Raw genomic sequence first — 56,564 nt, 5'->3', positions numbered from 1 at the left:
GTTATGTACGCGAGTCCGGCCAATACCTCTCGGTGCGCAAGAACGTCGCCGAGCCGCCGAGCCTGAGCCGTGACGAAGGCGCGATGCTGACCGTTCGAGTCAACGGCGTCGAAGCCTACGCCGCGACCAACGACCTCTCGCAACAAGGCCTGCAAGCTGCGCTGGAGAAGGCCGAGCAACAAGCCCGTCGACTCAAGCCCCACGCCTTGCTCGACCTGAGCACCCAAGTGCTCTCCAGCGACCGCGCCGACTACTTTTCGCCGAACTTCGACCAGCCCTTCCCGTCCCTGAGCGACTGCTACCAGCTACTCGGCGCCGAATCCGCTGCCGTGCCGAAGGACGAGCGACTGGTGAACTGGCAGGTCAGCATCGGCATCACCAACGTCGAGCAAATCTACCTCAGCAGCGCCGGCGCCGAATTGCGCCAGGCCCAGCGTTTCGTCTACCCGAGCCTGGAAGTCACCGCCTACGACGGCAGCGATAGCCAGACTCGCACCTTGGGCCGCGAGAACTTCGGTCAACAGGGCGGTTTTGATGTGGTCAGCCGCTGCGGCCTGGTCGGCGCCGGCCCGAAAATCGCCGATCAAGCGCTGCAATTGCTGTTGGCGCCGAACACGCCACAAGGCCCGCGCGACCTGCTGTTGATGCCGGACCAGATGATGCTGCAGATCCACGAATCCATCGGCCACCCGCTGGAACTGGACCGTATCCTCGGCGACGAGCGCAATTACGCCGGCACCAGTTTCGTCAAGGCAGAAGACTTCGGCAGCCTGCAATACGGCTCCAAATTGCTCAACGTAACCTTCGACCCGGACATTCCCGAGCAGCTTGCCAGCTACGGTCATGACGACGACGGTACCGCCGCGAGCAAACAATTTCTGATCAAAGAAGGCCTGCTGCTGCGTCCATTGGGCGGCGCGCTGTCGCAATTCCGTGCCGACATGGACGGTGTCGCCAACAGTCGCGCCTGCAGCTGGAACCGTGCGCCGATCGATCGCATGGCCAACCTGAATATCGAGCCCGGCGATCAACCGTTGGAGAAGCTGATCGGCAATATCGAAAACGGCATTTTGATGAGCACCAACCGTTCCTGGTCCATCGACGATGCGCGCAACAAGTTCCAGTTCGGTTGCGAGTGGGGTCAGTTGATCGAGAACGGCGAGCTTAAAGGCGTGGTCAAGAACCCGAATTACCGGGCGATTTCCGCACACTTCTGGAAGAACCTCAGCGCCGTCGGCGACGCCAACACCGTCAAAGTCCTGGGCACGCCGAACTGCGGCAAGGGCGAGCCAAACCAGGTGATCCGCGTCGGCCATGCGTCGCCGGCCTGCGTGTTCAGCAATGTTGATGTGTTTGGGGGAGATGCCTGATGACGACTTCAAAAAATCAGGCCGATGCATTCAAGGCCTTGGTCCACTGGTTGCGTGACGCGATTCGCGAGCCAGAGCTATTCACTCTCAGCTACGCCGCCGAGTCCTCGGCCTTCGTGCGCTTCAACCATGCCAAGGTCCGTCAGGCCGGGCAGGTGCAGCAGGCGAGTGTCGGTTTCAAACTGATCAACGAAGGTCGCCACGCCGACCTGAACATTACGCTCTCCGGTGATGCTGAAACCGATGTTCAGCGTCTGGCAGAAGGTCTGCAACAGCTGCGCGAAACCCTGCCGCTGCTGCCGCCGGACCCGTATCTGATGCTCAACCACAACGGCTGGCAGAGCAAAAACGTGCAGGACCATCCGCTGCCGGACACCGAGCAGGTCGTGGCTGAAATCACCCAGGCTGCCGAAGGGCTGGATCTGGTGGGTTTCTATGCCGCCGGGCCGATCAGTCGCGGTTTCGCCAGTTCTTCGGGCGCGTTCGGCTGGCATCAGGCCAACAGCTTCAACTTCGATTTCAGCCTGTTCCATGAAAACGGCCAGGCAGTGAAGGCCAGTTACGCCGGGCACGACTGGAACAGCGAAGGCTTTGCCAAGCGCTTCCAGCAGGCGCGCGAGCAATTGGCGTTTCTCGGTCGGCCGCTGCGCACCTTGGCACCGGGTCAGTACCGAGCTTACCTGGCGCCAGCGGCTGTGGAAGAAATCATGGGCATGCTCGGCTGGGGCGGTTTCTCGGCGCAGTCGATTGCCAGTAAAGGCAGTCCGTTGCAGAAGCTCTACGCCGGCGACCAATCGTTCAGCACGCTGGTCTCGCTGGATGAAAAGGTCAGCGGCTCCCTGAGTCCGGCGTTTTCCGGCGAAGGTTATCCGCGTAGCGATCTGGGCTTGATCGTCGAAGGCAAGGCCGGCGCGCAAATGGTCAGCTCACGCAGTGCGGCTGAGTATGGCCTGACGGCCAACGGTGCCGGTGGTGGTGAAATGCCGAGCGCGTTAAACATGGCGGCTGGCACGTTGCCTGAAGCCGAGATTCTCAAGCAACTGGGCACAGGGTTGTACATCAGCAACCTCTGGTACCTGAACTACTCGGATCAACCGGCGGCGCGGCTGACCGGCATGACCCGGTTTGCGACCTTCTGGGTCGAGAACGGCGAGATTCAGGCCCCGGTCAGCACCATGCGTTTTGATGACAGCGCCTACAGCCTGCTCGGTTCGCAGCTGGAAGCGTTGACCCAAGAGCGCGAGTTGCTGCTGTCGGCGAGTACTTACAGTCAGCGGGCGACAGCCTCGGCGGTATTGCCGGGTGCGCTCGTCAGCCGACTCACTTTAACGCTGTAAACACACCCCCCGGCACACCGAAGACCCTGTGGCGAGGGGGCTTGCCCCCGTTGGGCTGCGAAGCGGCCCCAGATCGGCAAACGCGGTTCGTCAGATAGACTGCATTCGCTGGATTTACGACTGCTTCGCAGCCGAACGGGGGCGAGCCCCCTCGCCACAATGGTTCCCTTTTGCCATGGATCGCGCACTATCTGACTCACACTAACAAGAGGTCCCATGCCCAACCGCCCGCCCCTCGACCCTGTCACCGCCCGCTGGTTGCCGTGGGTCGTGGCCATTGCCTTCTTCATGCAGTCCCTTGACGGGACGATCCTCAACACGGCCCTGCCGGCCATGGCCCTGGACCTCGCGGAAAACCCGCTGCGCATGCAAGGCGTGATCATTGCCTACATGCTCACCGTTGCCTTGCTGATCCCCGCCTCGGGCTGGATCGCCGACCGCTTCGGCACCAAGAAAATCTTCTTCGGCGCGATCCTGTTGTTCAGCCTCGGCTCACTGCTCTGCGCCCTGTCGCCCAACCTGACGATGCTGATCGGTTCGCGGGTCATTCAAGGTCTGGGCGGCGCCTTGATGCTGCCGGTGGGCAGGCTGGTGGTGCTGCGGGCTTACCCGCGCTCGGAGCTCGTGCGGATCATGGGCTTCATCACCATTCCCGGACTGCTCGGCCCATTGATGGGGCCAACCACCGGCGGCTGGATGGTGCAATACCTGTCGTGGCACTGGATCTTTTTGGTCAACCTGCCCGTGGGGCTGATCGGCTGCTACGCGGTGTGGAAATTCATCCCGGACCTGCGCGGCACCGAGCGCACCCGTTTCGACGGCGTCGGCTTCCTGCTGTTCGGTGCCTCGATGGTGCTGATCACCATCGCCATGGAAGGCCTCGGTGAACTGCACCTGCCGCACTTGCGCGTGATGTTGTTGCTGGTGGCCGGCATGGCGTGTCTCGCGGCGTACTGGCTGCGCGCCGGGCGCATCGACAATCCGTTGTTCTCGCCATCACTGTTCAAGACCCGGACCTTCGCTGTCGGCATCCTCGGTAACCTGTTCGCCCGACTCGGCGGTGGTGCATTGCCGTTTCTGGTGCCGTTGCTGCTGCAAGTGGCACTGGGTTATTCACCGTCACAGGCCGGGATGAGCATGCTGCCGCTGTCAGCAGCGGCAATGCTGGCCAAGTGGGTAGCGCGGCCGATCATCGAACGTTTGGGTTACCGCATTGTGCTCACCGGCAACACGCTGTTTCTGGGGATTATGCTGGCCGCCATGGGCCTGGTCAGCGAACAGACACCGTACTGGTTGCTGCTGGCGATGCTGTCCATTCTCGGCGCGATCAACTCCCTGCAGTTCACCGCGATGAACACCGTCACCCTGATCGACCTCGACGATGCCAGCGCCAGCAGCGGCAACAGTTTGCTGTCGGTGGTCGCGCAGTTGTCCCTGGGCCTTGGCGTGGCTTGCGCGGGTGCGCTGCTGGGCGGCTTCACGGCAGAGGTCGGAAATGATGGTGTGGACACCGTACTGGGCGCGTTCCAATTGACCTTTGTGACCGTCGGCATCATGGCGATGCTGGCCGCGACGATCTTCTCGCAACTCTCAAAGGAAGACGGACGGCGTGCCAAACGTCCGGAAGAACACATCGAACCTTAGGGGCAATGGCCACGGGACTGATACACTGCGCGACATTTTGTTTTGCAGGCCAGTCCCGTGACCACCATCGCCACCGCTTTTAATACTTTGCCGCTGTCCGCCGCCATGCTGGCTAACCTCGACTCCCTCGGTTATGCCCAGATGACGCCGATCCAGGCGCAAAGCTTGCCGGTGATCCTCAAGGGGATGGACCTGATCGCGCAAGCCAAGACCGGCAGCGGCAAGACCGCTGCCTTCGGTATCGGTCTGCTGAACCCGATCAATCCGCGCTTCTTCGGTTGCCAGGCGCTGGTCATCTGCCCGACTCGCGAGTTGGCTGACCAGGTTGCCAAGGAGCTCCGTCGTCTGGCCCGCGCCGAAGACAACATCAAGATCCTGACATTGTGCGGCGGCGTGTCCTTCGGCCCGCAGATCGGCTCGCTGGAGCACGGCGCGCACATCATCGTCGGCACCCCGGGCCGCATCCAGCAGCACTTGCGCAAAGGTTCGCTGGTGCTGCACGGCCTGAACACCCTGATCCTCGACGAAGCCGACCGCATGCTCGACATGGGTTTCTACGACTCCATCGAAGAAATCATTGCCCAGACCCCGGAGCGTCGCCAGACCCTGTTGTTCTCGGCCACCTACCCGTCGGGCATCAAGCAATTGGCCGCGAAGTTCATGCGCAACCCGCAGATCGTCAAAGCCGAAGCGTTCCACGACGACACGCAGATCGAACAGCGTTTCTACGAAATATCCCCGGACGAGCGCATGAGCGCCGTGACCAAAGTGCTCGGTCACTTCCGCCCGGCGTCTTGCGTGGCGTTCTGCTACACCAAGCAGCAGGTTCAGGAAACCGTTGATCACCTGACCTCCAAAGGCATTTCCGCCGTCGGCCTGCATGGCGATCTGGAACAGCGTGACCGCGACCAGGTGTTGGCGATGTTCTCCAACCGCAGTACTTCGGTACTGGTTGCCACCGACGTAGCCGCCCGTGGTCTGGACATCGATGCGCTGGACATGGTGATCAACGTCGAACTGGCCCGTGACTCGGAAATCCACATCCACCGTGTTGGCCGTACTGGCCGCGCCGGTGAGAAAGGCATTGCGATCAGCCTGGTGGCGCCGTCCGAAGCCATCCGCGCGCAAGCCATCGAGAAGCTGCAACAGTCGCCGTTGAACTGGGATCAGATCGACAACCTCACCTCCCAGGGTGGCGGTCCGCTGCTGCCGGTGATGAGCACGTTGTGCATCGGCGCTGGCCGTAAAGACAAGGTTCGCCCGGGTGACATTCTCGGCGCACTGACGGGCGACGCGGGTATTCCGGGCGCTCAGGTGGGCAAGATTGCGATCTTCGACTTCCAGGCGTATGTGGCTGTGGAACGCGGGATCGCCAAGCAAGCCTTGCAGCGTTTGAACGACGGCAAGATCAAGGGCCGTTCGTTGCGCGTGCGTATCTTGTAAGGGATCGTCTGGCTGACAGAGATCAAATGTGGGAGCGGGCTTGCTCGCGAAGGCGGACTGACAAACAACATCCATGTTGAATGTGCCGGCCGCTTCGCGAGCAAGCCCGCTCCCACATTGGTTTGTCGGTGAATCTGAATTTTGTGTGAGGACACCGTTTTGCGCTCTACCGAAGTCGTGATCATTGGCGCTGGCGCCGCAGGGTTAATGTGTGCGCTGACCGCCGCCGGGCGCGGGCGCAAGGTGATGTTGCTCGACCACGCTAACAAGGCCGGCAAGAAAATCCTGATGTCGGGTGGTGGCCGCTGCAATTTCACCAACATGTACACCGAACCGAGCAATTTTCTCTCGCAGAACGAACACTTCTGCAAATCCGCACTGGCGCGCTACACCCAGTGGGATTTCATCGGCATGGTCGCCAAACACGGCGTGCCGTACCACGAGAAAAAACTCGGCCAGTTGTTCTGCGATAACAAATCCAGCGACATCCTCGAAATGCTGCTCAACGAGTGCGATCAGGTCGGCGTCAGCCTGCACCTGGACACCTCGATCCAGAGCATCGAGAAACTCGAAAGCGGTTATCTGCTGGACACCACGCTCGGTCAACTGACCTGCGAATCGCTGGTGATTGCCACTGGCGGCCTGTCGATCCCGACCCTGGGCGCGACCGGTTTCGGCTATCAAGTGGCCAAGCAGTTCGGCCACGACTTGCTGCCGACCCGCGCTGGCCTAGTGCCGTTCACCATCACCGATCAGCTCAAAGAGCTGTGCACGGAGCTGTCCGGTACATCGGTGGATTGCCTGGTGAGCTGCAACGAGCAGAGCTTTCGCGAGAACATCCTGTTCACTCATCGTGGCCTTAGCGGCCCGGCGATTTTGCAGATTTCTTCGTTCTGGGAATCCGGCGACACGGTAGAAATCAACCTGATGCCGGACCACGACGTGCCGACCTGGCTGCAACAGCAACAGGCCGAACGCCCGAATAGCGAATTGAAAACCCTGCTGGGGGAAATCTTCACCAAGAAGATGGCCAACCTGCTGGCGGACAACTGGTTCGTTTCCAAACCGATGAAGCAATACACCCACGCGGAAATTGCCGACATCGCCGAAAAACTGGCGAGCTGGAAAGTGGTGCCGGCCGGCACCGAAGGCTACCGTACTGCCGAAGTGACCTTGGGCGGGGTCGATACCAATGAGGTGTCGTCCAAGACCATGGAATCGCTGAAAAGCCCCGGCCTGTACTTCATCGGCGAAGTGCTGGACGTCACCGGGCATCTGGGCGGTTTCAACTTCCAATGGGCCTGGGCTTCGGGTTACGCGGCTGCACAATTCGTCTGATTTATCGCGTTATCGTTCTTCGCGGGCAAGCCTCGCTCCTACAGGTTCGAGGCTTGCCGTAGTTTTATATACGACGCAAAACTTGTAGGAGCGAGGCTTGCCCGCGAAGACGCCCGGACAGACAACAAACAATGCAGGGAACAAATATTGCTGTCAGATGTGATCGGCGCCATTGCGTCGGCGTCATTACTGGCTCAATTTAGCGTCATCGCCTCGGAAGGCCCTCGCACTTCATGTCATCGACCCCTTTTAGTCAGTCTCTGCGTCGTCTCTGGGCGCTGGATAAATTCAGCTACAGCGTGCGGGTGTTCATCGCCCTGACCGGCAGCATGGCCGTTTGTTGGTATCAGGATGAAATGGGGCTGTTGATCCCGTTGTTCCTGGGCATCATCGCCAGCGCCCTGGCCGAAACCGACGACAGTTGGCAGGGCCGCCTCAACGCGCTGGCCGTAACGCTGGTGTGTTTCAGCATCGCCGCGTTCTCGGTCGAATTGCTCTTCCCCTACCCCATCATATTTATCATCGCCCTGGCGCTTGCCGCCTTCGGCCTGACCATGCTCGGCGCCCTCGGCGAACGCTATGGCGCAATTGCCTCGGCGACGCTGATTCTGTCGGTCTACACCATGATCGGTGTGGATCAGCGCGGCGGCGCAGTGACTGATTTCTGGCACGAGCCGGTGCTGTTGGTGGCCGGCGCAGCCTGGTACGGTTTGCTCTCGGTGTTGTGGCAGGCGATGTTTTCCAACCAACCGGTGCAGCAGAGCCTGGCGCGGTTGTTCCGGGAATTGGGTTTTTACCTGAAGCTTAAATCGTCGCTGTTCGAACCGATCCGGCAGATGGACGTGGAAGCACGACGCCTGGAACTGGCGCAGCAAAACGGTCGAGTGGTCGCTGCGCTGAACGTCGCCAAGGAAATCATCCTGCACCGGGTCGGCAACGGTCGGCCGGGCTCGAAAGTCAGCCGTTACCTCAAGCTGTACTTCCTTGCTCAAGACATCCACGAGCGCGCCAGTTCTTCGCACTACCCTTACAACGCCCTGGCCGACGCGTTCTTCCACAGCGACGTGATGTTCCGCTGCCAGCGTCTGCTGCGCCAGCAAGGCAAAGCCTGCCGGGCGCTGGCCGAATCGATCCAGATGCGTCAGCCCTTTGTTTATGACGCCAGTTTCGCCGAAGCCCTGAGCGACCTGCACGCCTCCCTCGAGCACCTGCGCATCCAGAGCAACCCGGCCTGGCGCGGTTTGCTGCGCTCATTGCGCGCACTCGCCGCCAACCTCGGCACCCTCGACCGTTTGCTCAGTGACGCCAGCAACCCCGACGCCCTCGCCGACGCCACCGACAGCAGCCTGCTCGACCGTTCGCCGCGCAACCTCAAGGATGTGTGGATTCGTTTGCGCACACAGCTGACGCCGACCTCGTTGCTGTTCCGCCACGCCCTGCGCTTGCCCCTGGCCTTGAGCATCGGCTATGGCATGGTGCATTTGATCCACCCATCCCAAGGTTACTGGATCATCCTCACCACGCTGTTTGTCTGTCAGCCGAACTACGGCGCAACCCGCCGCAAACTCGGCCAGCGGATCATCGGCACCGCCATCGGCCTGACCCTGGCCTGGGCGTTGTTCGACCTGTTCCCGAGCCCGTTGATCCAGTCGTGCTTCGCCATCGCTGCCGGGGTGGTGTTCTTTATCAACCGCACCACCCGCTACACCCTGGCGACCGCAGCGATCACCTTGATGGTGCTGTTCTGCTTCAACCAGGTGGGCGACGGTTACGGGCTGTTCCTGCCGCGACTGTTCGATACCTTGCTCGGCAGCCTGATCGCCGGGCTGGCGGTGTTCCTGTTCCTGCCGGACTGGCAGGGCCGACGCCTGAATAAAGTGCTGGCCAACACCCTGACCTGCAACAGCATTTACCTGCGCCAGATCATGCAGCAATACGCCGCCGGTAAAAGCGATGACTTGGCCTATCGCCTGGCCCGACGCAACGCGCACAACGCCGACGCAGCGCTGTCGACCACGCTGGCGAACATGCTCATGGAGCCGGGGCATTTCCGGAAGGAAGCGGATGTCGGTTTCCGTTTTCTGGTGTTGTCCCACACGTTGCTGAGCTACTTGTCAGGCCTGGGCGCGCACCGCGAGACCCAACTGCCGCCGGATGTCCGTGAGCAGTTGATCGACGGCGCCGGGGTGAGCCTGGCAGCGAGCATCGATGAGATCGCCCAAGGGCTGGCGAGCAAACTGCCGATTGCGATTCAGAGCGATGAGGAAGAAGCGCTGGCTAATACGCTGGAGCAGATGCCGGATGAGATTGATGAAGGTCAGCGCTTGGTGCAAACGCAGTTGGCGTTGATCTGCCGGCAGTTGGGGCCGTTGCGGACGTTGGCGGCGCATTTGATCAAGGATACGAGCGAGGGTTAAGCCTTGCGGTGACTGGGCTCGCGATGAGGCCAGCCACACCGCCAATCAACTTGCAGCCTGAAGCTTGAAGCTTGCCGCTGCCCCCTCACATCCCATGCTGCTTCATCAACCGCTCATAACTCCCATCCGCCTTCATCGCCGCAATCTCCCGATCAAAACCCGCCACAATTTGCTCATGCTCCGGGTTCTTCAGGCTGACCAGAATATGCAGGCTGTTTTCACTCAGCGGCTTGGGTAAAAATTCGACCGAGTTACGCACCTTGGCCGATTCACGCGCCAGGTAGTAGCGGGCGACGTACTCATCTTCCAGGGTCAGCTTGACCCGGTCGGCCGCGAGCATGCGCACGGCCATGGCGAAGTTATGTACAGGGACTTTCTGCAACGCTGCATCCTCATCGAATTCCGATGAGTAGGCGTAACCCCGCACCACCGCGATCGGGTAGGTGTGCAGTTGCTGAAGGTTGTTGTATTCGATCGGCGCGTCTTTGCGCTTGATGAAGCGCACGCGGTTGAGCAAGTACTCATCGGAAAACTGGCCAAGCTTGGTGCGCTCGTCGTTGTACCAGGCGTTGACCAGCACGTCGTAACGACCCTCGCCCACCCCCAGCAAGGCTCGCGCCCAGGGCACCTGCTCGAAATCGCTGGCATAGCCGGCCCGGGCCAGCGCGGTACTGACGATGTCCGTGGCCAACCCACCATTGACCAGCGTGGCATCGGTAAAGGGCGGCCAGGCATCGGCCACCAGACGCAGCTTTTCCGCTGCCGCGTACTGAGTCAGCAACAGCAATCCAATCAAAGCAAAAGCTCGATGCAATCGCGGCATGCTAGAAAATCCTTAGCGGGCGGGCTGCCCGACGTGTTTTTCAGCCAAAACTCCAAGACTTCGTTACCGACTTGCCGGTACTAAACCTTAGCTCATTGAAGCCACTGCACAGCGCTTACTTGCAGATTACACAAAGAAGACAACACCGCACGAAATGAATGATGGCATTTTGGCCTTTGTCACAGATTGCTCTGCCATCAAGACATCTTTCGTCAGGGCGCTTAGTATCTGAGGGACGTTGTTCAAGGAATGTGAAGATGACAATTGAGTGGGTCTGCAAACATCACAGCGATCTGGGTAAAGAACAGCTGTATGCCCTTTTGAAACTGCGTGCCGAGGTATTCGTCGTCGAGCAGCAGTGTGTCTACCAGGATGTCGATGGCCAGGATCTGGAAGGCGACACCTGCCATTTGATGGGGTGGGATGGCGAACGGCTGGTGGCGTATCTGCGTTTGCTCGACCCGGAGCTGCAGGGTGGCGATGTGGTGATCGGTCGGGTGGTGACCGCGCCAGAAAGTCGTGGCCAGGGGCTGGGGCATGAAATGATGGACCAGGCATTAAAGCAGGCTGAAAAGCGCTGGCCTGAGGTGCCGATCTATCTCTCGGCCCAGGCGCATTTGCAGGGGTATTACGGGCGGTACGGGTTTGTGGTGGCGGGAGAGGAGTATGTCGAGGATGGCATTCCGCACATCGGGATGCGTCGTTCCTGAGGGCCTCTTCGCGGGCAAGTCGGATCGCCGCACCGCTCGCTCCTACAGAATTTCGGTTGCTCGCATGATTTGCGCACATACCGTAGGAGCGAGGCTTGCCCGCGAAGGCGTCAGAACAGGCGCCACGAAATCTCAGGGATATTCCAACACCGCTTTAATCTGCCGCAAATTGCGCTCAATCCAACCCCGATCAATCGCTCCCCACTCACGAATCCGATAACGCCCCGCATGGTTACGCGCGCCGTCTTCCTGCTCGAACTCACACACAATATCCAGATCCGCCAGCGCCGCGATGGTGTCCTGGGCTGTGCGCCGAGGCATGCCGGTCACTTCGGTCAATGCCGGGACACTGCTGGCCAATCCGCTGTCGATCAGGTACGCCACGTATAGCCGGCGGTAGAAGCTGCTTTTGGTCTTGCTGACATCCATCCATATGCTCCTGATCTTGATCTTTTATTGCATATCCCGCCAAGTCAGATAAACCCGCAAATCAAACTCGACCTGGTGATACCCCGGCAACATGTGTTCGCACAGCTTGTAGAACGCCTTGTTGTGATCCGACTCTTTGAAATGCGCGAGTTCATGCACCACGATCATTTTCAAAAACTCCGACGGCGCTTCCTTGAACAGCGAAGCAACGCGAATCTCTTTCTTGGCCTTGAGCTTGCCGCCCTGCACCCGGGAAATCGTGGTGTGCAGGCCGAGGGCGCGATGGGTCAGGTCCAGGCGGTTATCGAATAACACCTTGTCGATGGCCGGGGCATTACGCAGGTATTCCTGCTTCAGGTCCAGGGCATAGGTGTACAACGCCTTGTCGCTTTGCACGCCGTGTTTCTGCGGGTAACGCTGGCTCAGGTAGTCGCTCAGCCGACCTTCAGCGATCAGCTGGCGCACCTGGTCCTGCAACGCTGCGGGGTAGGCCTGGAGGTATTTCAACGCGGTCATTGGGCAGGCAACACGAATCACGAAAAGGTCGCCAGTGTAGCGAATTCAGCTGGGTAGCGCGCTCCAGTCGAAGGGCTGCACAAACTCACCCGCGTCTTCGGCCGTCAGCGGCCGCGCCACCAGGAATCCCTGCACGTACTCGCAGCCATTGGCCTGCAGCCACTCATATTGCGCAACCGTTTCCACCCCTTCGGCGATCACCAGCAGACCGTACTCCTTGCACAGATCGATAACCGTGCGCACCAGCGACGCGTCCCGTGACGACTCTGGCAACCGGGCAATCAGATGGCGGTCGAGCTTGAGGGTGTCCAGTTCCAGATCCCGTAGATGGGAGAGCGAACATGGCCCCGAGCCGAAGTCGTCCAGCGCTACCCTCACGCCGAGGTTGTGCAGTAAACGCAGCTGCTTGCGGGTTTCATCCGGGTTGATCGTCAACGCCTCCTCGGTGACCTCAACCTCCATCTGGCGCGGCTGCAAGCCATGGCGCTCCAGCACTTGGCGTAACTCTGTGACCAGGTTAGGCATACCGAACTGCGTACTGCTCAAACTCACCCCTACCACCAGATCCTCGGCAAACAAGGTTTCCCAGGCTTTGCGCTGCTTGGCGCTGCGGTGATAGATCCAGCTGCCCAGTCGACTGATCAACCGCGCCTCTTCCAGTAATGGCAAAAACAACCCCGGTGGAACATCGCCGACACTCGGATGCTGCCAGCGCAGCAACGCCTCGAAGCCGCGAATCTGTCCACCATTGATTGCCACTTGCGGTTGATATACCAAGTTGAAATCACGGTTTTCAATGGCCGTGCGCACGCTTTCTTCAAGCATCAAACGCGAGCGCGCCCGGCCATTCATTTCGTGATCGTAGAAGCGATATTGCTGACGCCCGGCGCGTTTGGCTTCGTACATCGCAATGTCGGACGCCCGCAACAGACCGTCGAGATTCGAACCGCAATCCGGGTACGTGGCAATGCCGATGCTGGCGCCGAGGGCGATGTCCAACCCTTCGATCTGCTGACAGATCGACACTCGCTCGATCAGCTTCTCGGCAATCTTCGCCGCTTGTTCGGGGAACTCCAGATCCAGCAGCGCCGTGAACTCATCGCCGCCCATGCGCGCCAGAATATCGAAGGGCCGCAGGCAAGACTTCAACTGCTCGGACACCCAGCGCAACACCCGATCACCGGCATCGTGACCAAGGGAATCATTGACCCGTTTGAAACCGTCAAGGTCGAGGTACAGCAACACCCAGGCGCTATCGGAACGTTCGCCGCGCAGCAGCAGGTTTTCCACGGTCTGGTAAAAGCCCCGCCGATTGAGCAGCCCGGTCAGCGGATCGGTGACGGCCTGGAACTCCAGTTGCTGATGCAGGTGCCGCACCACCGACATGTCCAGCACCGTTACCACCATCGCGTGCTGCTCGGAGGGCAATGGCGCACAGGACAACGCCACCGGTACTTGTTGGCCCGGCGCCGTGCGCAGCAGCGCGTCGTGCAGGCGCAGGGTTTCACCGCGTTTGTAGCCGATATACAGGTCGGAATCGGACCAGATCGGAATATGCGGCTTTTGCAGAAAATCCAGAAACTCCCGGCCCTGCAAATCCTTGACCGTGGCATTGAGCAGCCGCGACATCGCCGGGTTGGCAAAGCGAATGAGGCCGTCCTCGCCCACCACCAGAATGCCTTCGGCGGCGTTGTCCAGCACCGAGGCGTTAAAGGCACGAGCCACTTCCAGATCATGGCTCAAGCGCTGCAACGCCCGACGGTTGCGCTGATGCTCAAGCAACGCCTGGACCTTGGGCTTGAGGATTTGCGGGTCGAAGGGTTTGAACAGGTAATCCACCGCACCACTGGCATAACCCTTGATCACGGCGTCCTGGGACTGTTCGTTGGCGGTGAGAAAAATGATTGGCGTAAGACGGGTACGCTGACTGCCACGCATCAACCGCGCGACTTCAAAGCCGTCCATGCCCGGCATCTGCACATCCAGCAGCACCAGGTCGACTTCGTGTTCAAGGAGCAAACTGAGTGCCTCGAAGCCCGAGGCGGCGGTCATGACCTGCCAGTCCTGGCGCTGCAACAAGGCGCGCATGCTGATCAGGTTTTCAGGGTAATCATCAACAATCAAAAGGACAGAGTTGCCTTCACCTGGCGTGGGTTGCGCGCATTCCATGCTGCTTCTCTTGTTCGGGGCGACAGGCCGGTTTCTCGTGAAAACCGGACAAATACTGAGCCTTCACTCTAGACCCGGATGCGCAAAAGCAGTAGGTGTCATCGCGCCATCATTTAACCAAAGCGTCCATAAGCCGACTAACGGTCGGCTCTACAGCCCCCTGAAACCGGGAAAGATGGCGTTTTGACAGGATATTGACGCCAATCATCTGCCAAATGGGCATTAACAAAGTTACCGACTACGCTTATAAAGGCACCCCTCCAAGCCCCGTACTAGAGCTATTGGCACGGGTGTGCAGCATGAATTTGTGGAAACTTTGTCTATGATCGATCTCGCAACATGGAACCTTAGTGTTCCTGTCGGCAATCCGCCGTACACCGTTGAAACAGCCAAACTGGTGGACGGTTTCAAGGACCAATACTTCCATTCCAATACCGGCACCCTGTTTTTCTGGTCACCGGTCACAGGCTCCAAAACCGAAAACGCAAAATACCCCCGCACCGAACTTCGCGAAACCTACAGCAACGGCACCCTGCGTAACTGGCTCTACCCGGAAGCCGATAATTCGCTGCGTGCCACCCTTGTGGTCAATCAGGTGCCGAGTTCCGGCAAGATCGTCATTGGCCAGATCCACGCCTATGAAAGCCAGAAACCCTTGATCAAGCTTGAGTACCAGTTCAAGACCAGCACACAGACCGGCAACATCGTCGCCAAAGTGCGCATGCACCCTGATGACGGCGAGGGTCGGGTCATCACCATCGCTAGCGGCGTGAAGCTGGATCAGGAGTTTAACTACCTCATTCACCTGAGCCCTGGCGGTCAGTTGGGCATCAGCGCCGCGGGTTATCAGTGGGACACCGACATCAGCGCGACATGGCGCGACAAGCCGCTGTACTTCAAGGCTGGGGTCTATGTGCAGGACAACACCGGGTACACCAGCGAAGGCGGGAAAGTGACATTCAGCAAGCTGGATATTGATCACGACAAGTAAGTCATTGGCGCCGATCATTGTGGCGAGGGGCTTGCTGTGGCGAGGGGGCTCGCCCCCGTTGGGCTGCGCAGCAGCCCCCATCACTCTCAAGCCTTCCGCAAATCCTGTAGGAAACCACCCATCGTGGCGAGGGAGCTTGCTCCCGCCGGGCTGCGAAGCAGCCCCATCCATCTGCCACCGCATTCCTACAGCCACACCACAACGCCCGGTTTACGCCGGCTGCGCCGCCGAACGGGGGCAAGCCCCCTCGCCACAATGACTGCACTACGGTCCTACACCCCGGTTGCAGCCACCAAAATCGCCGCTTATAGTTCGCCCCGTCGCTGACAGCAGTCGGCGATAGGGTTTCGCAGCCCTACCGAGTTAAAGCCACAACCGTCAAAATCCGACATAGGCGACGTCTGCCTATGTTCGGCTTTTATATGGCGGCTGTGCGTGGGAGACCCTCGGGTCTGCCGGGTCTTAACTCCTCGGTCTGCGAACCCGCGCACAGCTGCCACCCAATTTGTTTCGCAGCAAACGGTGGTCAATTCTTTCTCGAGTTAAGGATTTTCCATGACCAATCAACAATCGCCTCGCCGCTTCACCCCCATGTCCCAATTTGCCACCGACTACCCCGTCCTGCTCATCGACAACAACGCCCCGATCCGCGAACTTCACAACTGCGTCAGCGAACGCCTCAACGCCGTCCTCAAATACCTAAACCTCATGGCCTGCACCAGCCTGCCGGACTACGCCGAGAACGACATCAACACCGTCACCAACATTGCCCGGATCATGGTTCAGGATGTACATGATGTGTTTCGAGTGATTGAGCAGCGTGGGTTTGATACGCCTAAAACGCCTTAATAAACCTTTAACAGTAAAAACCCGCATAAATGCGGGTTTTTATTTCCAAGCCATTATCAAACGAACTGCCACTTCCACAGCATCACAACTGGTAAATCTTACAGCGGATAAATTGAGTAGATAGTCACCCCAAAATTCACCACACTATAGTATGTCGCCTTATCACCAACAGAATACGTTGTGCCCTGATCTTGCCCGCCAAATGTAATATTTTCTCCAACTGCATCAGGCTTTATAGTAATTGTGTAATCTCCCACACTCCCGCCAGTGCGCCGTGAAAACGATACCACTGTGCCAGTGTATTTAGTAGCTGCCATGATAGACATCCTTGGATAGAAATATAAAAAATATAAAAAGAGGACAGATTTATTTATGCACCCTCTCTACCTCTAACGATAAACGGCCTACCCTCACAAAACACCTGTAAGAAATAACAGTTCCTAATACAATTTTGCGATAACAAAGCAAAGAGCCAAGGCAAAAAACCTTACTGCAAATCCATAGCCTATTTTTTTCACCATCTTCTACGCGTCCTAAAACATACACGGATGTAGGTGGCTATATGCCCAGAACGGCACACATTGTATTACCAAATTATCCGCATCATGTCGTGCACAAAGAGATGGTCTTCGCCAAAAAGAGCGATTTCGAACGTTACCTGGTTGATTTTCAAGAACTCAAAACCGTCTTTGATGTGAAGGTTACGCATTTTGTCTTATGACCAATCATGTCCACTTGCTACTTGCACCAAGTGACTCTCTCGGCCCTCGGGAACGCGATGAAAGGCTTGGCGGGTCGAATGACGCAGTACCGCAACAAACTGGAAGGACGCTCGGGCACACTGTGGGAGAGCCGCTACAAATCCAGCGTCGTACAAACCGATACGTACTTGCTGTCCTGTAGCCGATACATCGAACTCAACCCGGTGCGAGCGCAAATGGTTCAACGTGCAAAGGACTACCCTCGGCCCAGCTAATATCAATAACAAAAAGTTCTAAAAAACTGTCAAATCTTACAGATGCCAACACAATCACTGCCGCCTAACATTCACCATGAAACACAAAAAAGGAAAAGAACAGACAAATAAATCCGCCCCTTTTCCTACCCCCTTTTCTAATTTTCAGGAGAGCGTGTCATGGTTAAGAAAAACACAGTATTGGAGGGCGCTATTTTCGGTATGACAGAGGAGCTAAGGCCAGGATCTGAGGAGTACTACAAAATTGTAATTAGCTCCGCGGAATACGACTCTGGAAAAATTGAGGGTTATTTCCAAAAGGTTGATGACTATTCCAGCAACTCAAAAAATGCGATACAAGACGGGTGGTACAAATTTAAAAAGCCCGGTTTAACGCTGACCTTCTCTTCCGGCGAACTTAATTTTGGCTTACAGACGGACAATGATGCTTACGATCCGCTGTCTGGGACGATTTACGAAAACGGAACAGCTCTAGGCAAGTTCACTTTCAAAAAGGTCGGGCCGAACTTCCAGCTTGGATACGACTAACGGGGAGAAAAGCGAGAGCACAAAAGGGGCTGATTTATTTAATCCGCCCCCCCCTATCCTAGCTTTTGGCTGAGCGGATTGACTGCTAATTGGGCTCAACTAACTCGGCTAGAGCCTTAACGTCGATTCCGTTATCCACTATCTCAAGCGACATCCCCAAAGCCGTTAAGACTCTAAATACCGTATACAACGCGACATTTTCACCGGACTCCAACGCCACTATAGTTTTGCGGTTGCACCTAGCTCTCTGTGCCAGTTGCTGCTGACTGTAACCTTTGGCACGGCGTAATTGACGTAGTCTCTCAGCAAAAACTGGTGGGCTGTACAGGATCATGCATGTCACCTATAACGGACTTTTCGGGTCGATTCCTTCGCTATGCCCACTATAAGTGACATCTCTGTGCTCTTATGTCAGCCCATTCTGAAAGTGAAAAATCCACAAAAAAAACCCGCCTCTCGGCGGGTTTCTCTTCAACGCTGTTTAACGCTCGGGCTTAGTTAACCTTAGCGTTCAACTCACCCTTCAAATACCGCTGATACATCGCTTCCAACGAGATCGGCTTGATCTTCGAAGCATTACCCGCCGTACCAAACGCTTCATAACGCGCGATACACACATCACGCATCGCCGTCACGGTCGCGCCGAAGAACTTACGCGGATCAAACTCGCTCGGGTTGGTGGCCATCAGGCGACGCATCGCACCGGTGGATGCCAAACGCAGGTCGGTGTCGATGTTGACCTTGCGCACGCCGTGCTTGATGCCTTCGACGATTTCTTCAACCGGGACGCCGTAGGTTTCTTTGATGTCGCCGCCGTACTGGTTGATGATCGCCAGCCAGTCTTGTGGCACGGAAGACGAACCGTGCATCACCAGGTGGGTGTTCGGGATGCGTTTGTGGATTTCTTTGATGCGGTCGATGGCCAGCACGTCGCCGGTAGGCGGCTTGGTGAACTTGTAGGCGCCGTGGCTGGTGCCGATGGCGATGGCCAGGGCGTCGACTTGGGTGCGTTTGACGAAGTCAGCGGCTTCTTCCGGGTCGGTCAGCATTTGGCTGTGATCCAGAACGCCTTCGGCGCCGATGCCGTCTTCTTCACCGGCCATGCCGGTTTCCAGCGAACCCAGGCAGCCCAGCTCGCCTTCTACCGAAACGCCGCAGGCGTGAGCCATGGCCACGGTTTGTTGGGTGACGCGGATGTTGTAGTCGTAGTCGGTCGGGGTCTTGCCGTCTTCGCCCAGGGAACCGTCCATCATCACCGAGCTGAAGCCCAGTTGGATGGAGCGCTGGCAGACGTCAGGGCTGGTGCCGTGGTCCTGGTGCATGCACACCGGGATGTGCGGGAATTCTTCGATTGCCGCCAGGATCAGGTGACGCAGGAACGGGGCGCCTGCGTATTTGCGGGCACCGGCCGAAGCCTGGACGATCACCGGGGAGTCAGTCTTGTCAGCGGCTTCCATGATGGCGCGCATCTGTTCAAGGTTGTTGACGTTGAAGGCTGGAACGCCGTAGCCGAACTCGGCTGCGTGGTCCAGCATCTGGCGCATGCTGATAAGTGCCATTGTGTGTGTCTCTCCCGGTTTGGGTCGTTAATCATGCCAGCCTGCCGTAGCGGCGGCGGCTATTCAAGTTATTGCAGATCGGGGGTTGGTCCGGTCCGCTCATTCGGTGTTGCAAAAATCTGTAGAACCTACACAGAACCTTTGTGGGAGCGGGCTTGCTCGCGAATGCGGTTCAACATTCAACATTGATGCAAGCTGACCCGCCGCCTTCGCGAGCAAGCCCGCTCCCACATTGGGTTCTCCGTGAATCAAATCAATCGCCTTACTGCGCTTTACAGCCGCGGCCAATCAAATCGTTGGTGGCGACCCAGTACACCAGGCCTTCCTCACCTTTTACGTGAAACGCCAGCATGTCATTGCTGTAAAGCGACCCTTCGGCGCCCGGCTCAAGCTTCAAGCGGTAGACCTGATCGGCTCCGCCGAGGCGCACGTCGACTTCCTTGCGGCTGTCGTCAGTGTAGCGCCAGAGCACTTTGGCCTGGCTGTCGCAGGTCCAGGTGGTCCAGTTGTCCGTCGATTCGGCAGGCTTGAACAGGTTGAAATTTGAGCAACCTGCCAGCAACGCCAACGCCATGACGGCGATAAAACCTTTCATCCGTGTTCCTCGACCGACGGCGCACGCCGCCGGCCTTGAGTAAAGAGTCAGCCCCGTCAAGGGCAGCCACGTTCCTTGGCGGGAGTCTGTGTCTCGTATTTGTCCAGGCCATCCGGCCCGGAGCGCTTGTTGAGCACCGGGTTGGTTTCTGCCTGCCAGTCGGCCTGGTAGCAACCTTTATCCGACGCAGACGGCGCGGGTTCCGGCGTGGCTTTCGGGTTACTCCCGCAAGCCGCCAGGGAACCTGCGACGATCAACAGCGCTAGCGTCCTGACCATGTAAACACTCCTTTGCCTGGTCATTTGGGTGGCCTCAGGCCTTGGCCCGGCTTTCCAGGACTTCAACGGCTGGCAGAACCTTGCCTTCGACGAATTCGAGGAAGGCGCCACCACCGGTAGAAATGTAGGAGATCTGATCGGCAACGCCATATTTATCGATGGCAGCCAGGGTGTCGCCGCCGCCCGCGATGGAGAACGCCGAGCTTTCCGCGATGGCGTGGGCCAGGACTTTGGTGCCGTTACCGAACTGGTCGAATTCGAATACGCCCACCGGGCCGTTCCACAAAATGGTCTTGGACGACTTCAGCAGCTCAGCGAAATTCGCCGCGGTCTGTGGGCCGATGTCCAGGATCATATCGTCGGCGGCTACGTCAGCGATCAGCTTGACGGTCGCAGTCGCGCTTTCAGCGAATTCCTTGGCAACCACAACGTCCACTGGCAGCGGCACGCTGACTTTGGCAGCGATGGCTCGGGCGGTGTCCAGCAAATCAGGCTCGTACAGCGACTTGCCCACCGGGTGACCGGCAGCAGCCAGGAAGGTGTTGGCAATGCCGCCGCCAACGATCAACTGGTTGCAGATCTGGCTCAAGCTATTGAGCACGTCGAGTTTGGTCGAGACCTTGGAACCGGCAACGATCGCTGCCATTGGCTGGGCCGGGGCGCCGAGGGCTTTGCCCAGTGCGTCCAGTTCAGCGGCCAGCAACGGACCAGCAGCAGCGACTTTGGCGAACTTGGCCACGCCGTGGGTCGAACCCTCGGCACGGTGAGCGGTGCCGAAGGCGTCCATCACGAACACGTCGCACAGGGCGGCGTATTGCTGGGCCAGTTCGTCAGCGTTCTTTTTCTCGCCTTTGTTGAAGCGTACGTTTTCGAACAGCACGATGTCGCCGGCCTTCACGTCAACGCCGCCCAGGTAGTCGGACACCAGCGGCACTTCACGGCCCAGGGCCTTGCTCAGGTAGTCGGCGACTGGCTTGAGGCTGTTCTCGGCCGAGAACTCGCCTTCAGTCGGACGGCCAAGGTGCGAACAGACCATCACGGCCGCGCCTTTTTCCAGGGCCAGCTTGATGGTCGGCAGCGAAGCCAGGATACGCGCATCGCTGGTGACAACACCGTCCTTGATTGGGACGTTGAGGTCTTCGCGGATCAGTACGCGCTTACCTTGCAGATCGAGGTCGGTCATCTTCAACACGGTCATGGGTCGCAATTCCTGAGTTACTGTTTTGAAGTAGCTGGTTTTGAAGTAGCTGTTTGCAGATAGTGTTCTGCAACGTCCAGCATTCGGTTGGCAAACCCCCATTCGTTGTCGAACCAGGCCAGGATGTTCACCAGCCGTGGGCCGGAAACACGGGTCTGACTGGCATCGACGATGGCCGAATGTGGGTCATGGTTGAAATCACAACTGGCGTGAGGCAACTCGGTGTAGGCCAGCAGGCCTTTGAGCGGGCCGCTGGTGGCGGCCTCACGCAGAATCCGGTTGACCTCGGTGGCATCGGTGTCGCTCACGGTCTGCATCGTTATGTCGAGGCAAGACACGTTCACCGTCGGCACCCGTACGGCTTTGGCCTGAATTCGCCCGGCAAGTTCCGGCAGCAGGCGTTCGATGCCGCGCGCCAGACCAGTGGACACCGGGATCACCGACTGGAACGCCGAACGGGTCCGGCGCAGGTCTTCGTGGTGATAGGCGTCGATCACCGGCTGATCGTTCATCGCCGAGTGGATGGTGGTGATCGACACGTATTCCAGGCCAATGGCCTGATCCAGCAGGCGCAACAGCGGCACGCCGCAGTTGGTAGTACAGGACGCGTTGGACACCAGCAGTTCGTCGCCGGTCAGGCAATCCTGGTTCACGCCGTAGACGATGGTGGCGTCGACATCTGCTTCGCTGGCCATCGGCTGGGAAAACAGCACGCGTGGGGCGCCGGCGTCAAGGAAACGCTGGCCGTCTTCACGGGTGTGGTAAGCGCCGGAGCACTCCAGCACCAGATCGACGCCCAGGGACGCCCAATCGATGCCTTCGGGGATAGCACTGCGCAGGACCTTCACGCAGTTGCCTTGAATATGCAGACAATCGCCCTCAACCCGCACTTCACCGGGGAAACGCCCGTGAGTAGAGTCGAAGCGTGTCAGGTATTCGATGCTGGCCATGTCAGCCAGATCGTTGATCGCGACAATTTCAAACCCAGCCGTCGAGCCTCGCTCAAACAACGCACGCAAGACGCAACGACCAATCCGGCCGTAGCCGTTGAGTGCAACTTTGTAAGGACGCGGTTGAGGCATGGGGTTCTCGATTACCGTGGTGAATCCGTCAGTGTTGTGGTGATTGGACCAACGCCATCGCGAGCAAGCTCGCTCCCACAGGGAAATGTATTCCAATGTGGGAGCGAGCCTGCTCGCGATGGCGTCAGCCCGGACAACACAACTGTCGGACTTAGTCTTCCAGCAGCTCTTCAGCCTGACCCAGGATGTTTTCCAGGGTGAAGCCGAACTCTTCGAACAAGGCTGGCGCAGGCGCCGACTCGCCGTAGGTGGTCATGCCGATCACGCGACCTTCCAGGCCCACGTATTTGTACCAGTAGTCCGCGTGAGCGGCTTCGATGGCGATACGGGCGCTGACTTGCAACGGCAGGACTGCTTGCTTGTAGCCTGCATCCTGAGCATCGAACACGCTGGTGCACGGCATCGAAACAACACGCACCTTGCGACCTTGCTCGGTCAGCTTGTCGTAAGCCTGAACCGTCAGGCCCACTTCGGAACCGGTGGAGATCAGGATCAGCTCAGGCTCGCCTGCACAGTCCTTCAACACATAACCGCCACGGGCGATGTCGGCGATCTGGCCGGCATCACGGGTTTGGTGCTGCAGGTTCTGACGCGAGAAGATCAGCGCCGAAGGGCCGTCCTTGCGTTCCAGAGCCAGTTTCCAGCAAACCGCCGATTCAACGGCATCGGCTGGACGCCAGGTGTCGAGGTTCGGGGTGCTGCGCAGGCTGGTCAGTTGCTCGACTGGCTGGTGAGTCGGGCCGTCTTCGCCCAGACCGATGGAGTCGTGGGTGTAGACGAACACCACGCGTTTCTTCATCAGCGAGGCCATGCGTACCGCGTTGCGCGCGTATTCCATGAACATCAGGAACGTTGCGCCGTAAGGCACAAGACCGCCGTGCAGGGACACGCCGTTCATGATCGCGCTCATGCCGAACTCGCGAACGCCGTAGTACATGTAGTTGCCGCTGGCGTCTTCAGCCGAGACACCTTTGCAACCTTTCCACAGGGTCAGGTTGGAACCGGCCAGGTCAGCGGAGCCGCCCAGCAGTTCAGGCAACAGCGGGCCGTAGGCATTCAGTGCGTTCTGGCTGGCTTTACGGCTGGCGATGGTTTCGCCTTTGGCCGCGACTTCAGCGATGTAAGCAGACGCTTTTTCAGCGAAGTCAGCCGGCAGTTCGCCGCTCAGACGACGAACCAGTTCGTTGGCCAGCTCAGGGAAAGCAGCGGAGTAAGCAGCGAAACGCTGATCCCACTCGGCTTCGGTCGCGCGACCAGCTTCCTTGGCGTCCCACTCGGCATAAATGTCAGCCGGGATTTCGAACGGTGCGTAGTTCCAGTTCAGCGCCTTGCGGGTCAGAGCGATTTCCGCGTCACCCAACGGGGCGCCGTGGCAGTCTTCTTTACCTTGCTTGTTCGGCGAACCGAAACCGATGGTGGTCTTGCAGCAGATCAGCGTTGGCTGAGCGCTTTTACGAGCGGTTTCGATCGCAGTCTTGATCTCTTCCGGGTCGTGACCGTCGACGTTGCGGATCACCTGCCAGTTGTAGGCTTCGAAACGTTTCGGCGTGTCATCGGTGAACCAGCCTTCGACTTCGCCGTCGATGGAGATGCCGTTGTCATCGTAGAAAGCAATCAGTTTACCCAGGCCCAACGTACCGGCCAGGGAGCCGACTTCGTGGGAAATACCTTCCATCATGCAGCCATCACCCAGGAACACGTAGGTGTGGTGATCAACGATGTTGTGGCCAGGACGGTTGAACTGCGCCGCCATGACTTTTTCTGCCAGGGCAAAACCTACGCCGTTGGCCAGGCCTTGGCCCAGTGGACCAGTGGTGGTTTCAACGCCCGGGGTGTAGCCGAATTCCGGGTGGCCCGGGGTACGGCTGTGCAGTTGGCGGAAGTTTTTCAGGTCATCGATCGACAGGTCGTAGCCGGTCAGGTGCAGCAACGAGTAGACCAGCATCGAACCATGACCGTTGGACATCACGAAGCGGTCACGGTCAGCGAACGATGGATTGCTCGGGTTGTGCTTCAGGTAGTCACGCCAAAGTACTTCGGCGATATCCGCCATACCCATAGGGGCACCGGGATGGCCGCTGTTGGCTTTTTGCACGGCATCCATGCTGAGGGCACGAATGGCGTTGGCACGCTCACGACGGCTTGGCATCGCTGATCTCCTGGGGTTTGAATAAATTGAAACGGAAAAAAGGCGAGCATTTTCCCTCACCCACCCGCCTCGGGGCAATGACAGATAGTCATCTGGAGGTGTTTTTCCGGTGGATAAAGTCGCATTCGCCTGGTGAAACCTTTCCGCACACGTTTTGTAGGAGGTCCCTTTGCCCGAGAAGTGCCATCCATCGAGCAATATCAAAACTTTTTGATATTGCTCTTGCAGGGTTTTCTGACCGTCACTAGACTGCTGGCCTTATGAATTTACGTGTGCCTTCCATTCAACATGACGATTGCGATGAGCTGGCGGCCCTGTGCAAGGCTGGCGGCGATCCTCTGCGGCTGAATGTATTGCGCGCGCTGGCCAACGATTCGTTTGGCGTGCTGGAGCTGGCGCAGATCTTCGGCATGGGGCAATCCGGCATGAGTCACCACCTCAAGGTGTTGGCCCAGGCTGAACTGGTGGCGACCCGCCGTGAAGGCAACGCGATTTTCTACCGTCGCGCCCTGCCCCACACCGACCTGCTGGGCGGCAAGCTGCACGCAGCCTTGCTGGAAGAAGTGGATAACCTGACCCTGCCGGCCGATGTGCAGTCGCGGATCGGTCAGGTCCATGGGCAACGGGCGGCGGCCAGCCAGGACTTTTTCTCACGGGTAGCGGAGAAGTTTCGCGCCCAGCAAGACTTGATCGCCGGCCTGCCGCAGTACCGCGAAAGCGTGGTGGCGTTGCTCGACAAGCTGAGTTTCAGTGAAGGCGCCACCGCCATTGAAGTTGGCCCTGGCGACGGCGGTTTTCTGCCGGAACTGGCGCGCCGCTTCACCCAGGTGACCGCGCTGGACAACAGCGCGGCGATGCTCGAACTGGCGCGCCAGGTCTGCGAACGTGAAACGCTGACTAATGTCAGCCTGCAATTGGCCGATGCACTGAACGGTGTAAGCCTTACCGCCGATTGCGTTGTACTGAACATGGTGCTTCACCATTTCGCCGCACCTGCCGAAGCACTAAAGCACATGGCCGGTTTGCTGCAACCAGGCGGTAGCCTGTTAGTGACAGAGTTATGTAGCCACAACCAGAGTTGGGCCAGGGAGGCCTGCGGTGATCTGTGGTTGGGGTTTGAACAGGACGATTTGGCCCGTTGGGCCACCGCTGCGGGACTCGTTCCCGGGGAAAGCCTCTATGTAGGCTTACGCAATGGTTTCCAGATCCAGGTCCGCCATTTTCAGCGACCGGCTGGCGACACTCACCATCGGTAAATTCAGGAAAACATCGAGATGAGCGAATACTCCCTCTTCACCTCCGAGTCCGTGTCTGAAGGGCATCCGGATAAAATCGCCGACCAGATTTCCGATGCAGTGCTGGACGCCATCATTGCTGAAGACAAGTTCGCCCGCGTTGCGTGCGAAACCATGGTCAAAACCGGCGTTGCCATCATCGCAGGTGAAGTCACCACGTCGGCCTGGGTCGACCTGGAAGACATCGTCCGTAACGTGATTCTCGATATCGGCTACAACAGCTCCGACGTCGGCTTCGACGGCGCGACCTGCGGCGTGATGAACATCATCGGCAAGCAGTCCCCTGACATCAACCAGGGTGTTGACCGTGCCAAGCCTGAAGATCAGGGTGCCGGCGACCAGGGCCTGATGTTCGGCTACGCCAGCAACGAAACCGACGTGCTGATGCCAGCACCGATCACTTTCTCGCACCAGTTGGTTCAGCGCCAGGCCGAAGCCCGTAAATCCGGCCTGCTGCCTTGGCTGCGCCCGGACGCCAAGTCGCAAGTGACTTGCCGTTACGAAGGCGGCAAGGTTGTCGGTATCGACGCGGTTGTTCTGTCGACCCAGCACAACCCTGAAGTGTCGTACAAAGACCTGCGCGAAGGCGTGATGGAGCTGATCGTCAAGCACGTGCTGCCTGCCGAATTGCTGTCCAAGGACACCCAGTTCCACATCAACCCGACTGGCCAGTTCATCATCGGTGGCCCGGTTGGCGACTGCGGTCTGACCGGTCGCAAGATCATCGTCGACAGCTACGGCGGCATGGCTCGCCACGGCGGCGGCGCGTTCTCCGGTAAAGATCCATCGAAGGTTGACCGTTCGGCGGCCTACGCCGGTCGTTACGTGGCCAAGAACATCGTTGCGGCCGGCTTGGCCGAGCGTTGCGAGATTCAGGTTTCCTACGCAATCGGTGTTGCTCAGCCTACGTCGATCTCGTTGAACACCTTCGGCACCGGCAAAATCAGCGACGACAAAATCGTCAAACTGGTTCGCGAAGTGTTCGACCTGCGTCCATACGCAATCACCACCATGCTCGACCTGCTGCACCCGATGTACCAGGAAACTGCAGCGTACGGCCACTTCGGTCGCACTCCGCAAACCAAGACTGTTGGCGAAGATACTTTCACAACCTTCACCTGGGAAAAAACCGACCGCGCCGACGATTTGCGTCTGGCTGCCGGCCTGTAAGACTTTCCTGGCGGTACCAAAAGCCCCGCACGGTTCGCCGTGCGGGGCTTTTTATTGGAACGCGATCAACTGTGGGAGCGGGCTTGCTCGCGAAGAGGCCAGCGAGGTCACCCAGCCACATCCTGCAAAACACCCACCCTTTGCACCTCTCAATATTGACCTAGCCTTCAAGCATCCCAATGAGCAAGGACGCTCAAGATGCTCCCCAACCTGCGCCTGTTTTTCGCCCTTCTACTCATATCCCTCACCGCCAACGCCACTGACTGCCCCGACTGGGCACCCACCCGCGCACAGGCCGAAATCACCGCCCTGCAACAGAAAATCGACCTCTGGGACGAGAGCTACCACCGTGACGGCCGCTCACTGGTTGCCGACGAACTCTACGACCAGTCCCGGGCCCGGCTGACGCATTGGCGCCAGTGCTTCAACCTCGCCCACTCTGCCCAACCGCTACGAACGGCGGCCGGCAAGGTACCTCACCCGATTGCCCACACCGGCCTGGAAAAACTGCACGACGAACGTGCCGTCGCAGCCTGGGTTCGCGACCGCAAGGACATCTGGATTCAACCCAAGGTCGATGGCGTGGCGGTGTCACTGATTTACCGCAACGGCCAGCTGCATCAGGCGATCAGTCGCGGCGACGGAATAAACGGCCAAGACTGGACCGCCTCGGTGCGCCAGATCGCCGATATCCCCCAACAACTCACGCAACCGCTGGATATGTTGCTGCAAGGCGAACTCTATTGGCGCCTGACCGATCACGTACAAGCCAGGGACGGCAGCCTCAATGCCCGCGCCACTGTGGCCGGGCTGATGGCGCGCAAGTCACTGAGTGCCGAGCAAGCTGCCGGGATCGGGTTGTTTGTCTGGGACTGGCCACAAGGTCCGGCAAGCCTGCCGGCCCGGGTAACAGCACTGGATGAGTTGGGTTTTACGATCACCAAACCCTACAGCCAACCGATCAGCACATTTGCCGATGCGCAGCGCTGGCGCGATCACTGGTATCGCTCGCCACTGCCCTTTGCCAGCGACGGCGTTGTCCTGCGCCAGAGCCATCGCCCACCCGCCGAGCGCTGGCAGCCCCGACCACCTTATTGGAGCGTCGCCTGGAAGTACCCCTTTGCCCAGGCGCTGGCCGAGGTTCGCAAGGTCAACTTCAAGATCGGCCGGACCGGGCGGATCACGCCGGTACTGGAGCTTTCGCCGGTGAAGCTCGATGACCGGCAGGTCAAGCGTGTGAGTGTCAGTTCGCTGCAACGCTGGGAACAATTGGACATTCGCCCCGGCGATCAGGTGGCCATCAGCCTCGCGGGCCTGACCATTCCCAGGCTCGACGGCGTGGTGCTGCGCAGCACTGAACGCCCTGAAGTGAACGCACCGTTGGCGTCGGACTTTCATCCATTGAGCTGCTGGCAGCCGACGCCAGGGTGCGAGAGTCAATTCCTCGCGCGGCTTACCTGGCTCAGCGGCAAGCAGGGGCTGGCCCTGCCCCATGTCGGTCCCGGCACCTGGGAGAAACTTCTCGAAACAGGCCGCCTCAACAGCCTGCTGGATTGGTTGACCCTCGATGCTCAAGAGCTTGCTAACATTGCCGGCTTCGGCGAACGCAGCAGTGCTCGTCTTCTAAACAGTTTTGAAAGTGCACGGCAACAGCCCTTCGCTCGCTGGCTCAAAGCCCTGGGCTTGCCACCGACGGGCCAGGCACAGCTCGCCGATTCATGGCAGGCACTGGCGCAACGCAGCAACGAACAATGGCAGGCCGAGGCAGGCATCGGCCCGGGACGTGCAGCGAAATTGAGCGCGTTTTTCCGCGATCCGCAGGTCCTGGCCTTGAGTGAAACGTTACGCATTGCGGGGATTGACGGTTTTTAGCGACCAACAATGCCTGTCAGCCTGGGAACCCAATGGTGGCGCTGCGCTCAAACAGCCCATTGCCACATCGACCCGATTGCCTCTTCGCATGGAGCTTTTATGAAATTTCTTTCACCGCTCGCCCTGTTGACCCTTTGCAGCGTGCTGGCCGCTCCACTGATGGCTGCTGAAGAAATCCCGGAACTGACCGGCTGCGCGGCCAAGAAACAGGGCATCGTCAACCAGATCGAACAGGCCAAAAGCCGCGGCAATGCCGATCAGCAAGCCGGCCTGGAGACCGCCCTGAGCGAAGTCACCGCCCACTGCACCGACGCCTCCCTGAAGAAGGAACGCGAAAACAAGGTGCTCGACGCCAAGCATGAAGTCAGCACGCGTCAGGCTGATCTCGACAAGGCCATGAAAAAAGGCGATGCCGACAAGATCAACAAACGCAAAGACAAACTCGCCGATTCCCGCAAGGAATTGCAGGATGCGTTGGACGAATTGGATAAGTAAGTTTCCGGCTGCGCCAGGGAGCTTTTGTGGCGAGGGGGCTTGCCCCCGCTGGGTCGCGAAGCGGCCCCAAAATCAGCAGACGCGGATAATCAGATAGACCGCGCGGGCCGAATTGACGACTGCTTCGCAGCCGAACGGGGGCAAGCCCCCTCGCCACAGGGAATACACACCGCTAGATCAATGATCCCGAAACTGTTTATGGCATGCACTACAGGCATCTTCGACTTTCTGCACTGCCGGCCCAAGATTGCTCGCCTGGTAAGGCTGAACCTTGCTGGCAACCACCAATTCACCGGTGGCGCCTTCAAGGTTGCGGGCCATTTCCTGGAAGCGTGCCTGCTGCTGCCACACATTGTCCTTGGCGCTGGTGTGATCTTCTTCGCGCACCTGCGGGAAATGCTTCCACGGTTCGTGGGACAGCGAATCAAGTTTCACCGCACCATCGGCAAATTTCGGCCCGTCGAACGGAATGCGCCCACGCAACATGCCACCCAGGTCTTCGCCGGTCTTGAGCATTTGCTTGAAAATCGCCTTGCGCTGACCCAACGGCGAGTTCGGGTCAACACCGCCGCAAGCGGACAGGGTCAGGCAGGCCAGCAATACAACAGAAAGTCTTTTAAGAGTCATGGTGGCTTCAGGTCACGGGGAACGGCGGCCAGTATCCTCGCGTCATCGTTAAAGACCAATAGCCCTATTATCAATAAGGGTTGTTTGAGCGCATGGAGCACTCAGGCAACCGTCAAAGGAATTACTCCATGAACAGCCGTTTCAAGGCCTGGCAACATTGCCTGGCCTGGACCCTTCCGATGGTGGCCGTGCTCGCAGGCTGCACCGGGGGCGACAACAAGCCGAAAACCCACGCGCTGGCCACTTACACCAGCGCCACTTGGGATGCGCTACCGGCCGTGTCAGACAACGACCTGGTGGCCGGCTTCGGCTCCTGGCGCAGCGCCTGCACCCGACTCAAGGCCGACCCGGTCTGGGGCTCGACCTGCGCGGCATCCGCGACCGTGCCGCAAACCGCCGATGACATTCGTGGCTTCCTCAAGCAGAACCTGGAGGTCTACGGCCTGCGTGCCGCCAATGACAATCCCAACGGCCTGATCACCGGCTATTACGAGCCCGTGTACCCCGGCAGCCTGACCCAGACTGAAGTGGCAAACATCCCGGTGTACGGCGTGCCCGACGACATGATCATTGTGTCCCTGGACAGCATTTACCCGGAACTCAAGGGCAAACGCCTGCGCGGACGGCTCGAAGGTCGCGTGCTCAAGCCGTATGACGACGCCGCCACCATCGAGAGCAAAGGGGTCAAGGCACCAGTCGTTGCCTGGCTGACCGACCCGATGAACCTGCAATTCCTGCAAATCCAGGGTTCCGGGCGTATCCAGCTCGACGACGGCCGCCAATTGCGCATCGCCTATGCAGACCAGAACGGCCACCCCTATCGACCGATCGGCCGCTGGCTGGTGGATCAGGGTGAACTGAAGAAAGAAGACGTGACCATGGGCGCTATCAGCACTTGGGCTAAAGCGAACCCGTCTCGTATTCCGCAACTGCTGGGCAGCAACCCGAGCTACGTGTTTTTCACCCGTAATCCAGACAGCAATGAAGGCCCGCGTGGCTCGCTGAACGTGCCACTGACTGCGGGTTACAGCGCAGCGGTGGATCGCAAGGTGATTCCGCTGGGCAGTCTGTTGTGGTTATCGACCACTAAACCGGACGGCACCGCACTGGTACGCCCGGTGGCAGCTCAAGATACCGGCGGTGCGATTGCTGGCGAGGTTCGCGCGGACTTGTTCTGGGGCACAGGCGAGGCGGCCGGGCAACTGGCCGGGGACATGAAACAGCAAGGGCAGATCTGGATGTTGTGGCCAAAAGGCGCAGCATTACCGCAAGTGCCGCAGGTGGCTGATGCGGTGAAACCTTGAGCCATCTATTGGCAGTTAGATAGCTATCGCGAGCAAGCTCGCTCCCACAGGGAAATGCATTCCAATGTGGGAGCGAGCCTGCTCGCGATGAGGCCAGGACAGACACCGATGATTCTGGCTAAAACGCCTCAGATCGACACAAAAAAGAAACTGGCAATCAACCCCATCCCCACAAACCACACCAGCGACCGCAAGATCGCCCAATCCGCCAGGTAGCAAATGATGTACAGCAGGCGACTGGTGATAAACATCACCGCCAGCACGTTGACCGTCACCAACTGCGCCGTCCCCACCAAATGCGCCACGATCACCGCCGCCGCAAACGCCGGTGTCACTTCGAAGCTATTCAACTGCGCCGCATGTGCACGCCTGCCCAAACCATTCAGCGACTCGAGAAAGTCCCGGGGATCATGGTTGTCTTTGAGATTGAACCCGCCACTGGCCTTGGCGACGCCCGTGCAGATATAGGGCAGGAAAATCGCAATCATCACGCACCACAGAGCAACCGTCATAAAGCAGTCCTTTCTTCAGTTTTTAGAAATTCGGGGGCCAGTCAAAACTTCATCACCAGCATGCCGATCAGTACCAACCCGCAAGCTAAGAGCCGTGGCCGGCCGAAAGGTTCTTTCAGATACCGCATGCCGAACAGCACCACCAGAATCACACTGATCTCACGCAGCGCCGCCGCTTCGGCAATCGAGCCCAGTTGCATCGCCCACAGCACCAAAGCGTAGCTGAACAACACACAGAACCCGACCGCCAACCCCAGTCGCCACTGTTCACGCCAGAACAGCATGAACGCTGGTCGCTTACGCACCAGTGCCAGCAACGGGAACGGCCAGGCGCTGAGCAACGTGACCCAGACCAAATAGTCCAGCGGATGAGACCAGCGCCGTAACGCCTGGCCATCGATGAAGGTGTAGCAGCCGATACACAGGCCGATCAACGCCACCACCGGCAGCATCGACCACGGCAGCCGCGCACCGCCACCACCCTGCCAGAGCAGGCACAGCATGCCGAACGGGATCAGCAAAATGCCGAAGATCTGCTGATTCGTCAGCACTTCGCCGGCAAAGATCAGCGTCAACGCCAGCACCACCAGTGGTGACAGACCGCGCATCAGCGGATAGACCAGCCCCAGGTCACCGACCCGATAGGCCTGAATCAGCAAGTAGCGATAGAGCAACTCGAACGCTGCCGACGCCAGAATCCACGGCCAGATTTCTATCGGTGGCAGATTCACGAACGGCAACATCACCGCGACAAACAGCATCGCCACCGAGTCCATGCAAGCCACTACCAGCAACCGTTCGGCGCTGAATTTGATCAGGGTATTCCACGCCGCGTGCAACAGCGCCGCCACCAATACCAACGCCGTCGCAAGCACGGCTTACTCCTTTTTATGTTCCCCACCCACCCCGTAGGAGCTGCCGAAGGCTGCGATCTTTTGATCTTAAAAAAGCCAACATCAAAAGATCGCAGCCTTCGGCAGCTCCTACAGGGGAAGGTCCGGAGAATTGATTCGCCATATGTCCGCAGCTGTTTATACTGCAAGCGACCACGCCGCACTCAGTTGCGCACAGACTAATTCCAATAATTTTTGCCACCGCCCGCGCTCATCGAGCACGGTCGTCGGCATGCGTATGCCTGATCACAGCGTCAAGACTACTGACAGAGACCTTGCGCATGCCACTCGCCTTGCTTGCCCTCGCTGTTGCCGCGTTCGGCATCGGCACCACTGAATTCGTCATCATGGGCTTGCTGCCCGATGTCGCCCGCGACCTCGCCGTGAGCATTCCCCACGCAGGCCTGTTGATCACCGGCTACGCCCTGGGCGTGGTGTTCGGCGCACCGATCCTGGCGATCGGCACCGCCAACATGCCGCGCAAAGCTACGCTGCTGGGGATGACGTTGATGTTCATCCTCGGCAACATCCTCTGCGCCCTGGCGCCGAACTACGCGACGCTGATGGCCGCGCGGGTGGTCACCGCGTTGTGCCACGGTGCATTTTTCGGCATCGGCTCGGTGGTCGCGGCAGGCTTGGTGGCGCCAAACAAACGGGCTCAGGCAATTGCCATGATGTTCACCGGTTTGACCCTGGCCAACGTACTCGGCGTGCCATTGGGTACAGCGCTCGGGCAATACGCCGGTTGGCGCTCGACGTTCTGGGCGGTGTCGGTGATTGGCGTGATCGCCGCCATTGCCCAGTGGGTGTGGTTACCGAAAGACATCGCCATGGAGAAGGCCAACCTAGCCAGCGAGTTCAAGGTGCTGGGCAAGGTCAATGTGCTGCTGGCTCTGGGCATGAGCGTGTTGGCCTCCACCAGTTTGTTCAGCGTGTTCACTTACATCGCGCCGATCCTGCAAGACATCACCGGCGTCAGCCCTCACGGCATAACCATCATGCTGCTGTTGTTCGGCGTAGGCCTGACGGCGGGCAGTATGCTCGGTGGTCGGTTGGCGGACAGCCGTTTGCTGCCTTCGCTGGTGGGTATGGCCTTGGCTGTTGCGGTGGTGTTGGCGGCGTTTAGTCAGACCAGCCATTCGGTAATTCCGGCGGCGATTACGTTGGTGCTGTGGGGCATATTTGCGTTTGCCCTGTGCCCGATTCTGCAATTGCTGATTATCGATCAGGCGCATGAGGCGCCAAATCTCGGCTCAACGTTGAACCAAAGCGCATTCAACCTCGGCAACGCGGCCGGCGCTTGGATTGGCGGGCTGGTGGTTGCCAGTGGCGCGGACCTGGCGGACTTGCCGTGGACGGGGGCGCTGGTCAGTGGCTTGACGGTGCTGACGGCGCTTTTCTACATCTACCTGCAACGCCGGGGCGCGGCGGCGGTCAATGTGTCCGGCTGATCGCCTCAGTCTTTGTGGCGAGGGAGCTTGCTCCCGCTGGGGTGCGAAGCAGCCCTAAAACCTGCCCGCACGGTGCAACAAAACAATCCATTACGACTGCTGCGCAGCCGAGCGGGAGCAAGCTCCCTCGCCACAGGGGAATGTCTTTGTGTCCAACGGCTGTGGCAATCCATCCAACCCATCGCACGACCCGCATCGTGCACAACTTTACCGCTGGGCCCGGAACGCGATCTGATCTTGAGCATCACCTACATTGTGGTGCTGTCGTCGATCCTGTTGCAGGGTTTGAGCATCGGCAAACTGGTCAAGCACGTGACCAAGGATGAGCCTGCGCCAACGGCACAGGCTGAGCATCACTGATCATTTTTTGATCTTTTGCGGTTCGGGCTCTGCGGCCTGATCCGCAGACTTCTTCGGCGCGCCGCTTTCACTGCGGATCTGCGCATGGCTGATCAGCGCAAAGATGAAGCTGCCGCCAATGATGTTGCCCGCCAGTGTCGGCCCGGCAAACACCAGCCAGAAATCCTTCCACGGTAGCTCGCCGGCAAACACCAGATACGACACTTCTGCCGAACCAACGACGATGTGGGTGAAATCCCCCAGCGCCATCAGGTAGGTGATGAGGATGATGATCCACATCTTGGCGCTTTCCATGGACGGAATCATCCAGACCATAGTGGCGATCATCCAGCCGGAAATGATGCCTTTGGAAAACATCTGGCTGGCGCTGTTTTCCATGATCTTGCGACCGATATCGAGGAAGGCCAGGTCGGTCTTGGAGTCGAAAATCGGCAGGTGCAACATTACGTAAGCCACCAACAACGTACCGCACAGGTTGCCGAACAGCACCACGCTCCAGAGGCGCAGCAGTCGACCGACATTGTTTAGTGTGGGTTTGGTCATGATCGGCAGCACCGCCGTCAGGGTGTTTTCGGTGAACAGTTGCTGGCGCGCCAGAATGACCGCGAGGAAACCGGCGCAGTAGCCGAAACTGGCGATCACCTTGAAGCCGTCACCGTCCGGCAGGCGGGAGTTGAGCAGCCCCACGGCCATTAGCGACAGGCCCATGGTCAGGCCGGCAGCGAGGGCTGACCACCAGAGTGCGGCGACACTGCGCTCGAGTTCCTGATCACCTTGGGTGCGGATGATTTCGTGCAGCACCGCCGCGCGAGGCGGCTGGTTGCGGTCGGCTTCGTGTTGTTCTTCAGCCGAGAGGTTCGGGGTCTTGCCGTCTTTTTGAGTGTCCATGGAGCTCCGCAACCGTGGCGTGTCATTTAGGTACGACACGCGGGGTTCGGAGCTGTTCAGTGTCCACCGAAACGAAACCGTTTCTGTAGGAGCGAGGCTCGCCCGCGAAGGGTTCACCTCGGTTTTGGGGGTGACGCAAATGACGCCTTCGCGAGCAAGCTTCGCTCCTACGGGGCTCGCATTACTCGCTGATGCCATCACCCTTGAACTGGTCTTTGACGTACATGATCTCGGTGCGGCCATGCGGCGCTGGCAAGCCGTCTTCGCCCAGATTCACGAAGACCATCTTCTCCACCGTCAGGATGCTTTTGCGAGTGATCTTGTTGCGCACTTCGCAGGTCAACGTGATCGAGGTGCGGCCGAACTCGGTGGCGGTGATGCCCAATTCGATGATGTCGCCCTGGCGTGAGGCGCTGACAAAGTTGATTTCGGAAATGTACTTGGTGACCACGCGCTGATTGCTCAGCTGGACGATGGCGTAGATCGCCGCTTCTTCGTCGATCCAGCGCAACAGACTACCGCCGAACAGCGTGCCGTTAGGGTTAAGGTCTTCGGGTTTTACCCATTTGCGGGTGTGGAAATTCATGTTCACTCCTGAGCGTCTTGCCGAATGATGGGCGCCATCATGGCAGAGCCCGACCTAGAGCTCTATCAAGCATCGCCTATGGTCCCGATTACCGTTCAGACATTGACCAACAGAAACGCTTTAGAAGATGAGATTAGCCCGCTATAATCGCCCCCGTTTCAAAACGGTAACTTTTCATTGATACCGTTTTCCCGCCACCTGTCCGAGGGGCGCTGCAGCAGGTCAAACCTGTCAGGCTCGGATGGGGCGTTGACTGGCCCAGGCCAGACACTAAACGCACAACGGCGCCCATTCGCATACATTACGAATGGAGGCTCATCATGAGCGCTGTTATCACGCCTGCAGATTTTACCGATTACAAAGTGGCCGACATGTCCCTGGCTGCCTGGGGTCGTCGCGAAACCATCATCGCCGAATCCGAAATGCCAGCCCTGATGGGTCTGCGCCGCAAATACGCCGGTGAGCAGCCGCTCAAAGGCGCCAAGATTCTCGGCTGCATCCACATGACCATTCAGACTGCCGTGCTGATCGAAACCCTGGTTGCCCTGGGTGCCGAAGTACGTTGGTCGTCCTGCAACATTTTCTCGACTCAAGACCAGGCCGCTGCTGCTATCGCCGCTGCCGGCATCGCGGTTTACGCCTGGAAAGGCGAGACCGAAGAAGAGTACGAGTGGTGCCTTGAGCAAACCATCCTGAAAGATGGCGCGCCTTGGGATGCCAACATGATCCTCGACGACGGCGGCGACCTGACCGAGTTGCTGCACAAGAAGTACCCGGCAATCCTGGACCGCGTCCACGGCGTTACCGAAGAAACCACCACTGGCGTTCACCGCCTGCTGGACATGCTGGCCAAGGGCGAGCTGAAAATCCCGGCCATCAACGTCAACGACTCGGTGACCAAGAGCAAGAACGACAACAAGTACGGCTGCCGTCACAGCCTGAACGACGCGATCAAGCGCGGTACCGACCACCTGTTGTCCGGCAAGCAAGCGCTGGTCATCGGTTACGGTGACGTGGGCAAGGGCTCGGCTCAGTCCCTGCGTCAGGAAGGCATGATCGTTAAAGTCTCCGAAGTCGACCCGATCTGCGCCATGCAAGCCTGCATGGACGGCTACGAGCTGGTTTCGCCGTTCATCGACGGTATCAACAACGGCACCGAAGCAAGCATCGACAAAGCACTGCTGGGCAAGATCGACCTGATCGTGACCACCACTGGTAACGTCAATGTTTGCGACTCGAACATGCTCAAAGCCCTGAAGAAGCGTGCAGTTGTCTGCAACATCGGCCACTTCGACAACGAAATCGACACCGCTTTCATGCGCAAGAACTGGGCATGGGAAGAAGTGAAGCCACAGGTTCACAAGATCCACCGTACCGGTCCTGGCGCGTTCGACGCCCAGAATGACGACTACCTGATCCTGCTGGCCGAAGGCCGTCTGGTAAACCTGGGTAACGCCACCGGTCACCCAAGCCGCATCATGGACGGTTCGTTCGCCAACCAGGTTCTGGCTCAGATCTTCCTGTTCGGTCAAAAGTACGCCGACCTGTCGCCAGCCCAGAAAGCCGAGCGCCTGACCGTTGAAGTGCTGCCGAAGAAGCTCGACGAAGAAGTGGCCCTGGAAATGGTCCGCGGTTTCGGCGGCGTTGTGACTCAACTGACCAAGACCCAGGCCGACTACATCGGCGTGACCGTCGAAGGCCCGTTCAAGCCGCACGCTTACCGCTACTAACAGGCGCTGATTGTTCGCTCTCCCTGTGGGAGCGAGCTTGCTCGCGATGAGGGCGTGTCAGTCGATGTAAATGTTGCCTGACACTCTGCCATCGCGAGCAAGCTCGCTCCCACATGGGAAAGTGCAGCCTCGAAGGTTCCTGTTACCAAGGATATGACCATGTCCCAAGATCGTCGCTTCAGCTTCGAGTTCTTCCCGACCAAGACCGATGCTGGGCATGAAAAACTGCTCGCCACTGCCCGTCAACTGGCGACCTATAACCCCGATTTCTTTTCCTGCACCTATGGCGCTGGCGGTTCGACCCGTGATCGCACCATCAACACCGTGTTGCAGCTTGAAAGCGAAGTCAAAGTCCCTGCCGCGCCGCATTTGTCTTGCGTTGGCGACAGCAAGGACGACCTGCGTGGCCTGCTGACGCAATACAAGGCAGCCGGCATCACCCGTATCGTTGCCCTGCGCGGTGACCTGCCTTCGGGCATGGGCATGGCCAGCGGTGAACTGCGCCACGCCAACGACCTGGTTGAATTCATTCGTGAAGAGACCGGCGATCATTTCCACATCGAAGTCGCCGCTTACCCGGAAATGCATCCGCAAGCGCGCAATTTCGAAGACGATATCGCCAACTTCGTGCGCAAGGCCAACGCTGGCGCCGACAGTGCGATCACCCAGTACTTCTTCAACGCCGACAGCTACTTCTACTTCGTCGAGCGTGTACGGGCAGCGGGTGTGAACATCCCGATCGTGCCGGGGATCATGCCGATCACCAACTACAGCAAACTCGCGCGCTTCTCCGATGCCTGCGGTGCGGAAATCCCGCGCTGGATCCGCAAGCAACTGGAAGCCTACGGCGATGACACCCAGAGCATTCAAGGCTTTGGTGAGCAAGTCATCACCGAGATGTGCGAACGCCTGCTGCAAGGCGGCGCTCCAGGGTTGCATTTCTACACGCTGAACCAGGCTGAACCGAGCCTGGCGGTGTGGAATAACCTGAAGTTGCCGCGTTAAAAGACGTTAAAGCAAGATCAAAAGATCGCAGCCTTCGGCAGCTCCTACAGGATGAGCGCAATCCCATCTAGGGGTTGCCGAAGGCTGCGATCTTTTGCTTTCAACGCCCTTTTATTGTGCGCCAACACACTGAGTTAGAGCTTCTGCGGCCAGTTTCTGGCTCTTTCCGGTTTCTCGTCGTAATCTCAAGCAATGCCTTTGATCGCGCAGTTCATGACCGTGCTTCTTTTCACTTGCCTGAGCTTTGCCGCTCGGGGCGAGAAATTGCGCATTGTCACGGAACCGTGGGCACCGTACGTGTATGAGGAAAACGGCAAATCCCTGGGCCTGGACTACGAAACCACCGCCATTGTCTTCAAACGCCTGGGTATCGAAGTGGAATGGCAGTTCCTGCCCTGGAAGCGCTGCCTGTCGATGCTCGAAACCGGCCAGGCCGACGGCGCGCTGGACATCTTCCACAGCGATGAACGCGACGCCACCCTGCTCTACCCCAGCGAACCGCTCTCGGAAGTCGAGTTCGTGATGTTCTACTCCAATGAGCATCCTCACCCATTCAGCACGCTCAACGACCTGAAAGGCCTGACCATCGGCACCTCGCCGGGTTATCTCTATAGCCCGGACTTCAGCGGTTCGACGCTGTTTACCCGCGAGCCGGCGCCGACCCACGAAGCCAACTTCGGCAAACTGATACGCGGACGCATCGACCTGTTGATCACTGATAGGCGGGTCGGCCAGCATTTGCTGGATGAGCTGAACATCCGCGATCAGATCACCGAGAACCCCACGGTCATCAGCCACCAGAGCCAATACCTGGCGGTACGACGCAACGCCGGCATGGATTTGCTGGTGCAGCGTTTCGGTGCCGAGCTCAAGCGCTTCAAGCGCGAACCCGCCTACGCTGAGCTGAGCGCTCACTATGGCGCCAGCCCGGCCCCCGATGTGCAAACGACAAGCGCCAGCGCCGCCCGCGCAAAAACCGTTGAGCAGCAGGAAAGCGGCGCGCAGTGATTGCTCTGTTATACTCCGGCCTTCCCGCCAGGCTCACGCCCGGACGCTCGGACTTGTTCAAGGCATCTCGACCCCGCTACAGCGCAGCTTTTCAGCCCGCGCGAGCGCTCCAGACGAGCCTTCAAGCCCCAGCAGGACCGGACGGGATTGCGTCCTCTTAAACGCCATTCGCGCCAGGCAAGACTCCCATTGGGCCAAGCCCTAACTAAAACAGGATTACTCATGTCCTTTGCTTCCCTCGGTCTCTCCGAGGCTTTAGTCCGCGCCATCGAGGCAGCGGGCTATACCGAGCCTACTCCGGTGCAACAGCGGGCCATTCCCGCCGTGTTGCAAGGTCGCGACCTGATGGTCGCGGCACAGACAGGTACTGGTAAAACCGGCGGCTTCGCCCTTCCGATTCTGGAGCGGTTGTTCCCTAACGGTCACCCGGACAAATCCCAGCGTCACGGCCCGCGCCAACCACGCGTACTGGTCCTGACCCCTACCCGCGAACTCGCGGCTCAAGTACACGAGAGCTTCAAGGTCTATGCCCGTGACCTGAAGTTCGTCAGCGCCTGCATCTTCGGCGGCGTCGGCATGAACCCACAGGTTCAGGCCATGTCCCGCGGTGTTGACGTGCTGGTGGCCTGTCCTGGCCGCCTGCTCGACCTCGCCGGCCAAGGCAGCGTCGATTTGTCCCACGTGGAAATCCTCGTGCTGGACGAAGCCGACCGCATGCTCGACATGGGCTTTGTCCATGACGTGAAAAAGGTCCTTGCCCGTCTGCCGAGCAAACGCCAGAACCTGCTGTTCTCGGCGACCTTCTCCAAAGACATCACCGACCTCGCCGGCAAGTTGCTGCACAACCCGGAACGCATCGAAGTCACGCCGCCGAACACCACGGTCGAGCGAATCGAACAGCGCGTATTCCGCCTGGCTGCCAGCCACAAGCGTTCGCTGCTGGCGCACCTGATTACTGCTGGCGCCTGGGAACAGGTTCTGGTCTTCACCCGCACCAAGCACGGCGCCAACCGCCTGGCCGAGTACCTGGACAAACACGGCCTCAGCGCCGTCGCCATCCACGGTAACAAGAGCCAGAACGCTCGCACCAAAGCCCTGGCCGACTTCAAGGCCGGTGAAGTGCGCATCCTGGTAGCGACCGACATCGCCGCTCGTGGCCTCGACATTGACCAGTTGCCACACGTGGTCAACTTCGAACTGCCGAACGTCGACGAAGACTACGTGCACCGTATCGGCCGTACTGGCCGTGCCGGTCGTTCGGGCGAGGCGATCTCGCTGGTTGCCCCGGACGAAGAAAAGCTGCTGAAAAGCATCGAGCGCATGACCAAGCAGAAGATTGCCGACGGCAACCTGATGGGCTTCGACTCCAGCGCTGTAGAAGCTGAAAAGCCTGAAGTTCGCGAGCGTCCGGATGTGCGTAACCCGCGCAACCCACGTGGCCCGCGCGGCGATGGCCCGAACGGCACTGGCGGTGGCGGCGGTCGTAAAGACAAAGGCAAGGACAAGGGCGGCAAGGAAAAACCTGCTGCCACTGGCCGTGGCGATCGCCCAGCCCGTGAACACAAGCCACGCGAAGGCACCCCGGCTCGCGAACAACAGCGTCCAGCACCACGCGCTGCCGCCGCTGATCGTGCTCCGGACGAGTTCCTGGACGATGACGTAGATAACTTCGGTAACCGCGTTGACTACGTGCCTCAAGCCAAACCGGCTCAGGGTCGTGGTCGTCGTCCGAGTGCTCCGGCACAAGGCACGGCCGCTGCTGGCGCCGGCGCAGGTGCTCCACGCACCGGCGGCAAGCCACAAGGTCGTCAAAGCGGTCCGCGCAGCAGCGACGGCGCAACCACCGGCACACCGCCGGCCAAGCGCAGTGGCCCACGCAACGGCGCTCCACGTGACGGTCAGGCCCGTCGCGAAGAGTCCCGCAACCGCCGCCCGGCCCGTACCGACGACCAACCTCGTTCGGAACCGGCCGTGCAGAACCCGCGTGGCCCGGCGCCGAAGATTATCCATAAAGAGTCGAAAACCGATCGTTTCCCGACTCCTGAGCAACTGGATCAACTGCCCGGCCGTCCGCGCGGCGAGAAACCAGCGTTGCTGACCCGCAATCGCTAAGTTTTTGAAGTAAACAAAAAATGCCCCGGATCGCGAGATCCGGGGCATTTTTGTTTTCCGGGATGAACATAAATCCCCAACCCACCGGAGACCCCCTGCGGAAGCGAGCTTGCTCGCGATAGCGTTAAAACAGTCAGTAGAGATGTGGAATGTTAATCCCCCATCGCGAGCAAGCTCGCTCCCACAATGGATCTTCAGTGAACACAGATTTTGTGTACGACAGGGATCAAATGTGGGAGCGGGCTTGCTCGCGAAGGCGGCGTGTCAGTCGACATCAATGTTGAATTCTCAACCGTATTCGCGAGCAAGCCCGCTCCCACAGGGGGTTTGCGGCGGTCATGGAGATTTTGGCAGGCAATAAAAAACGCCCCCGATCGTGAGATCGGGGGCGTTTTTGTGGGCGCAGCGAAAAGCTTTTGTAGGAGCTGGCGAAGCCTGCGATCTTTTGATCTTAAAAGATCGCAGCCTGCGGTCTCAGCATTACTTCGCTTTAACACCTTCAAACGTAATGTACAGATCAACCGCGTCGGACTGTGGACCCAGGTCCATCATCTTGCCGAAATCAGAGCGTTTGATGCTGGTGGTGCCTTCGAAACCGGCACGGTAGCCGCCCCATGGATCCTTGCCTTCACCCAGGAAAGTGGCTTTGACCACGATTGGCTTGGTCACGCCGTGCAGGGTCAAGTCACCGGTTACGTCAGCAGTATCTTTGCCAGCGGCGTTTTTGCCGGTGGATTTGACGCTGGTGGAGACGAACGTGGCCTTGGCGAAGGTGCTCACTTCCAGGAAGTCTTTGCTGGAGATGTGCTTGTCGCGCTCAGCATTGTTGGTGAAAACGCTGGCGGTGTTCACGTTGAACTCGATCTTGCTGTCTTCTGGCTTGGCAGCGTCAAAGCTGAACTTGCCGTCGATGTCCTTGAAAGTACCGGTGATGTAGCTGTAGCCCAGGTGGCTGATCTTGAAGTCGACGAAAGCATGCTGACCCGTCTTGTCGACGACATAGTCAGCAGCCATTACGTTAGCGGACAGCAGAGCAGAACCAATTGCCAGAGCAGCGAGAGTCTTTTTCAACATGTTTTGTATTCCTAGGGGGCTAAGTGGAATGTCAGGCCTTGCGACCGAGCATTCGTTTCAGAGTCACATCACGGTCGATAAAGTGGTGCTTCAATGCTGCCAACGCATGGAGACCGGAAAAAATTACCAGTGCCCACGCCAGATACAGATGAATCGCACCGGCGGTATCTGCCTGGTCCGGTAGTCCGGAAACCAGTGCAGGTACTTCAAACCAGTCAAACACCGGAATCCCGACGCCTTCTGCGGTGGAAATCAGGTAACCGGCAATCATCACAGCGAACAAACAGAGGTACAGAAAACCATGGCCAAGCTTGGCGCCGAGGCGCGTCATGCGGCTGTAGCTGGTCAAGGTTGGCGGCGGTGGGCTGATGAAGCGCCACAACACGCGCAACACCATGAAACCCAGCAGCAGCAAACCGATGCTCTTGTGGATATCCGGGCCTGCCTTGCGCCAAGGGTCGTAGTAGCCGAGATCGACCATCCACAGGCCCAGGGCGAACATACCGAACACTGCCAGCGCTATGCCCCAGTGCAGGAAGATGCTGACCCAGCCATAGCGAGAAGTAGAGTTTCGTAGTTGCATTGCCGAGTCCCTGTAAGTTCTGGCCCAAGACTATCGAGTTATCTATCGATTTAAAGCGGAAAATTTCGCTTTGAAATATCGAGAAATACGATCAAGAGTCTGAAATAGCCGAGTTAAGGAGAGATTAAAGACCAATGTGTAATAAAAAATGAAGGCCAACCAAAGAACACCTCGGCCTTCAGGTTTATTCGATGCTTGATGTCGGTTTTCTTCGGGCATAAAAAAACGCGGCATTTACGCCGCGTTTCTTTAGTCCCAACGCTTACTGCGCTTTGGTGTCAGTGGCTGCCGGCGTCGTTGCTGCCGGGACAGTTTCAGCAGGCTTGGCCGCTGGCTTCTTCGCGGGTGTGGTTTTCTTCACCGGAGCCTTTTTGGCCTCGGTTTTAGCCGCAGGCTTCTTCGCCGCCGGTTTGGTCGCGGCTTTTTTGGCTGGCTCGGCTTTCACCGGCACTACGGGTTTCGGTGCTTCAACCGGAGCAGGGACTGGCGCCGGAGCTGGTGCAGGTACCGGGGCTGGAGCAACCGGCGCTACTGGCTCTGGTGCCTTGGTCGGTGCTGGTTTGTCGTCAGAACCACCGAACAGATTGGTGAAGAAATTACCTTTCTTCGCCACTACCGCGCCTGCCGCAGCAGTCGCTACCGCCGCCGGGACAACTTTCACCGGCTCAAACGACTTGCCTGCCGCGAGGTCTTCAACCTGACTGGCCGCACGCTCACCGGTACGCAACGCACCTTCCAGAGTGCCCGGGTACAAGGTGTCGGTGTGTTCGCCCGCAAAGGCTACGCGTTGCAGCGGACGCTCCCACAGGCGCCAGTATTTGCTGATCTGACCCGGACCGAAGGCCAGGTAAGCGCCACCCGTCGACGGGTCGGTGCTGTAGCGGCGGATTTCATAACCGGTAAACGAACCGCGCGCCTGTGGATAAAAAGCGTGCAGACGAATCAGCACCTGATCAGCCATCTGCTTGTCGCCGAAGGCCTGCATCACCCGTGCGTTGTCGCCGGAAATGTTGATCACAACGTTGGCGCCGCCCTTCAGGGCCGGTTCTATCCACAACAGGCCCAACCCGACGTTGCTGTAGATCTCGCCGGACATCCGCGCCTTGCTTTCCCACACCGGCGTCTTGAACTTCAGCATGATCTGGTCGCGCCAGCCGTAGTTGGTGCCTTTGATCGCGCCCATGTGCTGCGCATCCAGCGCCGGGATCATGTCGATCTTGCTCAGTGCGCGCAATGGCACCGCCAGCACAACATAATCAGCCTGGTAGCCGACGCTGCCGACTTTGACGGTTACGCCATCCTTGTCCTGGGTGATCGAAGAAACCGGGGAGTTGGTCTTGATGGTTTTCAGCTGTTTGACGAAGGCCTGGGCCAACACCGCGCTGCCACCGATAAGGCGCGAAGCGCGCAGGTCACGGTCGGAAACGCCACGGTACACACGGCTCTGTTGTGCGAAATACAGCAGCGACAGGCGCGAAGGTTCGTCATAACGGCTACGAATCTGCTGATTCACCAACTGACGAGCCGTAGCCGGCAGGTTCAGACGATCGAGCCAGTTGGACACGTTGATCTGGTCCAGGGCGAACAGTGTGCTGTTGGCCGCCGGGTTTAGCGGGTCAGTGATCGAGCTCGCCAGATCATCCAGGGTCTTTTCGTAGCGCTTGATCGCTTCGGCGGTGGCCGGCTGCTTGGTGGCCAGGTCGGCAGCGGTGAAGTATTCGCCGTCGATCAAGTAGCCCGGCGTGCGCACGAACTCAGGCGCCGGCGAGGTGCCGAGCTTGAAGGTCGATACGTATTTGTTCAGCACCGGTTGGGTCTTGTCGTTGCCGATCCACTCGCTGGTGGCCATGCCGGAGCGACCGCCCAGGCTTGGCTTGGCTTCCAGCACGGTGACCTGCCAGCCTTTATTTTGCAGTTCGTAAGCGGCGGTCAGGCCCGAAAGCCCGCCGCCGATCACGATCGCGGTTTTATCCTTGGCCAGCGCCGAAACGCTGAACAGCCCCAACATCACCAGCGCACAGGCGCGCAGCCAACCAGCAGACATTCAGCGAACTCCGGAAAATACACGAGAAAAAAGCAGTTTTACGGGCCAATCGGCCCAAAGAACCGCGAAGAATACGTTAGCCATCAAAACGCCGCCAGCGACGTCTACCGCCCCCTACAAAGTAGCTCAATCGACACAATGGGTTGTCCCGGCGCGAAGCATTGCATAGGCTTGCGCGATTGTTTGCCCGCGCCTGCCGCGGACCGCCTCGAGGAGACTGTAAATGGGCCTGAATAATCAGTGGATGCAACGGGACCTGGCCGTGTTGTGGCACCCCTGCACCCAGATGAAAGACCACGAACAGCTGCCGCTGATCCCGATCAAGCGCGGTGAAGGCATCTGGCTGGAAGACTTCGAAGGTAAACGCTACCTCGACGCCGTCAGTTCCTGGTGGGTCAACGTGTTCGGCCACGCCAACCCGCGGATCAACCAGCGCATCAAGGACCAGGTCGATCAACTGGAGCACGTGATCCTCGCCGGTTTCAGCCATCAGCCGGTGATCGAGTTGTCCGAGCGCCTGGTGAAGATGACCCCGGAAGGCCTTACCCGGTGCTTCTACGCCGATAACGGTTCGTCCTGCATCGAAGTCGCGCTGAAAATGAGCTTTCACTACTGGCTCAACCGCGGCCAGCCGAACAAGAAGCGCTTCGTCACCCTGACCAACGGCTACCACGGTGAGACCATGGCGGCGATGGCAGTGGGCGACGTGCCGCTGTTCACCGAAACCTACAAAGCCCTGCTGATGGACACCATTAAGGTGCCGAGCCCGGATTGCTACCTGCGCCCCGAAGGCATGAGCTGGGAAGAACACTCGCGCAACATGTTCGCCGCCATGGAACAGACCCTGGCCGAGAACCATGACACCGTCGCCGCGGTGATCCTCGAGCCGTTGATTCAAGGCGCGGGCGGCATGCGCATGTACCACCCGGTGTACCTGAAACTGCTGCGCGAGGCTTGCGACCGCTATGGTGTGCACCTGATCCACGACGAAATCGCCGTCGGCTTCGGCCGCACCGGGACGATGTTCGCCTGCGAACAGGCCGGCATCCGCCCGGACTTCCTCTGCCTGTCCAAGGCCCTGACCGGCGGCTACCTGCCGTTGGCGGCCGTGTTGACCACCGATGATGTCTACAGCGCGTTCTACGACGACTACCCGACCCTGCGCGCCTTCCTGCATTCCCACAGCTACACCGGCAATCCGCTGGCGTGCGCGGCGGCATTGGCGACGCTGGATATCTTCGAAGAAGACAACGTCATCGAAAACAACAAGGCCCTGGCCCAGCGCATGGCGACCTCTACCGCGCACCTGGTGGATCACCCGAACGTTGCGGAAGTGCGCCAGACCGGCATGGTGCTGGCCATCGAGATGGTCAAGGACAAAGCCACCAAAGAAGCCTACCCATGGCAGGAGCGTCGCGGCTTGAAAGTGTTCAAGCATGCGTTGGAGCGCGGTGCTTTACTTCGACCGCTGGGCAGCGTGGTGTATTTCCTGCCGCCGTACGTGATAACGCCGGAGCAGATCGACTTTTTGGCTGAAGTGGCCAGTGAAGGGATCGATATCGCGACCCGTGACAGCGTCAGCGTTTCGGTGCCGAAAGAGTTTCACCCGGGCTTCCGTGATCCGGGCTAACAGTCACTGAATAACCCTGTGGCGAGGGGGCTTGCCCCCGCTGGAGGCCGAAGGACTCCCAACCCCATCCAACGCGGTGTATCAGAAATACCGCGTTGACTGGGCTTACGACTGCTTCGCAGCCGAGCGGGAGCAAGCTCCCTCGCCACAAAAGCTGATCACCAACCTGTGCCAAGCTTCATTCGACTTTTTACAGAGACCCAAGATGAGACTGTCCCGCTTCTTTATCGACGCCCCCCTGAGCACCGGCGAGCACGAGTTGCCCGAAGCCCAGGCGCATTACATCAGCCGCGTGTTGCGCATGGCCGAGGGTGATGCGGTGCAATTGTTCGATGGCTCGGGCCACGAGTTTCGCGGCACGCTGGCAGACGTTGGCAAGAAACGCGTCACGGTGCAGATCGATGAAAGCTTCAGCGGGCAAATCGAGTCGCCGCTACAGATCCACCTCGGCCAGGGTTTGTCCCGTGGCGAGCGCATGGACTGGGCGATTCAGAAAGCCACCGAACTGGGCGTCACCGAAATCACCCCGATCTTCACCGACCGCTGCGAAGTCCGCCTCAAGGACGAACGCGCCGACAAACGCCGGCTGCACTGGCGCCAAGTGGCGATCAGCGCCTGCGAGCAGTGTGGGCGCTCAACGGTGCCGGTGATTCATCCGCCAATGCTGCTGGCGGATTGGTTGAAGCAGACTGAGGCCGAGTTGAAGTTGGTATTGCACCCGGTGGCGGAACCGTTGGTGAGTCATGCCAAGCCTGGGACGTTGGCATTCCTGATTGGCCCGGAGGGTGGGTTGTCGGATGTGGAAGTGGATCAGGCCAAGGCCAGCGGTTTCCACGCCGCCCGCCTCGGTCCTCGGGTGTTGCGCACCGAGACCGCGCCGGTGGTGGCGTTGGCGGTGGCCCAGCAGTTATGGGGTGACTTCTAGGGCCCTGTGGCGAGGGGGCTTGCCCCCGTTGGGTCGCGAAGCGGCCCTAATCTTTTCAACCACACATCGCACTGACCGGATGACGACTGCTGCGCAGCCGAACGGGGGCAAGCCCCCTCGCCACAGGTTCAAAGGACATAAAACAATATCGCCACAAAGTGCAGCAAGCTCCCGGCAATCACGAACAAATGCCAGATCCCATGGGCATGCCGCAGGCGATGGTCCAGGGCAAAAAAGATAATCCCCACGGTGTACAACACCCCGCCCGACGCCAGCCAGACAAATCCGGCAGTGCCCAGCGCCGCAAGCAGCGGTTTGACCGCTACCAACACGATCCAGCCCATCACCGCGTAAATCACGATCGACAGAATCCGCGCTTCAGAACGCGGTTTGATCTCTTGCAGGATGCCAATCAGCGCCAGCCCCCAAACGATCCCGAACAACGTCCAGCCCCACGCCCCGCGCAAGGTCACCAGACAGAACGGCGTATAGCTGCCAGCGATCAGCAGATAGATCGAAAAGTGATCAACCTTCTGCATGATCTCTTTCTTGCGCCCGCGCACGCTGTGGTACACGGTCGAGGCGCTGTAGAGCACCAGCAAGGTGAACCCGTAAATCGCCACGCTGACGATCTTCCACGGGTTACCGTCCATGCCGGCGATCACCAGCATCCACACCACCCCGACAAACGCCGCCACCGCCCCGACCAAATGGGTCCAGGCGTTCAATCTTTCCCCGTGGTACATGTATCGCTCACCTCAAAATTCGTTGTTGCATTACGCAAGGCTCAGCCCTTGAGACTAAAAGCGCAATGTTTCAAGACACATATCCCCATTGGCGCTGCGTAGGAGCTGCCGAGAGAAACGAGGCTGCGATCTTTTGATCTTGATTTCCGGCGCCCTTAAAGACGCCAAAGATCAAAAGATCGCGGCCTTCGGCAGCTCCTACAAAGGCCTGCGTGCGCCGGAGGAATTGGGCACAATCGAGCCATTCGAATAAGAGTCCGGCCCATGCTGATCGACGAAGAGTTGACCCTGAAAAAGCTCGAGGTGTTCCTCGCCTTCATGCGCACCGGCAACCTGGCCCGGGCCGCCGCCGAGTTGCAGACCAGCAACGTGAGCGTGCACCGGGCGATTCACTCGCTGGAAAGCGCCCTGCGCTGCCCGCTGTTCAAGCATGAAGGTCGCAACCTGACGCCACTGGAAAGCGCCTACGTGCTGGAAGAGCGGGCACAGAAGTTGATTCAGGACGTGGTCGAAACAGTACGCCTGACCCGCGAAGCCGCCGGATTTTCGGCTGAGCGCTTCAAACTTGGCTCGCTGTATTCACTGACGGTGAAGACCGTGCCGCAGCTGATCATGGGCCTGAAGATCCGCCGCAGCGAACTCAACATCGACTTGATCCTCGGCTCCAACATCGACCTGTTGTACAAGCTCAAGAACATGGAAGTCGACGCGATCCTGGTGTCCTTGGACGACAGCGTCAACGACCCGGACTGCGAGCAAATCCAACTGTTCTCCGACGACATCTTCCTCGCTACCCCGGCGGATTCGAAATTCGCCCAACGGACTGAAGTCGACCTCGCGGAAGTGCGCGACGAAACCTTCATCACCCTGACCCAGGGCTTCGCCACGCACCAGGACGGGATTCGCGTGTTCAAGCAGGCGGGGTTCGAGCCGAAAGTGGCGATGCAGGTCAACGACATCTTCACCCTGCTGAGCATGGTCAGCTCGGGGGTGGGTTATGCGTTGCTGCCAGGAAGGATTGCGGCGGTGTATGAGAACCGGGTGAAGCTGATTCCATTGCAGGAAAAGTACCGGTTGCAGCAGCACATTGGCGTGGTGTTCTTGAAGGCCAAGGAACGCGATCCGAATTTGCTGGCGCTGTTAGCCGAGTGTCGGATGTATGCCAATCGCCAGGCTTGAGACCTTGTGGCGAGGGAGCTTGCTCCCGCTCGGGTGCGGAGCACCCGCAATCCCAGACCACCGGATGTACCTGATACACCTCGGTGGTAGTGGTTGGGGCTGCTGCGCAGCCCAGCGGGAGCAAGCTCCCTCGCCACAAAAGCAGTCAGGGCTTAACCCATAATCCCGCGAACAATGAAGTACAACAACGAAGGCCCCAGCAAGCACCCAAGCCCGGTGTGGAACGTCGCGGTCAACGCGCCGTAAGGCACCAACCGCCGATCCGTCGCCGCCAGCCCGGCCGTGACACCGCTGACCGTCCCGGCCAACCCGCCAAACACCATCGCCGAACGCGGGTTATCCAGCCCCATCCACTTCGCCGCCATCGGCGTGCCGACCATCACTAGAATCGCCTTGATCAACCCAGTGGCAATCGACAACGCCACCACATCCGAACTCGCACCAATCGCCGCCCCGGTCACTGGCCCGACGATATACGTCACCGCGCCCGCGCCGATGGTGGTCATGCTGATCGCATCGCGATAGCCGAACGCCCAGGCGATGCTCGCCCCGACAATGAACGGCAGGATCGTGCCTAGCAGCAGCGCAACCGCGCCGATCAACCCGGCCTTTTTCGCTTCGGTGGCCTGCACTTCAAACGCCGTGGCAACGATGGCAAAGTCCCGCAGCATCGCGCCGCCCATCAAACCGATGCCGGAGAACAACGACAGATCCGCCAGGCCTTTTTGCCCGCCGGTCATGGTGCCGCCGACCCAGGCCAGTACCAGGCCGATGACGATGGCAATCGCCGAGCCGTGAATCCGTCCGAACGTCAGGCGTTTGGACACCACCACCGACACCCACATGATGATGCCGACGAAAGCGAACGCGGTCACCAGGCTGTTATTGGTCAGGCCTTTATCAATGAGTTCCCACATATCAGCGGCCTCCTACGGGCGTGCCAACCGGCGTGACTTCCGCCGGTTCATCGGGCAAGGGTTCACCTTTATGGGTCCTGCTGATCAGGGCAATGGTGCAGCCGCAAACCACCACCGAACCAATCGCCGCCAGCACCGCCACCGGACCGCCGTGCAGCGCGGTCACGACGTTCTGTTGCGCGGCCATCGCCACCACCACCGGAATGTACATCGCGCCCCAGAAGCCGACGCCCATCTCGCAGTCCTTGGTCATGCCGCCGCGTTTTTGCATCCACAACCGCGCGCAGATCAACAGGATCATCGCGATCCCGACCCCGCCGACGTTGGACTTGACGCCCAATAACACGCCAAGCGCATCCCCCAGTATCACCCCTGCCAGCGTACAAATCGCCAGCAGCGCCACACCGTAAATAATCATTGTTGTAGTCCTCAAAGTGCATCGTCGAAGTTGTTGTTTTTGTGCTTCGCAAGCCTGAGTCGGTGTTCTAGGGTTGGCGGTTTCCCTCCTCACGCAGCAACGCTTGCAAGGTATCCAGGCGGGCACCGTCGAAGGCAATGACGGTGCCTTGCTCGAACACCCGGCGCGCCAGCCCGGTCAGTACTGATCCGGGCGGCAGTTCGATTTGTAGACGTACGCCGCGCTCGTAGGCGCTTTGCACCGTGCCGCGCCAATCGACGACTCGGCACATGTTGAAAGCGAGGTCGTCGCGCAACGCTTCAAGGTTGATGATGGGCCGTGCGCGACTGCCGCTCAGGTAGCCCATCGTCGGCGTTTTCAATGTCACTTTGGCGAAGGCTTCTGCCAGGGTTTTCGCCGGAGAGTCCAGTAGCGGGCAGTGCGATGGCACGCTAACAGCCAGACGTTTGGCCAGACCTGCACCGCGACCTTTCGCCAACTCGGCAACCGCTTTCATCGCCCCGTCGCTGCCGGCAATCACCACCTGGTTATCGGCGTTGATATTGGCCAGATAGACCGGCGTGTCGGCGCTGTGCACCTGCGCCAGCAAGCTTTCCACTGTGGATAAATCGAGACCGATGATCGCGGTCATGCCATAGCCCTGTGGATAAGCCTGTTGCATCAGTTCACCGCGCAGGCTGACCAGATGCAGGGCATCGCTGAATTCCAAGGCGCCGGCAATGACTGCTGCCGGGTAGGCGCCGATGGACAATCCCGCCACGTAATCAGCCGTCGAAGACAACTGCCGTGAAGCAGCCACTCCGGCGATTAGCAGGCAAAGCTGAACCGCCCTAGTCGACTTCAACGACTCGGCAGAATCCAGCAGCAGCACGTCTTCGCCCAAGGTTTCACTCGCCTCGTCCACGGACTCCCGAGGCAAGCGATGAAGCATGCCCGGCTGCTGCGCGCCCTGGCCGGGAAACACCAGCAAGCTGCTCACGCTGCTCGCTCCTGAGGGTTCCAGGGATCAAGCACCAGACAGGCTTCAATTGCGTTTTTCAGCAGGATTCGCTGCGAAGGGCCGGCCCATTCGCGCAAGGCGATGGCACCGTGAGGTGTCTGCAATTGCATATCCACCCGGCACGCAGCGGTATCAAAAATCTTCACCAGTTCCTGAGCCTGTTCACGACTCATCGGTTGCGGCGTGCGCAGGATCAAGTCGAGGTCGCTGTGCTCATGCAACGCCTCAACACCACTGGCCAATTCAAACCCCGCGCTACCGCTGATACCCCAGACCCAACCGCTGATATCAAGCATCGCGCGCAATTGAGTCAGCGCACGCAATACCGGCAGATCCCGATCAATCGAGACATGACAAAGATCTTCGGGTTTTACCCGACGCTGAATCGCATCGACCGACATCGCCGTCGCATAACGCTGTTCACGCAACGGCCCGCGCACACCAACCGCAACCTGACCCACCACGCTCAACGCACGCCGAACCACCACAGGCTGACCGGCACTCAGCGATTCGATCACCCACGCAGGCGCGTCCAAAGGCAACTGCTCCGGGGTCATGCCCCAGAGCAGGTCGTGGGCCAGAAACGTGTTCACCACTGCGCTCTCAGCAGTTCGCGAACCTTGCTCGATGCCGCCCGGTTGCTGGCGCCCAAGCGGGTGCTCAGGTCGCGGCCCTTCGCGGCGACATCGCTGATCGCCAGGCTCAGGCATTCAGTCACTCGCGTCAGATCCTGCACCGTCGGCTGCTCAATCTGTTCCACCGACAAGGTTTCCCAAAGCAACCCGAGGCTCGCGTAGCTGTCGATGTCATACGCCATCGGTGGCACGCTCGCGGCCAAGGCTTCCAGTTCTTCGACACTGCGCAAGGTCACCCGCGCTGCCGACGCCTTGCCCATCGCATGCACCATCACGCCCGGATCACGCAGGGCGATCAGTCGATTGGCTTGATAACCATGGGCCAAAAACGCCCCGGACATCGCCTTGCCCACCAGTAAACCAATCACCGCATGGCCGGCCAATCGGGCGCGAGCGTAGCTGTCCGCCGCCCCGGCCAATGCTTGGTGAATGCCGAGGGCTTCTTCGCGGCGACCGTAGGCTTGGCTCGGTACATCGACGATGGCGATCACGGCGCGCTTGTTCGGTTTATCAACGTCAGCGGCGATCACTTCGTCCACAGCCTTGGCCAGACCCCAGCCTTCCAGCAGGCCGACTTCGCCATTGCGAGCGCGGGGAAAACGGTTTTCGGGGTCGGTCACCACGGCAATAAACCGCACCGGTTGATCACCCAAAACACCGTCGGCAACCTTCAACGAAGCAGGCAAACCGTCGACCGGTTTTGCCCCGTTGCTCAAGGCGTTGAACCAGTTCAAACCTCTCATGAGCGTTCTCCTTGATACAGATCGCGAACCACTGACGGCTCGATTTGCGGTTCGGCGTCCAGCCGGGCCAAGCGCTGCAAGAACAGCTCAGACTGTTGACTACGTTGCTGCGCCGGCAAACCCTGCTTGAGCAATTCGCTGACCTGCTGCTGAATCTGCACTACGTCATCAGCGACATAGCGATCCACCAAACCACTGGCAAAACGCTGCTCGCCACCGGTCAGGCTCCAAATGAAAGGACGATCCCGAGAGTCGTATTCCTCAAGCCCGGCTTCTTGCTCGATCACCTGCGGGCCATTCAGGCCAAGCCGCGCTTCCTGGGTCACCAGCAAATAACTGCACAACCCGGCCGCAATCGACATCCCGCCAAAACAACCGACGCTGCCGGCCACGACGCCAACCACCGGTTGGTACTGGCGCAGATCGACAATCGCCGCGTGAATATCGGCAATCGCCGCCAACCCGAGATTGGCTTCCTGCAAACGCACGCCACCGGTTTCCAGCAGCAGCACAGCGCGGGTTGGAATGCCTTTGCGGTTATCTTCAGCGGCCAGCTCCAGCGCACCGGAAATTTTGGCTCCGCCGACTTCGCCGAGGCTGCCGCCCTGAAAGGCGCCTTCAATCGCGGCAATCACCACCGGCAAACCGCCGATGCTGCCCTTGGCGATCACCACGCCGTCATCGGCTTGCGGCACTACGCCTTGGCGCGACAGCCATGGCGACATGACCCGTTGAAACGGGTCGAGCAATTCGCGGAAGGTGCCGGCGTCGAGCAAGGCTTTCGCCCGTTGCCGGGCGCCGAGTTCCACGAAGCTGTGCTTGTTAAGGAGATCAGTCATGGCCGATCTCCTCAAAGCCTTGTTCCAGACGTAAGCGCACCACGCCCGGCGTCGCGCCGAAGTCGTGAATATCAATCGCCATCGCTGGCGGTGTCTGGCCGTCAAACATCCGCGCAAACAGGTGCTGCCAGCGCTGTTCCGCGCCATTCACCGAGGTCTGCACCTGGATCGTCAACTTGCCGGCCACACCCGGTTCGATCAGCACTTCCAGATCGCCCGAGCCGACGCAGCCCACCAGCGTGCGGCCCTTGGGCGGCTGCCCGGCGGGGAATTCAAAGGATAAGGTTTCCATCAGAAAGCTCCGGACTCGATGCGGTCGATAAACAGGCAGGCGGCGAGCAAGTCGGCGGCGCCGCCGGGCGAGGCATTCAACGCAATTAAATGTTCATCCAACTCATGCAACCGGCGACGGCCGGCGAGGCTGGCACTGCCGCCCGCGTCGAGCACGGCTTGGGCGCCGAGTTGCATGGTTTGCAGGCCTTCTTCGCCAGCGCGGTAGAGCACGCAGGTGTCGGCCAGTTGGGTCATGATCGCTAGCAACGCGTCGAGGCGAGCGTTCTGTTCCCCGTGGCCCGAGGCGCGGCTGCGTTGGAGTTGCGGTAGAGCGCGTTGCAGCACCGAAGGGAAGCCGAGTTGTGCTTCCTCACGGGCGCCGCGTGCGCCGTAACGCTGGGCGACTTGGGCGCCGTGGCTCAACGGACGTGGGGCGTAGCGGTCTTCGAGCAAAGCAAGGCGCGCAGCACGCAAAGTCACTGCGCTTGCCTTGGTGTTCGTGGATTCCAGTGCCGCAGCAGCGACCAACAAACCCAACGCCCAAATCGCCCCGCGATGGGTATTCACACCGTTGGTGGTGGCGAGCATCGCTTGCTCCCCTTCCCGGCCAATCCGCCCGAGAGCTTCGCGCAGCGGTAAACCGACGTCGCCGAATTCGATGGCCACTTCGGCCATTTCCTTGAACGCCGGCCACAAGGACAGCGCCGAGGCGTGCATCAGCCCAAGGTGCAAATCGGTATGCGCGCCGTTGCCGCGACGATCCACCAGCGCCGGTTTTGGCGACAGGTCCGCTTCGTCGATCAGCGCGTCCACCGCCAGGTCCGCCAGCCGTTCGGCCAAACTCAGTGTTTTGGTTTGCAGGTTAAGTGCGTGCATTTACCAGCTCCTGAACTTGGCAGGAGGGTTGTAGAGGCCACCAGACCACTCGACCAGATCGGCCACGCTTTTCGCCGCGAGCAGTTCGCGGGTGGCGTCGGTGCGGCGGATGCCGAGGTCTTCGGGCAAGGCGATCAAGCCTTCACGGCGCATACGGGCGGTGTCTTTCGGGTTGTGGCGCATGCCGATGACGGTCACCCCGGCGACGGCGGCGATCATCCCTTGGCGTTCTTCCAGCGAACGGGCCTTGTACAAATAGGCGATGCCTTCTTCGGTCAGCAGGTGCGTGACGTCGTCGCCGTAAATCATGATCGGCGCCAGCGGCATGCCGCTTTTGCGCGCCACTTCCACCGCGTCGAGGGTTTCGACGAAGGTCGGTTTTCCGCCCTCCTGGAAGGTCTCGACCATTTGCACCACGAGTTTCTTGCCGCGCTCCAGCAAGGCTTCCGGTGCATCGTCGTGGCGCATGTCGAGCCAGGCAGGCGTGCTGTGGCGGCGACCGCGCGGGTCGTGGCCCATGTTCGGCGCACCACCGAAACCGGCCAGCCGTCCGCGAGTCACCGTGGAGGAATGACCGTCGCCATCGACTTGCAGGGTCGCGCCGATAAACAAGTCCACCGCGTACTGCCCGGCCAATTGGCAGAACATCCGGTTGGAACGCAGCGAACCGTCACGCCCGGTGAAGAACACGTCGGGCCGGGCGGCAATGTAGTTTTCCATCCCCAGTTCGGTGCCAAAGCAATGCACGCTTTCGACCCAGCCGCTTTCGATGGCCGGGATCAGGGTTGGGTGCGGGTTGAGGGTCCAGTTGCGGCAGATCTTGCCTTTGAGGCCGAGGGATTCGCCGTAGGTTGGCAGGATCAATTCGATGGCGGCGGTGTTGAAACCGATGCCGTGGTTCAGGGACTGGACGTTGTGTTTTTCGTAGATCCCGCGGATCGCCATCATCGCCATCAACACGTGCACAGGCTTG

53 protein-coding genes, 2 pseudogenes and 1 riboswitch (2 of these 56 running past the window's edge) are annotated in these 56,564 nt (G+C 59.4%); of the genes and pseudogenes, 25 read left to right on the top strand and 30 right to left on the bottom strand.

The window, feature by feature from the left end; translation table 11 throughout:
* The 6 genes from AC1MEW_RS05630 to yccS form a co-directional block, all read left to right on the top strand.
* A protein-coding gene (locus AC1MEW_RS05630; RefSeq protein ID WP_480425634.1) for a TldD/PmbA family protein crosses the window boundary here: on the top strand, positions 1 to 1,370 show its 3' portion. Its footprint begins 73 nt before the window's first position; only the last 1,370 of its 1,443 coding nucleotides appear in the window; its start codon lies off the left edge, out of view; it ends in the stop codon at positions 1,368 to 1,370.
* Entirely contained in the window at positions 1,370 to 2,707 is a 1,338-nt protein-coding gene (locus tag AC1MEW_RS05625; RefSeq protein WP_201198450.1) for a TldD/PmbA family protein, read from the top strand. The genes AC1MEW_RS05630 and AC1MEW_RS05625 overlap by 1 nt, the downstream gene beginning before the upstream one ends.
* Before the next feature lie 216 nt (positions 2,708 to 2,923).
* On the top strand, positions 2,924 to 4,351 hold the full coding sequence (gene mdtD / locus AC1MEW_RS05620; protein ID WP_201198451.1) for a multidrug transporter subunit MdtD: 1,428 nt from the start codon (positions 2,924 to 2,926) through the stop codon (positions 4,349 to 4,351).
* 57 nt (positions 4,352 to 4,408) lie between these two features.
* Positions 4,409 to 5,794 (top strand): ATP-dependent RNA helicase DbpA, encoded by a 1,386-nt coding sequence (gene dbpA / locus AC1MEW_RS05615; RefSeq protein WP_201198453.1) that lies wholly within the window; start codon positions 4,409 to 4,411, stop codon positions 5,792 to 5,794.
* Between the two features lie 159 nt (positions 5,795 to 5,953).
* Complete coding sequence (locus AC1MEW_RS05610) at positions 5,954 to 7,132, top strand: BaiN/RdsA family NAD(P)/FAD-dependent oxidoreductase (protein WP_201198455.1); 1,179 nt, start codon at positions 5,954 to 5,956, stop codon at positions 7,130 to 7,132.
* A gap of 233 nt (positions 7,133 to 7,365) precedes the next feature.
* Entirely contained in the window at positions 7,366 to 9,549 is a 2,184-nt protein-coding gene (gene yccS / locus AC1MEW_RS05605; protein ID WP_201198457.1) for a YccS family putative transporter, read from the top strand.
* An 85-nt stretch (positions 9,550 to 9,634) separates the two neighbouring features.
* Here the strand turns inward: yccS and AC1MEW_RS05600 are convergent, their stop codons facing one another.
* Positions 9,635 to 10,372 (bottom strand): substrate-binding periplasmic protein, encoded by a 738-nt coding sequence (locus AC1MEW_RS05600; protein WP_201198459.1) that lies wholly within the window; start codon positions 10,370 to 10,372, stop codon positions 9,635 to 9,637.
* Positions 10,373 to 10,629: 257 nt separating this feature from the next.
* Here AC1MEW_RS05600 and AC1MEW_RS05595 point away from each other — a divergent pair, with 257 nt between their 5' ends.
* Positions 10,630 to 11,082 carry a GNAT family N-acetyltransferase gene (locus AC1MEW_RS05595; protein WP_201198461.1) on the top strand — a complete coding sequence of 151 codons (453 nt, stop codon included), beginning with the start codon at positions 10,630 to 10,632 and terminating at the stop codon, positions 11,080 to 11,082.
* 132 nt (positions 11,083 to 11,214) lie between these two features.
* On the opposite strand, the gene AC1MEW_RS05590 is transcribed toward AC1MEW_RS05595, so the two are convergent.
* The 3 genes from AC1MEW_RS05590 to AC1MEW_RS05580 are packed head-to-tail and all read right to left on the bottom strand — an operon-like array spanning position 11,215 to position 14,196.
* On the bottom strand, positions 11,215 to 11,511 hold the full coding sequence (locus AC1MEW_RS05590; protein WP_123369167.1) for a winged helix-turn-helix domain-containing protein: 297 nt from the start codon (positions 11,509 to 11,511) through the stop codon (positions 11,215 to 11,217).
* A gap of 24 nt (positions 11,512 to 11,535) precedes the next feature.
* Entirely contained in the window at positions 11,536 to 12,027 is a 492-nt protein-coding gene (locus AC1MEW_RS05585; protein ID WP_201205052.1) for a M48 metallopeptidase family protein, read from the bottom strand.
* 45 nt (positions 12,028 to 12,072) lie between these two features.
* Positions 12,073 to 14,196, bottom strand: a complete 2,124-nt coding sequence (locus tag AC1MEW_RS05580; protein WP_201198463.1) for a putative bifunctional diguanylate cyclase/phosphodiesterase — start codon at positions 14,194 to 14,196, stop codon at positions 12,073 to 12,075.
* 322 nt (positions 14,197 to 14,518) lie between these two features.
* Here AC1MEW_RS05580 and AC1MEW_RS05575 point away from each other — a divergent pair, with 322 nt between their 5' ends.
* Both AC1MEW_RS05575 and AC1MEW_RS05570 read left to right on the top strand, forming a co-directional pair.
* On the top strand, positions 14,519 to 15,187 hold the full coding sequence (locus AC1MEW_RS05575) for a polysaccharide lyase family 7 protein (protein ID WP_201198465.1): 669 nt from the start codon (positions 14,519 to 14,521) through the stop codon (positions 15,185 to 15,187).
* A gap of 555 nt (positions 15,188 to 15,742) precedes the next feature.
* The gene (locus AC1MEW_RS05570) at positions 15,743 to 16,036 is read left to right on the top strand and encodes a fructose-bisphosphate aldolase (RefSeq protein WP_480425630.1); all 294 of its coding nucleotides are present in this window, start codon (positions 15,743 to 15,745) and stop codon (positions 16,034 to 16,036) included.
* Positions 16,037 to 16,134: 98 nt separating this feature from the next.
* On the opposite strand, the gene AC1MEW_RS05565 is transcribed toward AC1MEW_RS05570, so the two are convergent.
* Entirely contained in the window at positions 16,135 to 16,353 is a 219-nt protein-coding gene (locus tag AC1MEW_RS05565) for a hypothetical protein (RefSeq protein ID WP_480425628.1), read from the bottom strand.
* 245 nt (positions 16,354 to 16,598) lie between these two features.
* On the opposite strand from AC1MEW_RS05565, the pseudogene AC1MEW_RS05560 reads away from it, so the two are divergent.
* Positions 16,599 to 17,000 (top strand): annotated as a pseudogene (locus tag AC1MEW_RS05560) (transposase); the annotation flags it as partial.
* Positions 17,001 to 17,171: 171 nt separating this feature from the next.
* Positions 17,172 to 17,540, top strand: coding sequence for a hypothetical protein (locus AC1MEW_RS05555; protein ID WP_480425626.1), 369 nt, complete (start codon positions 17,172 to 17,174; stop codon positions 17,538 to 17,540).
* Between the two features lie 85 nt (positions 17,541 to 17,625).
* Here the strand turns inward: AC1MEW_RS05555 and AC1MEW_RS05550 are convergent, their stop codons facing one another.
* The 7 genes from AC1MEW_RS05550 to tkt form a co-directional block, all read right to left on the bottom strand.
* Positions 17,626 to 17,874, bottom strand: a complete 249-nt coding sequence (locus AC1MEW_RS05550) for a helix-turn-helix transcriptional regulator (RefSeq protein ID WP_480425625.1) — start codon at positions 17,872 to 17,874, stop codon at positions 17,626 to 17,628.
* Positions 17,875 to 18,034: 160 nt separating this feature from the next.
* Positions 18,035 to 19,099: a class II fructose-bisphosphate aldolase gene (fba, locus tag AC1MEW_RS05545; protein ID WP_054044249.1), complete on the bottom strand. Its 1,065-nt coding sequence runs from the start codon at positions 19,097 to 19,099 to the stop codon at positions 18,035 to 18,037.
* Between the two features lie 262 nt (positions 19,100 to 19,361).
* Complete coding sequence (locus tag AC1MEW_RS05540) at positions 19,362 to 19,694, bottom strand: MliC family protein (RefSeq protein ID WP_131060609.1); 333 nt, start codon at positions 19,692 to 19,694, stop codon at positions 19,362 to 19,364.
* A gap of 56 nt (positions 19,695 to 19,750) precedes the next feature.
* The gene (locus tag AC1MEW_RS05535; protein ID WP_201198471.1) at positions 19,751 to 19,972 is read right to left on the bottom strand and encodes a hypothetical protein; all 222 of its coding nucleotides are present in this window, start codon (positions 19,970 to 19,972) and stop codon (positions 19,751 to 19,753) included.
* A gap of 34 nt (positions 19,973 to 20,006) precedes the next feature.
* On the bottom strand, positions 20,007 to 21,170 hold the full coding sequence (locus AC1MEW_RS05530) for a phosphoglycerate kinase (RefSeq protein WP_201198473.1): 1,164 nt from the start codon (positions 21,168 to 21,170) through the stop codon (positions 20,007 to 20,009).
* Between the two features lie 17 nt (positions 21,171 to 21,187).
* Positions 21,188 to 22,252 carry an erythrose-4-phosphate dehydrogenase gene (gene epd / locus AC1MEW_RS05525; RefSeq protein WP_201198475.1) on the bottom strand — a complete coding sequence of 355 codons (1,065 nt, stop codon included), beginning with the start codon at positions 22,250 to 22,252 and terminating at the stop codon, positions 21,188 to 21,190.
* A 151-nt stretch (positions 22,253 to 22,403) separates the two neighbouring features.
* Complete coding sequence (gene tkt / locus AC1MEW_RS05520) at positions 22,404 to 24,401, bottom strand: transketolase (protein WP_201198477.1); 1,998 nt, start codon at positions 24,399 to 24,401, stop codon at positions 22,404 to 22,406.
* Between the two features lie 260 nt (positions 24,402 to 24,661).
* Here tkt and AC1MEW_RS05515 point away from each other — a divergent pair, with 260 nt between their 5' ends.
* The 4 genes from AC1MEW_RS05515 to AC1MEW_RS05500 all read left to right on the top strand — a co-directional run bounded on the left by AC1MEW_RS05515 (position 24,662) and on the right by AC1MEW_RS05500 (position 29,233).
* A complete protein-coding gene (locus AC1MEW_RS05515) occupies positions 24,662 to 25,657 on the top strand; it encodes an ArsR/SmtB family transcription factor (protein WP_201198484.1) in 996 nt (331 codons plus the stop codon).
* 18 nt (positions 25,658 to 25,675) lie between these two features.
* Positions 25,676 to 26,866 carry a methionine adenosyltransferase gene (gene metK / locus AC1MEW_RS05510; RefSeq protein WP_123404278.1) on the top strand — a complete coding sequence of 397 codons (1,191 nt, stop codon included), beginning with the start codon at positions 25,676 to 25,678 and terminating at the stop codon, positions 26,864 to 26,866.
* Positions 26,867 to 27,064: 198 nt separating this feature from the next.
* Entirely contained in the window at positions 27,065 to 28,738 is a 1,674-nt protein-coding gene (gene ligB, locus AC1MEW_RS05505; RefSeq protein ID WP_480425622.1) for an NAD-dependent DNA ligase LigB, read from the top strand.
* A gap of 99 nt (positions 28,739 to 28,837) precedes the next feature.
* Positions 28,838 to 29,233, top strand: a complete 396-nt coding sequence (locus tag AC1MEW_RS05500; protein ID WP_201198486.1) for a DUF1090 domain-containing protein — start codon at positions 28,838 to 28,840, stop codon at positions 29,231 to 29,233.
* Positions 29,234 to 29,410: 177 nt separating this feature from the next.
* Here the strand turns inward: AC1MEW_RS05500 and AC1MEW_RS05495 are convergent, their stop codons facing one another.
* Positions 29,411 to 29,860, bottom strand: coding sequence for a c-type cytochrome (locus AC1MEW_RS05495; RefSeq protein ID WP_201198488.1), 450 nt, complete (start codon positions 29,858 to 29,860; stop codon positions 29,411 to 29,413).
* Positions 29,861 to 29,988: 128 nt separating this feature from the next.
* Here AC1MEW_RS05495 and mltA point away from each other — a divergent pair, with 128 nt between their 5' ends.
* Positions 29,989 to 31,164: a murein transglycosylase A gene (gene mltA, locus AC1MEW_RS05490; protein WP_201198489.1), complete on the top strand. Its 1,176-nt coding sequence runs from the start codon at positions 29,989 to 29,991 to the stop codon at positions 31,162 to 31,164.
* A gap of 128 nt (positions 31,165 to 31,292) precedes the next feature.
* Here mltA and AC1MEW_RS05485 read toward each other — a convergent pair whose 3' ends face one another.
* Together AC1MEW_RS05485 and AC1MEW_RS05480 are read right to left on the bottom strand one after the other, a co-directional pair.
* On the bottom strand, positions 31,293 to 31,676 hold the full coding sequence (locus AC1MEW_RS05485) for an MAPEG family protein (protein ID WP_201256720.1): 384 nt from the start codon (positions 31,674 to 31,676) through the stop codon (positions 31,293 to 31,295).
* Between the two features lie 41 nt (positions 31,677 to 31,717).
* Entirely contained in the window at positions 31,718 to 32,551 is an 834-nt protein-coding gene (locus AC1MEW_RS05480; protein WP_480425619.1) for an EamA family transporter, read from the bottom strand.
* A 299-nt stretch (positions 32,552 to 32,850) separates the two neighbouring features.
* Between AC1MEW_RS05480 and AC1MEW_RS05475 the strand changes: the two genes are divergently transcribed.
* Positions 32,851 to 34,020 carry an MFS transporter gene (locus tag AC1MEW_RS05475; protein WP_323570433.1) on the top strand — a complete coding sequence of 390 codons (1,170 nt, stop codon included), beginning with the start codon at positions 32,851 to 32,853 and terminating at the stop codon, positions 34,018 to 34,020.
* Positions 34,021 to 34,221: 201 nt separating this feature from the next.
* Positions 34,222 to 34,380 (top strand): annotated as a pseudogene (locus AC1MEW_RS05470) (cation:proton antiporter); the annotation flags it as partial.
* Here AC1MEW_RS05470 and AC1MEW_RS05465 read toward each other — a convergent pair.
* Both AC1MEW_RS05465 and AC1MEW_RS05460 read right to left on the bottom strand, forming a co-directional pair.
* Entirely contained in the window at positions 34,381 to 35,268 is an 888-nt protein-coding gene (locus AC1MEW_RS05465; protein WP_201256718.1) for a formate/nitrite transporter family protein, read from the bottom strand.
* A gap of 181 nt (positions 35,269 to 35,449) precedes the next feature.
* The gene (locus tag AC1MEW_RS05460) at positions 35,450 to 35,854 is read right to left on the bottom strand and encodes an acyl-CoA thioesterase (RefSeq protein ID WP_201198499.1); all 405 of its coding nucleotides are present in this window, start codon (positions 35,852 to 35,854) and stop codon (positions 35,450 to 35,452) included.
* A 198-nt stretch (positions 35,855 to 36,052) separates the two neighbouring features.
* A riboswitch (S-adenosyl-L-homocysteine riboswitch) is annotated at positions 36,053 to 36,151 on the top strand.
* A gap of 23 nt (positions 36,152 to 36,174) precedes the next feature.
* On the opposite strand from AC1MEW_RS05460, the gene ahcY reads away from it, so the two are divergent.
* From ahcY to rhlE2, 4 genes are all read left to right on the top strand, one after another.
* Positions 36,175 to 37,584 (top strand): adenosylhomocysteinase, encoded by a 1,410-nt coding sequence (ahcY, locus tag AC1MEW_RS05455; protein WP_133835625.1) that lies wholly within the window; start codon positions 36,175 to 36,177, stop codon positions 37,582 to 37,584.
* 159 nt (positions 37,585 to 37,743) lie between these two features.
* Positions 37,744 to 38,589, top strand: a complete 846-nt coding sequence (gene metF / locus AC1MEW_RS05450) for a methylenetetrahydrofolate reductase [NAD(P)H] (protein WP_201198507.1) — start codon at positions 37,744 to 37,746, stop codon at positions 38,587 to 38,589.
* 192 nt (positions 38,590 to 38,781) lie between these two features.
* A complete protein-coding gene (locus AC1MEW_RS05445; protein ID WP_322269866.1) occupies positions 38,782 to 39,597 on the top strand; it encodes a substrate-binding periplasmic protein in 816 nt (271 codons plus the stop codon).
* Positions 39,598 to 39,819: 222 nt separating this feature from the next.
* A complete protein-coding gene (gene rhlE2, locus AC1MEW_RS05440; RefSeq protein WP_201198519.1) occupies positions 39,820 to 41,709 on the top strand; it encodes an RNA helicase RhlE2 in 1,890 nt (629 codons plus the stop codon).
* A 480-nt stretch (positions 41,710 to 42,189) separates the two neighbouring features.
* Here the strand turns inward: rhlE2 and AC1MEW_RS05435 are convergent, their stop codons facing one another.
* The 3 genes from AC1MEW_RS05435 to AC1MEW_RS05425 form a co-directional block, all read right to left on the bottom strand.
* A complete protein-coding gene (locus tag AC1MEW_RS05435) occupies positions 42,190 to 42,783 on the bottom strand; it encodes a YceI family protein (protein ID WP_201198523.1) in 594 nt (197 codons plus the stop codon).
* A gap of 31 nt (positions 42,784 to 42,814) precedes the next feature.
* The gene (locus tag AC1MEW_RS05430; protein WP_201256717.1) at positions 42,815 to 43,366 is read right to left on the bottom strand and encodes a cytochrome b; all 552 of its coding nucleotides are present in this window, start codon (positions 43,364 to 43,366) and stop codon (positions 42,815 to 42,817) included.
* 262 nt (positions 43,367 to 43,628) lie between these two features.
* Entirely contained in the window at positions 43,629 to 45,410 is a 1,782-nt protein-coding gene (locus tag AC1MEW_RS05425) for a flavin monoamine oxidase family protein (protein WP_480425614.1), read from the bottom strand.
* Positions 45,411 to 45,633: 223 nt separating this feature from the next.
* Between AC1MEW_RS05425 and AC1MEW_RS05420 the strand changes: the two genes are divergently transcribed.
* Together AC1MEW_RS05420 and AC1MEW_RS05415 are read left to right on the top strand one after the other, a co-directional pair.
* Entirely contained in the window at positions 45,634 to 47,040 is a 1,407-nt protein-coding gene (locus AC1MEW_RS05420) for an adenosylmethionine--8-amino-7-oxononanoate transaminase (RefSeq protein WP_201198531.1), read from the top strand.
* Positions 47,041 to 47,245: 205 nt separating this feature from the next.
* Positions 47,246 to 47,965 (top strand): 16S rRNA (uracil(1498)-N(3))-methyltransferase, encoded by a 720-nt coding sequence (locus tag AC1MEW_RS05415; protein WP_201198533.1) that lies wholly within the window; start codon positions 47,246 to 47,248, stop codon positions 47,963 to 47,965.
* A gap of 128 nt (positions 47,966 to 48,093) precedes the next feature.
* Here AC1MEW_RS05415 and trhA read toward each other — a convergent pair whose 3' ends face one another.
* On the bottom strand, positions 48,094 to 48,711 hold the full coding sequence (trhA, locus tag AC1MEW_RS05410) for a PAQR family membrane homeostasis protein TrhA (RefSeq protein ID WP_201198535.1): 618 nt from the start codon (positions 48,709 to 48,711) through the stop codon (positions 48,094 to 48,096).
* A gap of 264 nt (positions 48,712 to 48,975) precedes the next feature.
* Here trhA and AC1MEW_RS05405 point away from each other — a divergent pair, with 264 nt between their 5' ends.
* Complete coding sequence (locus AC1MEW_RS05405) at positions 48,976 to 49,890, top strand: LysR family transcriptional regulator (protein ID WP_201256715.1); 915 nt, start codon at positions 48,976 to 48,978, stop codon at positions 49,888 to 49,890.
* A gap of 152 nt (positions 49,891 to 50,042) precedes the next feature.
* Here AC1MEW_RS05405 and madM read toward each other — a convergent pair whose 3' ends face one another.
* The 9 genes from madM to mdcA all read right to left on the bottom strand — a co-directional run.
* Positions 50,043 to 50,807, bottom strand: coding sequence for a malonate transporter subunit MadM (madM, locus tag AC1MEW_RS05400; protein WP_201198539.1), 765 nt, complete (start codon positions 50,805 to 50,807; stop codon positions 50,043 to 50,045).
* A gap of 1 nt (position 50,808) precedes the next feature.
* Positions 50,809 to 51,225 carry a malonate transporter subunit MadL gene (gene madL / locus AC1MEW_RS05395; RefSeq protein WP_201198541.1) on the bottom strand — a complete coding sequence of 139 codons (417 nt, stop codon included), beginning with the start codon at positions 51,223 to 51,225 and terminating at the stop codon, positions 50,809 to 50,811.
* Between the two features lie 67 nt (positions 51,226 to 51,292).
* The gene (gene mdcH, locus AC1MEW_RS05390) at positions 51,293 to 52,204 is read right to left on the bottom strand and encodes a malonate decarboxylase subunit epsilon (protein ID WP_201198543.1); all 912 of its coding nucleotides are present in this window, start codon (positions 52,202 to 52,204) and stop codon (positions 51,293 to 51,295) included.
* A complete protein-coding gene (locus AC1MEW_RS05385; protein WP_322269868.1) occupies positions 52,201 to 52,821 on the bottom strand; it encodes a malonate decarboxylase holo-ACP synthase in 621 nt (206 codons plus the stop codon). The genes mdcH and AC1MEW_RS05385 overlap by 4 nt, the downstream gene beginning before the upstream one ends.
* The gene (mdcE, locus tag AC1MEW_RS05380; RefSeq protein ID WP_480425610.1) at positions 52,815 to 53,603 is read right to left on the bottom strand and encodes a biotin-independent malonate decarboxylase subunit gamma; all 789 of its coding nucleotides are present in this window, start codon (positions 53,601 to 53,603) and stop codon (positions 52,815 to 52,817) included. The genes AC1MEW_RS05385 and mdcE overlap by 7 nt, the downstream gene beginning before the upstream one ends.
* Positions 53,600 to 54,442, bottom strand: a complete 843-nt coding sequence (locus AC1MEW_RS05375) for a biotin-independent malonate decarboxylase subunit beta (RefSeq protein ID WP_480425608.1) — start codon at positions 54,440 to 54,442, stop codon at positions 53,600 to 53,602. The genes mdcE and AC1MEW_RS05375 overlap by 4 nt, the downstream gene beginning before the upstream one ends.
* Complete coding sequence (locus tag AC1MEW_RS05370; protein WP_201198547.1) at positions 54,435 to 54,734, bottom strand: malonate decarboxylase subunit delta; 300 nt, start codon at positions 54,732 to 54,734, stop codon at positions 54,435 to 54,437. Before AC1MEW_RS05370 ends, AC1MEW_RS05375 begins: the two co-directional genes overlap by 8 nt.
* Positions 54,734 to 55,591, bottom strand: a complete 858-nt coding sequence (locus tag AC1MEW_RS05365) for a triphosphoribosyl-dephospho-CoA synthase (protein ID WP_480425606.1) — start codon at positions 55,589 to 55,591, stop codon at positions 54,734 to 54,736. The genes AC1MEW_RS05370 and AC1MEW_RS05365 overlap by 1 nt, the downstream gene beginning before the upstream one ends.
* On the bottom strand, positions 55,592 to 56,564 hold the 3' portion of the coding sequence (mdcA, locus tag AC1MEW_RS05360) for a malonate decarboxylase subunit alpha (protein WP_480425604.1). The gene runs 698 nt beyond the window's last position; only the last 973 of its 1,671 coding nucleotides appear in the window; its start codon lies off the right edge, out of view; the stop codon is at positions 55,592 to 55,594.

It is taken from the genome of Pseudomonas sp. ASL4, from assembly GCF_056680395.1.
Note: the sequence above shows the minus strand (reverse complement) of the source record. Positions and strands in the feature narration are given on the sequence as shown.

Bases quoted from the DNA above. Each gene is read 5' to 3' on its own strand.
- AC1MEW_RS05625 (WP_201198450.1), top strand. From the start codon at position 1,370: ATGACGACTTCAAAAAATCAGGCCGATGCATTCAAGGCCTTGGTCCAC.
- mdtD (WP_201198451.1), top strand. From the start codon at position 2,924: ATGCCCAACCGCCCGCCCCTCGACCCTGTCACCGCCCGCTGGTTGCCG.
- yccS (WP_201198457.1), top strand. From the start codon at position 7,366: ATGTCATCGACCCCTTTTAGTCAGTCTCTGCGTCGTCTCTGGGCGCTG.
- AC1MEW_RS05600 (WP_201198459.1), bottom strand. From the start codon at position 10,372: ATGCCGCGATTGCATCGAGCTTTTGCTTTGATTGGATTGCTGTTGCTG.
- AC1MEW_RS05595 (WP_201198461.1), top strand. From the start codon at position 10,630: ATGACAATTGAGTGGGTCTGCAAACATCACAGCGATCTGGGTAAAGAA.
- AC1MEW_RS05590 (WP_123369167.1), bottom strand. From the start codon at position 11,511: ATGGATGTCAGCAAGACCAAAAGCAGCTTCTACCGCCGGCTATACGTG.
- AC1MEW_RS05585 (WP_201205052.1), bottom strand. From the start codon at position 12,027: ATGACCGCGTTGAAATACCTCCAGGCCTACCCCGCAGCGTTGCAGGAC.
- AC1MEW_RS05580 (WP_201198463.1), bottom strand. From the start codon at position 14,196: ATGGAATGCGCGCAACCCACGCCAGGTGAAGGCAACTCTGTCCTTTTG.
- AC1MEW_RS05575 (WP_201198465.1), top strand. From the start codon at position 14,519: ATGATCGATCTCGCAACATGGAACCTTAGTGTTCCTGTCGGCAATCCG.
- AC1MEW_RS05570 (WP_480425630.1), top strand. From the start codon at position 15,743: ATGACCAATCAACAATCGCCTCGCCGCTTCACCCCCATGTCCCAATTT.
- AC1MEW_RS05565 (WP_480425628.1), bottom strand. From the start codon at position 16,353: ATGGCAGCTACTAAATACACTGGCACAGTGGTATCGTTTTCACGGCGC.
- AC1MEW_RS05555 (WP_480425626.1), top strand. From the start codon at position 17,172: ATGGTTAAGAAAAACACAGTATTGGAGGGCGCTATTTTCGGTATGACA.
- AC1MEW_RS05550 (WP_480425625.1), bottom strand. From the start codon at position 17,874: ATGATCCTGTACAGCCCACCAGTTTTTGCTGAGAGACTACGTCAATTA.
- fba (WP_054044249.1), bottom strand. From the start codon at position 19,099: ATGGCACTTATCAGCATGCGCCAGATGCTGGACCACGCAGCCGAGTTC.
- AC1MEW_RS05540 (WP_131060609.1), bottom strand. From the start codon at position 19,694: ATGAAAGGTTTTATCGCCGTCATGGCGTTGGCGTTGCTGGCAGGTTGC.
- AC1MEW_RS05535 (WP_201198471.1), bottom strand. From the start codon at position 19,972: ATGGTCAGGACGCTAGCGCTGTTGATCGTCGCAGGTTCCCTGGCGGCT.
- AC1MEW_RS05530 (WP_201198473.1), bottom strand. From the start codon at position 21,170: ATGACCGTGTTGAAGATGACCGACCTCGATCTGCAAGGTAAGCGCGTA.
- epd (WP_201198475.1), bottom strand. From the start codon at position 22,252: ATGCCTCAACCGCGTCCTTACAAAGTTGCACTCAACGGCTACGGCCGG.
- tkt (WP_201198477.1), bottom strand. From the start codon at position 24,401: ATGCCAAGCCGTCGTGAGCGTGCCAACGCCATTCGTGCCCTCAGCATG.
- AC1MEW_RS05515 (WP_201198484.1), top strand. From the start codon at position 24,662: ATGAATTTACGTGTGCCTTCCATTCAACATGACGATTGCGATGAGCTG.
- metK (WP_123404278.1), top strand. From the start codon at position 25,676: ATGAGCGAATACTCCCTCTTCACCTCCGAGTCCGTGTCTGAAGGGCAT.
- ligB (WP_480425622.1), top strand. From the start codon at position 27,065: ATGCTCCCCAACCTGCGCCTGTTTTTCGCCCTTCTACTCATATCCCTC.
- AC1MEW_RS05500 (WP_201198486.1), top strand. From the start codon at position 28,838: ATGAAATTTCTTTCACCGCTCGCCCTGTTGACCCTTTGCAGCGTGCTG.
- AC1MEW_RS05495 (WP_201198488.1), bottom strand. From the start codon at position 29,860: ATGACTCTTAAAAGACTTTCTGTTGTATTGCTGGCCTGCCTGACCCTG.
- mltA (WP_201198489.1), top strand. From the start codon at position 29,989: ATGAACAGCCGTTTCAAGGCCTGGCAACATTGCCTGGCCTGGACCCTT.
- AC1MEW_RS05485 (WP_201256720.1), bottom strand. From the start codon at position 31,676: ATGACGGTTGCTCTGTGGTGCGTGATGATTGCGATTTTCCTGCCCTAT.
- AC1MEW_RS05475 (WP_323570433.1), top strand. From the start codon at position 32,851: ATGCCACTCGCCTTGCTTGCCCTCGCTGTTGCCGCGTTCGGCATCGGC.
- AC1MEW_RS05465 (WP_201256718.1), bottom strand. From the start codon at position 35,268: ATGGACACTCAAAAAGACGGCAAGACCCCGAACCTCTCGGCTGAAGAA.
- AC1MEW_RS05460 (WP_201198499.1), bottom strand. From the start codon at position 35,854: ATGAATTTCCACACCCGCAAATGGGTAAAACCCGAAGACCTTAACCCT.
- ahcY (WP_133835625.1), top strand. From the start codon at position 36,175: ATGAGCGCTGTTATCACGCCTGCAGATTTTACCGATTACAAAGTGGCC.
- metF (WP_201198507.1), top strand. From the start codon at position 37,744: ATGTCCCAAGATCGTCGCTTCAGCTTCGAGTTCTTCCCGACCAAGACC.
- AC1MEW_RS05445 (WP_322269866.1), top strand. From the start codon at position 38,782: ATGCCTTTGATCGCGCAGTTCATGACCGTGCTTCTTTTCACTTGCCTG.
- rhlE2 (WP_201198519.1), top strand. From the start codon at position 39,820: ATGTCCTTTGCTTCCCTCGGTCTCTCCGAGGCTTTAGTCCGCGCCATC.
- AC1MEW_RS05435 (WP_201198523.1), bottom strand. From the start codon at position 42,783: ATGTTGAAAAAGACTCTCGCTGCTCTGGCAATTGGTTCTGCTCTGCTG.
- AC1MEW_RS05430 (WP_201256717.1), bottom strand. From the start codon at position 43,366: ATGCAACTACGAAACTCTACTTCTCGCTATGGCTGGGTCAGCATCTTC.
- AC1MEW_RS05425 (WP_480425614.1), bottom strand. From the start codon at position 45,410: ATGTCTGCTGGTTGGCTGCGCGCCTGTGCGCTGGTGATGTTGGGGCTG.
- AC1MEW_RS05420 (WP_201198531.1), top strand. From the start codon at position 45,634: ATGGGCCTGAATAATCAGTGGATGCAACGGGACCTGGCCGTGTTGTGG.
- AC1MEW_RS05415 (WP_201198533.1), top strand. From the start codon at position 47,246: ATGAGACTGTCCCGCTTCTTTATCGACGCCCCCCTGAGCACCGGCGAG.
- trhA (WP_201198535.1), bottom strand. From the start codon at position 48,711: ATGTACCACGGGGAAAGATTGAACGCCTGGACCCATTTGGTCGGGGCG.
- AC1MEW_RS05405 (WP_201256715.1), top strand. From the start codon at position 48,976: ATGCTGATCGACGAAGAGTTGACCCTGAAAAAGCTCGAGGTGTTCCTC.
- madM (WP_201198539.1), bottom strand. From the start codon at position 50,807: ATGTGGGAACTCATTGATAAAGGCCTGACCAATAACAGCCTGGTGACC.
- madL (WP_201198541.1), bottom strand. From the start codon at position 51,225: ATGATTATTTACGGTGTGGCGCTGCTGGCGATTTGTACGCTGGCAGGG.
- mdcE (WP_480425610.1), bottom strand. From the start codon at position 53,603: ATGAGAGGTTTGAACTGGTTCAACGCCTTGAGCAACGGGGCAAAACCG.
- AC1MEW_RS05375 (WP_480425608.1), bottom strand. From the start codon at position 54,442: ATGACTGATCTCCTTAACAAGCACAGCTTCGTGGAACTCGGCGCCCGG.
- AC1MEW_RS05370 (WP_201198547.1), bottom strand. From the start codon at position 54,734: ATGGAAACCTTATCCTTTGAATTCCCCGCCGGGCAGCCGCCCAAGGGC.
- AC1MEW_RS05365 (WP_480425606.1), bottom strand. From the start codon at position 55,591: ATGCACGCACTTAACCTGCAAACCAAAACACTGAGTTTGGCCGAACGG.